Below are 57671 nucleotides of genomic sequence, written 5' to 3'. Positions count from 1 at the left end.
CCAGGCCAGGTGGAAGCTGGTCGGAACCTCGGTGATGGTCTCGCCGGTGGCCTTCGGGGCCCTGCCGGCACACCTGCTGGGACCGCTGACCGAGTTGCTCGGCCTACCCCAGGGGGGCATCGCAGCCAACGTGGACCAGTGGGACGGCTACACCGACGACCGTAAGGAACTGTTGGAACACCTCAGTTCACGGGGCGTCAAGAACACCGTCTTTCTGACCGGCGACATCCACATGGCCTGGGCCAACGACGTTCCGGTGAAGGCTGCGACCTATCCGTTCTCGAAGTCGGCGGCTACCGAGTTCGTGGTCACTTCGGTGACCTCGGACAACATCGATGAACTGCTGAAGGTGGCTCCAGGGACGCTGTCGCTGGTGGCGGCGACCGCGGTGAAGGCGGCCAACCGCCATGTGAAGTGGGTGGACATGGACTCCCACGGCTACGGGGTGTTGGACGTCACCGCCGAGCGATCCCAGATGGACTACTACGTGCTCGCGGACAAGCGGCGGGCTGACTCGTCCGCGAGCTGGTCCCGTTCGTACCGGACGCTGAGCGGGACTCAGAAGGTGGAACGGGTACGCCAGCCCGTCCTCTGAACCCCGCCCGAATAGCGAAGTTCCTGCGGTGATCAAGGGGTCCGGGGCATGCTCCGGACCCCTCAACTCACCCCTGGCCGCAAATACTTCACAGGGACAACCAGTCGCAGAGTCTTGACCTGCACCTGTCACTTCGGCCTAAGCTTCGCGCCAACGTGAGGAAATCCCTCCGCCGTCTTACCGTTCGCGAGGAGTACACGTGCGCGCCTTTGCCCGCATATCCCCCCTTCTTCGCCGCCGACTGATGGGTACGGCCGCCCTGGCTGGAGCCCTGGTCCTCACCCCCCTCTCCGCCCCCACCACGCTCGCCGCCGCCAAGACCCCGGCCGAACAGTGCGCAGAAGCCCCCGCCATGGCCAACGCCCGCGCCGCCCGCCCCGACGCCGGCAAGCAACACGCCGCCGAGCCCAACGAGGTGACCGCGGCCACGGCCAAGGCCATGGACGCGGACCTAAAGAAGAAGCTCGCCGAGGCCGCAAAGCGCTCCCAGCGGCTCGGCGCAGCTGCCGCCACCACCACGATCCCGGTGTACTTCCACGTCATCCACTCCGGCAACACCGGGAAGCTGACCTCCACCGACATCAGCAAGCAGATGCAGGTGCTCAACTCCGCCTTCGGCGGCCAGGGATCAGGGAACGTGGACTCCGGTTTCCAGTTCTCCCTCGCCGGAACGGACTACACGGACAACTCGTCCTGGTACAACCTCTCCAGCGGCGGCGGGAACGAGCGGAAGATGAAGAAGGCCCTACACAAGGGCGGCGCCGGCACGCTGAACATCTACACGGCCAACCTGGCTGACGACCTACTCGGCTGGGCCACCTTCCCCAGCTCCTACGACCGGCGCCCCTACATGGACGGCGTGGTCCTCCTCGACGCCTCACTGCCCGGCGGCTCCGCCGCCAACTACAACGAGGGTGACACCGGCACGCACGAAGTCGGCCACTGGATGGGGCTCTACCACACCTTCCAGGGCGGCTGCAGCGGCAGCGGCGACTCCGTGGCCGACACCCCGGCCGAGCAGAGCGCCGCGTTCGAGTGCCCGACCGGCCGTGACACCTGCACCGCACCCGGCTCCGACCCGATCCACAACTTCATGGACTACACCTACGACTCCTGCATGTACCAGTTCACCGCGGGCCAGGTGGCCCGCATGAACGACCACTGGGCCGCCTACCGGGCCTGACGCTCCTACGCACACCCGCGAGCGGGGAAGGGGCACGGACCGGCGGACGCCGGCCGTGCCCCTCTCGGCGTCAGCACGCCGAACCTCGTCAGAGCTGCTCGACGAAGGCCCGCGCGCCCTCGAAGGTCGCCTCCGCCGCCTGCTCGTCGTAGTCCGGCAGGCCCGGATCGGTGTAGAGGTGCCCCGCTCCCCGGTAGAAACTGATCTCGACCTCCGCCCCGGTCCGCCGCATCCGCAGGTACCAGGCGTTGATCCAGTCCTGGGTCTCGAAAGGATCGGGGTCGGCGATGTGCAGCGCGACGGGGAGCTCGTCCACCGCGGCGTCCTCGGCGATGTCCGCCGTACCGTGGATCAGGAGCAGCCCGCGCGCCTTCTCATCGGCCAGCGCCAGGTGCTGGGCGAGCGAGCCTCCGAAGGAGAAACCGGCGTAGACCAGCCCGGCATCGGAGTAGGGCGCAGCCGCCAGCACCGCCCGCTTGAGCAGTTCGTCCCGGCCGAGCTCGTCACGATGGGCCATGCCCTCCTCCAACGAGTCGAAGGTGCGGCCTTCGAACAGGTCCGGCGTGTGGACCTCATGGCCTGCCGCCGCAAGCCGGTCGGCGAAATCCCGCACCGCGGGCCGCAGCCCGTACGTCGAATGGAAGAGCACGATGTTCATGGCTCCATCGTGCCAGCCCCCGCATGCACACCCCGCGGTCGGTTACGTTCCAGGCATGGAGAACGTGCTTCGCCCCCTCGCCGTCATCGGTGGCTCGCTGGTGCTCACCGTGATAGTCGCCTGGCTGCTCGACGTACTACTGCGGCGAGCCGACGCCAGACACCGCGAAACCCCGCTGTGGGGACTGCTGCGCCGCTGCCGTATCCCCTTCCAGCTGGTGATGTTCCTCTCACTGCTGGGCTGGTCCTACCGCCAAGCCAAGCTGTGGGAGGACCACGAGAAGGGCATCACGCAGGTCCTGACCCTGGCCCTGATCGGATCAGCCGCCTGGCTGCTGGTGAGGGTGGCCACCGCAGCGGTGGAATCGACCTACAGTCGTTTCGCCGCCGCGCACCCGGACCCCGCCCGGGTCCGCCGGGTCCGCACCCAGGTCACCCTCGTGCAGCGGGTGGTGACGGCCACCGTCGCCACCGTGGCCGTCGCGGCCATGCTGCTGACCTTCCCCGCCATGCGGGCCATCGGCACCTCGATGCTCGCCTCGGCGGGCATCCTCGGCATCGTGGCCGGCATCGCCGCCCAGTCCACCCTGGGCAACCTCTTCGCCGGCCTGCAGATCGCCGTCGGCGACACCGTACGGATAGGCGACACCGTCGTGGTCGAAGGCGAGTGGGGCACGGTCGAGGAGATCACCCTCACCTTCCTCGTCGTAAGGACCTGGGACGAGCGGCGGATCACCATGCCCGTGTCGTACTTCACGGGCAAGCCCTTCGAGAACTGGTCCCGCGGTGGGTCGGAGATCACCGGAACCGTCTTCCTCTACCTGGACCACCGGGCTCCCATCGCCCTGATGCGCGAACAGCTCCAGGACATCCTCACCAGCTGCCCCGAATGGGACGGCCGCGCCAGCGGACTCGTGGTGACCGACACCACCGAGCACACCATCCAGGTCCGGATACTCCTGACGGCGAAGGACGCGAGCGACATCTGGACGCTGCGCTGCACGGTCCGCGAGCGGATGATCGCCTGGCTCTGCGAGCACCACCCCTACGCCCTGCCGCGGATCGCGACCGGCTCCGCCGCCGAGCGGCCCGGCGGCAGCTGAGGGCTGACCCGATCCGGGACATCTGCGTCACCGCGCCCGCCGACCCGTCGCCCCGGTCAGGAGCCGCGCAGGCTCCGCACATCGAGCTGGCGCAACACCCGGTCCACGAGCTCGGGGTCGGCTCCCGGCTCGCTGCGGGCCGACAGCACCTCGTGGCGGGCCGCCGAGAGAAGTTCACGTTGGACGCGCTGGATGGTGTGGATCCGCTCCAGCCGGCGCGCATAGGCCTCGTGCCGTTCCTCGTCCACCATGTCCGGGCTGATCCGGGCACCGACGTCGTAGGCGCGGCGCCCCAGGGTCTCCACGAGGTCCTCGGGAAGGTCTTCCGCCTGCTCGATCTCCAGCAGTCGGCGCCTGGCCGCCTTGGACGCGCGCACGGCGAGGTGGCGCACGTACTCCTGCTCCACGTCGGGGTCGGCACGCACCCCGAGCCGCCGGACCAGCCAGGGCAAGGTCAAACCCTGGACGAGCAGGGTCGACAGGATGACGCAGAAGGCGATGAAGACGATGTCATCGCGTGCCGGGAAGGGCTCCCCGGCATCGGTCTTCAAGGGAATGGCGAGCGCCAGAGCCACCGAGGCGACCCCACGCATGCCCGACCACCACATCACGGCGGTCTCACGCCAACTGACCGGGATCTCCTCCTCGTAGTCGCGCTTCTTGTGCAGCCTCTTGGCGAGCCAGGTCGCCGGCATCAGCCACAGCAGCCGCACCCCGACCACCACCATGACGATGACCGCGGCCCAGCCGAACAGCTCCCCGTAGCGGCCGGTGGCCTTGCCGACGACCTGGTGTAGTTCCAGACCGATCAGTCCGAAGGCGACACCGGTCACCAGGGTGTCGACCACTTCCCAGAAGGTGTGCCCCGCAAGCCTGCCGAGGACGTCGTCGGCGTCAGCGGCGTGTTCGGCGAGGTAGAGGGCGGTGGTGAGAACGGCCAGCACCCCGGAGCCCATCAGGTTCTCGGCCAGGGTGTACGCCACAAACGGCACCAGCAGGGTAAGCCCGATCCTCAAGGTGGCATCGGAGAGAAGGCCCATGAGCCGCCCGCTGACCCAGCCCAGGGCCAGCCCCACCGCGAGTGCCACGACCGCCGAAAGGGCCAGGTCCGCCATCGCCTGCGGCCAGGAGAACCCACCGGTGACGACCGCCGCGATCGCCACGTGATAGAGCACGATGGCGGTGACGTCGTTGAAGAGGCCCTCTCCTTCGAGGATCGACACCAGGCGCCGCGGCAGCCCCAGGGAGCCCGCGACCGCCGTCGCGGCGACCGGGTCCGGCGGCGCGATCAGGGCGCCCAGGGTGAGGGCCGCCGCCACTGTCAGCCCCGGAATGAGGGCGTCGGCGGTGAGCGCGACCGCCGCGGTGGTGACGAACACCAAGGCCACCGCGAGCAACAGGATGGGGCGGATGTTGGCGGTGAACTGCCGCCAGGAGGTCCGCTGTACGGAGGCGTAGAGCAACGGGGGAAGCAGCAGCGGCAGGATCAGGTCCGGTGGCACCTCGGCATCGGGCACGAACGGGAGCAGTGCGAGTCCGATGCCGGCCAGGGTCATCAGTACCGGCGCCGGAAGCCTGAGCCGCTCCCCCAGCGGGACGCTGACGACGGCCCCGAGCAGCAAGACGAACAGCAGCACCAACTGATCCATTGGCCCACCGTGCCACGCCGGCACTGAATTACGGATAAACCAGACGCGGGTTCCTGCGTCGCGAGGAGGATCAGCGTAGGGCTCGCCGCATCGCGCGGTGAGGCATCCCCGCGTCGTCGAACTCGGGTCCGTAGGGCTCGTATCCGAGGCGGGAGTAGAAGCCGAGGGCCTGGGTCTGGGCGTGCAGGTCCACGGCGGCCAGCCCTAGTCGGGAGGCCTCCCCCTCGATGGCCCGCACGACCTCGGCGCCGATGCCCAGGCCCCGGGCCGCCTTGCTGACCGCGAGACGGCCAAGGGAGCCGACCGAGGCGTCGCCACCGACCCGCTCTGCAGCCGCCCGACCGGTCAACAGACGGCCGGTGCCCAGCGCGGTGCCGTCCGAACCCACGGCCAGTACGTGCACGGCGTCCGCGTCATGGGCGTCGTACTCCAGTTCTTCGGGCACACCCTGCTCCACCACGAACACCTCGCGGCGGACCGCGTAGCAGGCCTGGAGGTCGGCCCCGGTCACCGCGACCCGCACCGCGTACGGGTCGACCGCGGTGGCACTCATTCGCTCTCCGCGCGGATCACGTCCAGCGCGTGCTGGAGGTCGGCCGGATAGGCACTCTCGAACTCGACCCACTGACCGTCCGAGGGGTGTTCGAAGCCAAGGCGCATCGCGTGCAGCCACTGCCGGGTCAGGCCCAGGCGCTTGGCGATGGTCGGGTCCGCACCGTAGGTGAGGTCACCCACGCACGGGTGCCGGTGGGCTGCCATGTGGACGCGGATCTGATGGGTCCGCCCGGTCTCCAGCTTGATGTCGAGCAGACTGGCGGCGCGGAAGGCCTCGATCAGGTCGTAGTGCGTGACGGAGGGCTTGCCCTCCTGCGTCACCGCCCACTTGTAGTCGGCGGTGGGGTGGCGGCCGATGGGCGCGTCGATGGTGCCACTCATCGGATCGGGGTGCCCCTGGACCAGGGCGTGGTAGCGCTTGTCGACGATCCGCTCGCGGAACTGCTGCTTGAGTGAGGTGTAGGCGCGCTCCGACTTGGCGACGGCCATCAGGCCCGAGGTGCCGACGTCGAGACGGTGCACGATGCCCTGGCGTTCGGCAGCCCCCGAAGTGGAGATGCGGTACCCAGCTGCGGCCAGGCCCCCGATGACGGTGGTGCCGGTCCAGCCCGGGCTGGGGTGCGCGGCGACGCCCACCGGCTTGACGATCACGACGATGTCCTCGTCGTCGTGGACGATCTCCATGCCCTCCACGGGCTCGGCGACGATCTCCACGGGGCGGGGCGGGGCGGGCATCTCCACCTCAAGCCAGGCACCGCCGTGCACCCGCTCCGACTTCCCGACCACACTGCCGTCGACCGAGACCTTCCCCATGGCGGCCAGCTCGGCGGCCTTGGTCCGGGAAAAGCCGAACATACGGGCGATGGCGGCGTCCACGCGCTCGCCTTCGAGGCCATCGGGAACGGGCAGGGTGCGGATCTCGGGAATCGTACTCACCCGTCGAGTATGCCGGACTCCGTCGCCGCTCCCACCCGCCGGCGGTACGCCGGCGCCCCGCCGATCAGTCCCGGTGCACGGTTCCGTCCGGGTCCAGACCCCGGAAGGACAGCAGCACGATGAGAATGCCGCCGCAGACGATCGCCGAGTCGGCGAGGTTGAAGACGGCGAAGTGGGCCGGGGCGATGAAGTCGACCACAGCGCCTTCGAACACGCCCGGCGCACGGAAGATGCGGTCGGTCAGGTTGCCCAGCGCGCCCCCCAGGAGCAACCCGAGGGCGATGGCCCACGGCAGGCTGTAGAGCTTGCGGGCGAGCCGTACGATCACCACGATCACCACGGCGGCGATGAGGGTGAAGATCACCGTGAAGGCCTCGCCGAAACTGAAGGCCGCTCCCGGGTTGCGCACCGCCTCGAACCTCAGCAGGCCGTCGATCACCTCGATCGGCGCGTGATGCTCCAACTTAGCGACCACGAGCAGCTTGCTGCCCAGGTCCAGCAGATAGGCGAGCACGGCCACCACCAGCAGCGCCGCGATCCGCCGCCTGCCCTTCGGACGCTCGTTCCCGTCCTCGGGTGCGACGCCCTCGACGTCCGGCGTATCGATGATGCGCTCCGCCTCTGCCACGTGAGTCCCTCAACCTAGGTACCTGACTAGAACACGAGGGTACGGCACCCCGCTCACCCCGGACCGGTTCAGGTGGACCCCGCCGTCAACCTACCGGCCGAACCACCTACGCCGGCCCGCACCGGTTGCAGTCCTGCGCCCGCACCCCCCTGCGGTCTTTGTCACAGCGGGCCTCAGGTCCGGCGCTCCTGCTTCTGCTTGCAGTCCACGCACAGGGTGGCCCGCCTGAAAGCCTGCATCCGGGCCTTGCCGATGGGATTGCCGCAGCTCTCGCAGAGACCGTAGGTCCCCGCCTCAAGCCGCTGGAGGGCGTGCTCGGTCTGTTCCAACATGTCCCGGGCGTTGGCGGCGAGGGACAGCTCGTGCTCCCTGGTGATGTTCTTGGTCCCGGTATCGGCCTGGTCGTCGCCCGCACCATCTCCGGAATCACGCATCAGCCCGGCGAGGGCCTCCTCCGAGGTGTGCATCTCGGTGCGCAGTCGTTCCGCCTCGCCCTCCAGCTCGGCCCGCGCTTCAGCGATCTCCTGCGGTGTCCACGGCTCCTCGCCGGGGCGCACCGCCAGCTCACCGGGGGCCGGGGCCTTCACCGCCGCCGTGGCCTTGGGCAGCGGCGCACCGTCGGCGGCGACCCGACGCGTACCCGCGCCCTTGGCGCTGCTCTTCTTGGCGGGGCTCTTCTTGACCGTGCTCCTCTTGGCGACCACTTTCCCGGCTCCTGTCTTGGACACGGCCTCGGCCGCGTCGGTGCCCGTTCCCTCGGCCGCCTTGACCGCGGGCTTCTTCACGGCCGGTGTGCGCGCCGCACGCTTGGGGGCGGGTGTGGCCCCGGTCACCGCCATGGACAGCGGCTCCCCTGCGAAGACCCGCCCGCCCTCTGTTGCCGAGGCCACGGAGCCGGGCCGCGGGGAGCTGCCGGCTTCCCCCTCGTCCGCGGGGTGCCGGGCCTCTCGCAGTGAGGCGGCGGTCGCCTTGGCCGGGGTCCGCTTCGCCGCACTTGCACCTCCGGTGGCGGTGTGGGCTGCGGTGGCGGCTTGGACCCCGCCGGCGGGCGGCCCCTGCCCGGCAGCGTGCCGTGGCGCGGTCGGCTCCGGGGGCAGGACCGGGGCCGTCTTCACCGTTGCCCGCGCGCTCGCCCTCCTGTGCGGAGCGACCCCGTCCGGGGCAGGGTGCGTGGAAACCGCCTTCACCGCCGCCGGTCGGGCCGAACCCGCCCGAGCCGCGGCCGGCGTCGCTCCACTGCCTACCGCGCTCTTGGCGGCCTTCTTCGACACCGACCTCTTCGCGGCGCTCTTCTTCGCCACCATGGCCGCGACCCCTTCACCGAGTGTGATCACGCTCACGCATCTTGCTGGGACGATAAGTCGACCCTGGTCCGGCGGCAACGGGGCGCCACCGGCCCGGGTGCTGCGAGCGGGACGTCCCGTCCGTCACCCGAACGTCCACCCCGTCCCCGAGGCGGACTCCCGTACCGCATCATCAACCCGTTCGGGACATTCCACACCTTGGATGGGGCCGCCCGGCTCCCCGGCACATATCAGCGGCGCGGTCGGGCGCTCGGCCCGTACACTGAGCCGAGCGAAAGGCGTGGATGGGGACGAGTAGCGTCGTATGCGGCCATGAGCGACCCGGGGATGGTGCGAGCCCGGGGGCGAGCGCGATGTGAAGGATCACCCCGGAGCCGCCGGAGGAAAGCCGCCTGTGCGGAGAGTAGAACCGGCTTCGCAACCCTAATGAGGGGGTCACCGGCGTGTGCTGGCGGCCAAGGAGGGTGGTACCGCGGGAGCCAGTCGTTCTCGTCCCTCCGACGGACATGACACGCCGCCGGAGGAAGAGCCACCGATGACACCACAGCCACACGGCACGCCATCGCAGTACCGACAGGTGCCCGCCCAGGTCGACCTGCCCGCCCTTGAGCACGCCGTCCTCGACTTCTGGCGCGAGAACAAGATCTTCAACAAGTCCCTGGAGCAGTCCGAAGGACGGCCCGAGTGGGTGTTCTACGAGGGCCCCCCCACCGCCAACGGCATGCCCGGAGCCCACCACATCGAGGCCCGCGTCTTCAAGGACGTCTTCCCGCGCTTCCGCACCATGCGCGGCTACCACGTGGCCCGCAAGGCCGGCTGGGACTGTCACGGACTGCCCGTGGAACTCGCCGTCGAGAAGGAACTCGGCTTCAACGGCAAGAAGGACATCGAGGCCTACGGCATCGCCGAGTTCAACGCCAAGTGCCGCGAGTCGGTGACCCGGCACACGGACGCCTTCGCCGAGCTGACGACCCGCATGGGCTACTGGGTGGACCTGGACGACGCCTACCGGACCATGGACCCCGAGTACGTGGAGTCCGTCTGGTGGTCGCTGAAGGAGATCTTCAACAAGGGCCTGTTGGTCCAGGACCACCGCGTGGCGCCCTGGTGCCCGCGTTGCGGTACCGGCCTGTCCGACCACGAGCTGGCGCAGGGCTACGAAACGGTGGTCGACCCGTCGGTCTTCGTCCGGTTCCCGCTGACCTCGGGCCCGCTCGCCGACGAAGCCGCCCTGCTGGTGTGGACGACGACCCCCTGGACCTTGGTGTCCAACACCGCGGTGGCCGCGCACCCCGAGGTCACCTACGTGGTGGCGAGCAACGGCGAGGAGCGGCTGGTCGTCGCCGAAGCGCTGCTGGAGAAGGCCCTCGGCGAGGGCTGGGTGAAGACCGGGGAGTCCTTCACCGGCAGGGACATGGAGCGCTGGACCTACCGGCGGCCCTTCGAACTCGTCGACTTCCCGGCCGAGGCCCACTACGTGGTCAACGCCGAGTACGTCACCACCGAGGACGGCACCGGTCTGGTCCACCAGTCCCCTGCCTTCGGCGCCGACGACCTCGCGGTCTGCCGCGCCTACGGCCTGCCCGTGGTCAACCCGGTCCGGCCCGACGGAACCTTCGAGGAGGAGGTCCCGTTGGTCGGCGGGGTCTTCTTCAAGAAGGCCGATGAACAGCTGACCTCGGATCTCGACGCCCGCGGCCTGTTGTTCAAGCACATCGCCTACGAGCACAGCTACCCGCACTGCTGGCGGTGTCACACCGCGCTGTTGTACTACGCCCAGCCCTCCTGGTACATCCGCACCACCGCCGTCAAGGACGCGATGCTGCGGGAGAACGAGAAGACCAACTGGTTCCCCGAGTCGGTCAAGCAGGGCCGCTTCGGGGACTGGCTGAACAACAACATCGACTGGGCACTGTCGCGCAACCGCTACTGGGGCACCCCCCTGCCCATCTGGGCCTGCGAGGACAAGCATCTGACCTGCATCGGCTCGCGCTCCGAACTGAGCGAGCTGAGCGGCACCGACCAGTCCGCGCTCGACCCGCACCGCCCGTACATCGACGACGTCACCTTCACCTGCACCCACGAGGGCTGCTCGCTGGAAGCCGTGCGGGTCCCCGAGGTGATCGACGCCTGGTACGACTCGGGTTCGATGCCCTTCGCCCAGTGGGGCTACCCCTACAAGAACAAGGAACTCTTCGAGAAGCGCTACCCGGCGCAGTTCATCTCGGAGGCGATCGACCAGACGCGCGGGTGGTTCTACACCCTGATGGCGGTCGGCACCCTGGTCTTCGACAAGTCCTCCTACGAGAACGTCGTCTGTCTCGGCCACATCCTGGCCGAGGACGGCCGCAAGATGTCCAAGCACCTGGGCAACATCCTCCAGCCGATCCCGCTCATGGACCAGCACGGGGCCGACGCGGTGCGCTGGTTCATGGCCGCCGGCGGCTCACCTTGGGCTGCCCGGCGAGTGGGCCACGGCACCATCCAGGAGGTCGTCCGCAAGACCCTCCTCACCTACTGGAACACCGTCGCCTTCCAGGCCCTGTACGCACGCACCTCGAACTGGGCCCCGGCGGCGGCCGACCCGGCCCCCGCCGAGCGCACCGTCCTCGACCGCTGGCTGCTGTCCGAGTTGCACGCCCTCGTCGACCAGGTCACCCAGGCCATGGAGGCCTACGACACCCAACGCGCCGGCAAGCTGCTGTCCGTCTTCGTCGACGACCTTTCCAACTGGTACGTCCGACGTTCTCGGCGTCGCTTCTGGCAGGGCGATCCGGCTGCCCTTCGTACGCTGCACGAGGTGCTGGAGACGATCACCCGCCTGCTGGCGCCGCTGACCCCCTTCATCACCGAGCGGGTCTGGCAGGATCTGGTCGCCCCGGTCACCCCGGGGGCACCCGAGTCGGTCCACCTCGCCACCTGGCCCGAGCCCGACCTCGGCGCGGTCGACCCGACCCTGTCCCAGCAGATGTTGCTGGTGCGCCGTCTCGTCGAACTGGGACGGGCCACCCGCGCCGAATCCGGCGTGAAGACCCGCCAACCGCTCTCCCGGGCCCTCGTGGCGGCGACCGGCTTCGGTACGCTCTCGCCGGAACTCCAGGCCCAGATCACCGAGGAGCTGAACGTCTCCTCGCTGGCCTCCCTGTCCGAGGTGGGCGGCTCCCTGGTCGATACGACGGCCAAGGCGAACTTCCGGGCACTGGGCAAGCGGTTCGGCAAGGGCGTACAGGACGTCGCCAAGGCCGTGGCTGCGGCGGACGCTGCCGCGCTGTCACTGGCGTTGCGTTCCGGTTCGGCCACCGTGACGGTCAACGGCGAGGAAATCGAGCTCACTCCCGAGGAAGTGATCATCACGGAGACCCCACGGGAAGGCTGGTCGGTGGCCTCGGACTCCGGAGCCACCGTCGCCCTCGACCTGGAGATCACCCCCGAGCTGCGCCTGGCGGGTCTCGCGCGGGACGCGATCCGGCTGATCCAGGAGGCGCGCAAGAACTCGGGGCTGGACGTGGCGGACCGGATCGCCCTGAGGTGGGAATCCGCCGACCCGCAGGTCGTCACCGCGCTGACGGACCACGCCGGACTCGTGGCCGACGAGGTGCTGGCCACCGACTTCGCTTCCGGATCCGGTGACGACTCCTACGGAGAGCGGTTCACGGACGAGGCGTTGGGCTTGGGCTTCCGCCTGCGCAAGGCCTGAGGGGGCTTCCGTGGTCCACGGGATCAGCACACGGCACTGGTGCGGTACCTCACCAAGTGCAGGAGCGTCCTCGTAGCGCGCGTATCCGGGTGATCCGACACGCCACGAGGTGCCGTAGCTGCCGTCACGCGCCCGCCGGGGACTTCGGGACAGCTCCGTGGGTACTCCACCCCGGGCCCCGGGGTGCGTTCGGAGCACCACCGGGCCGGCGTCCGCCGCCCCAACGCCGTCGGCGCCCTTCCTTTCGGGAGGGCGCCGACGGCGTTTCGTCACGACCCGTCAGAGGCGCATGGTCACCTCGAAGCGGGGTATCCGACCGGGTAGCGCAAAGACCCGGGCCCGGGATTCCTCATCGGAATCCCGGGCCCGGGTCTGACAGCCTGCCGACGGCTAGCCGCGACGAGCGCGGCGGAGCGTCAGTTGTCGTCCTCGTCGATCAGGAAGCCCCGCATCGGCGACGGCGCCTGCTGCATCGGCTGCGGAGCGGCGGGCCGCACCGGAGCCATCGGCTGGGTCATCGCCGGGGACATCTGCTGCTGGCCGCCGTAGGAAGGAGCACCACCCATCGGGGACGGGCCGCCCATGGGAGACTGCACGTGCCCCATGGAACTGGCCGGCGCCATCGAAGGCGAGGCCGGAGCCGGCAGCGAAGCAGCCGGAGGAGTACGCGGCGGGGCCAGGGAGTCATCAGCCTGGGTCTCCAGCTGGCGCAGCTGGCTCTCCAGGTAGGACTTCAGGCGGGTGCGGTACTCGCGCTCGAAGCCCCGCAGGTCCTCGACCTTGCGTTCCAGCGTGGCGCGCGCGGACTCCAACGAGCCCATCGCCACGCGGTGCTTCTCCTGCGCGTCCCGCTCCAGCGCATCGGCCTTGGCGCGGGCGTCCCGCTCCAGGCCCTCGGCACGCGAACGGGCCTCACCGACGATCTTGTTGGCCTCGGAACGGGCCTCAGCAATCGCCTGGTCGGCGGTCTGCTGGGCCAGCGACAGGACTCGGGCAGCGCTGTCTCCGCCAGGACCCTGGCCCCCCTGGGGCAGCTGCGGGGGCTGGTGGCCGAGCGGGTTCTGGCCGCCCATGGACTGCTGGCCGGCCATCGGGTGCTGCATGGGGCCGCCCATCTGCTGGCCCATCGGACCAGGACCCTGACCCATCTGGCCTGGCTGGCCCATCTGGCCCGGGCCCTGACCCATCGGACCGGGTCCCATCTGGCCGGGACCCTGACCCATCTGGCCTGGCTGGCCCATCTGGCCCGGGCCCTGACCCATCTGGCCCATCGGACCGGGACCCTGCTGACCGTGTCCGCCGGGGCCGGCGGGAAGCTGGGGTGCGCCACCGGGCAGCTGGGGCGGACCCATCTGCTGGGGCGGGCTCATCTGCGGAGGCTGCTGCTGGGACGGCGGGCCGGATATGGCGGCGGGCACGGGGGCACCCGGACCACGGCCGTCCTGCTGCTCCGGCTTGCGCATGTTCTGCTGCTGCTGGTTCTGCGCGGCGGCGCGGGTGGCCGCGGCGAGCTTCGCGCGCAGGTCCTCGTTCTCGCGGAGCAGGCGGGTCAGTTCGGCCTCGACCTCGTCGAGGAACGCATCGACCTCGTCCTCGTCATAGCCTTCTCGGAGGCGGACGGTCGTGAACTGCTTGTTCCGCACGTCCTCGGGGGTCAGCGGCATCTCTTCTTCACCTCTACGTAGTCGTCGGCAGTCGGCAAGACCGTATCGCTCACACCCGACTCACAATGCTGATCAGGATGTAAACGATGATCATCAGAACGAAGAAGGACAGGTCGAGTGCCACGCCCCCGAGACGCAACGGCGGGATGAACCGCCGCAGTAGCTTGAGCGGTGGATCGGTGACAGTGTAGGTGGCCTCCAGAACGACCACCATCGCCTTGCCTGGTTCCCATGACCGGGCGAACTGGAAGACGTAGTCCATGACCAACCGGAAGATCAGCACGATGAGGAAGCACATCAGCGCGATGTAGACCACATCCAGTGCGACGCTCATCTCCGCGCTTCCCTCTCCCCTTGCTCGCTTCTCGCCACCCGGCCACCCCGGCCGGTCGGTCGTTCCCGTTGTCGTGTCTCAGCTCTGGTTGAAGAACCCGCCCTCTGCAATACGGGCCTTGTCCTCCGCCGTGACATCGACGTTAGCAGGCGACAACAGGAACACCTTCTGCGTCACGCGCTCAATGCTGCCATGGAGACCGAACACCAGACCGGCCGCAAAGTCGACAAGTCGCTTGGCGTCCGTGTCATCCATCTCCGTGAGATTCATGATCACAGGGGTGCCCTCGCGGAAGTGTTCCCCGATGGTACGGGCCTCGTTGTAGGTGCGGGGGTGCAGCGTCGTGATGCGGTAAGGCTCCCGCTCGGACACGACCTTGGGCATGATCACCGGTGCGTTCTTCTCCAGACTCGGGCGTTCAGGTGTGATAGATGCCACGGGGGCAATTCGCGCCGGACGTCCGTTTTCTACCGGGAGCGAGAGCGGCTCACGCGGCGCCGGCGGCTGTGCGGTTCGAACCGGTTCGTCCTGCGGCACGGACTGGTGGGGAGGCTGGTGTCGGCGACGGTCCCGCTCCGGCTCCGGCTCGGGCTCGAACTCGTCGTCGGGGTCGAACCCCGGGCCGTCGTACCCATCGTCCTCCACGAGGCCGAGGTAGACCGCCATCTTGCGCATCGCGCCGGCCATGCTCTGAGTCCTCCGCTCTGTGGTGGATCGACTTCGTCACCAAGGGCACGTAGCGCACCAAGTTGCCCGCGATCCACGTGGTCTGCCCGTTCTTCAGTGGGAATGACCATATTTTCTGCTGTGGTCCGACTTGCTTGGCGACGTTACCCGAGCCTGGGTCGGACTCCGAGTACCGCAGTACCGACGCGCACATGTGTCGCACCGGCGGCCACGGCCTGTTCGAGGTCCCCACTCATTCCGGCCGACACCATGGTCGCAGCCGGATGGTGCGCGCGCAGGCGGGATGACAATTCCACCAGCCGCTCGAAAGCGTCCTGTTCACGCCCCGCGTAGGGACCGGACAACGGTGCGACGGTCATCAGACCGCCGAGGCGTAGACCGGGAGCCTGGGCGACGAGCGTCGCCAACTCCTCGATCTGGTCAGCCGCGGCGCCACCACGCGCACCACGGGTCCCCGATTCGGCATCGAGCGCCACCTGCACCAGGCAGTCGAGCTCCCGACCGGCCCGCTGTGCCGCGACAGAGAGGGCAGACACGAGCTTGGGGCGGTCGACGGACTGCACCACGTCCGCATAACTCACCACCGATCGCACCTTGTTCGTCTGCAACTGCCCGACGAAGTGCCAGGTCAATGGCAGGTCAACCGACGAGGCGGCCTTCGGCGCCGCCTCTTGGTCCTTGTTCTCAGCAACATGACGGACACCCAACTCCGCCAGCAGACGTACGTCGCTCGCCGGGTACGTCTTGGTGACCACGATCAGGGTCACTTCCTCCGGCTTGCGGCCGGCAGCGACACAGGCGGCCGAGATGCGCTCCTGCACCAGGGCCAGTTGGGAGGCGAGTTCAGCCTTACGGTCCGTCATGTCCTTTTCTTCTATCTCTTACGACTGTCCAGCCAGACATAGCCGGCGAGTCTGCCAGTGATCTTGTCACGGCGGTAGGAGAAATGGTCGCTCGATTCGAGCGTGCACACCGTGGAACGGCCCACATCGGTCACACCGACTCCGGTGAGCTGGGCATGTACGGCGCCGACCACGTCAACGGCCGGTGTGCCCCAGCTCGTCTCGGAGAAAGCGGCGGGCACCACCGCCGCCACTTCGTCCCGCATCTGCTCGGGGACCTCGTAGCAACGTCCGCAGACCGCCGGACCAGTACGGGCGACGATCCGGCCCGGCACCGCGCCGAGGCCGATCATTGCGTGGACCGCGGCCGGCACGACACCGGCCACCAGACCGGGCCGGCCGGCGTGGGCGGCTGCGGCCACTTGGGCCACCGGGTCCGCCAGCAGCACCGGGGTGCAGTCGGCGGTCAACACGGCGAGCGGCAGCCCCGGGGTGGCCGTGACCACGGCATCGACCGGGGGGATCTCTTCGGCCGAGGGCCACGGCTCGTTGACCACCGCGACATCTCGGCCGTGGACCTGGTTCATCCAGACGACCCGGTCGGGGTCGATCGCGAGCTCCCGGGCCGCCCGGACCCGGTTCTCCCGAACCGCATGCGCCCGGTCGCCGACGGCCCCACCGAGGTTGAGCCCGTCGTACGGAACGGCGCTCACCCCACCCCACCGGTCGGTGAAGGCGAAGTGGGCGCCGCCCACGTGGTACTGGTCGCTTATCACTTCAAGAAGTCCGGAACGTCCAGCTCCTCCGCGGGGCTGTCCGCGTACGGCCGGGCGGTGGGTACCTGCGGCGGCGCCACCGGAGCCGGCGCCTCGCTGGCAGGCGCGGGCTCGACAGGAGCCGCGCTCTCCTCGCGCGGGGTGACCGAGCCGAGACCTCCGAAGGCGGGGCGCGGCGCTTCGGGGGCGCGCACCGGGGCGGCGGGCTCCTCACGCTTGCTGGAGGCCGCGCCGATCACGTTGTCGCGGCGGGCCGGCGGCTGCCCGCCGTCGAAGCCTGCGGCAATGACGGTCACACGCACCTCGTCACCGAGGGCGTCGTCGATGACGGCGCCGAAGATGATGTTTGCCTCGGGGTGGGCGGCCTCGCTGACCAGTTGGGCTGCTTCGTTGATCTCGAAGAGGCCGAGGTCGGAACCACCGGAGATGGAGAGCAGCACGCCGCGCGCACCGTCGATGGAGGCCTCCAGCAGCGGCGAGGAGATCGCCATCTCGGCAGCGGCCACGGCACGGTCGTCGCCGCGCGCCGACCCGATCCCCATGAGAGCGGAACCCGCCTCTGACATCACGGACTTGACGTCGGCGAAGTCGAGGTTGATCAGACCCGGGGTGGTGATGAGGTCGGTGATGCCCTGAACGCCGGACAGCAGCACCTGGTCAGCGGACTTGAAGGCGTCCAGGACGCTGACCTGACGGTCCGAGATGGACAGCAGGCGGTCGTTGGGGATGACGATGAGGGTGTCGACCTCTTCGCGGAGCTCGGCGATGCCGTCTTCCGCCTGGTTCGCTCGACGACGGCCCTCGAAGGTGAAGGGGCGGGTGACCACGCCGATCGTCAGGGCGCCCAGCGAGCGGGCGATGTTGGCCACCACGGGAGCGCCGCCCGTGCCGGTGCCGCCACCCTCGCCGGCGGTGACGAAGACCATGTCGGCCCCCTTGAGGACCTCCTCGATCTCCTCGCGGTGGTCCTCTGCCGCCTTGCGGCCGACTGCCGGGTTGGCTCCGGCGCCGAGGCCCCGGGTGAGTTCGCGGCCGACGTCGAGTTTGACGTCGGCGTCGCTCATCAACAGCGCCTGTGCGTCGGTGTTGATCGCGATGAACTCGACACCCTTGAGACCGACCTCGATCATTCGGTTGATGGCATTGACACCACCGCCGCCGACACCGATGACCTTGATGACTGCGAGGTAGTTCTGCGGTGCTGCCACGTCGAAGGCCTCTCGCCTCGATTTACTTGTCGACGCCTCGCGGGCCTGCGTTGCGACGACTGATGCCGAAATAGTGGGGCGGTCCGAACGCCGACCCGAACCCTAACCCTGAAGTTTAGGGTTACCGGTGTGTCTGTCCCTTGAACTCTTCCGAACAGGACACTAAGTCGACAAGTGGCGCGCGTTCAACGAACACGCCGAACCTCCCGTTTTTCTTTTCACCCTATGTGATCACCCATATCGCTGGCCAACCAGGGTGCTGCCCCGTTCGACCGCGCGTCAACTCCCCGACACCGCAGGGGCGGTAGGGGCGCTCACGTCAAAGCGACGGCCATCGGGCGCCACCTTCAACAACGCGCTCAGCGCGCGCGCCTTCGCCGCCCCCTGCTCCCCGCTGCCCCAGACCACCTTCCGGCTCCGAGTCAACTCCAGTACCACCGAATCGTACGAGGACACCTGGATCACCCGGGTGTCCCTGGCCACGACCGGTGGCAGGGACCCGGCGACGTCCACCGCCTCATGCAGTAGCCGTTGCTCGTCGAACCGGCGGAGGCTGGGCGAGCGCCGGGCATCGAGCTCCAGAAGCGGAATCCCCTTCGGCGGCTTGGACACCGTGGCGAATCGCACACCCGCGGCGTCCACTTCGAGGAACTCGGCGCCCCTGGCGACCAACAGAACGGGCTTACGTTCCGTCACTTTCAGCCCGATTCCGTGCGGCCAGGCCCGAACCACTTCGACTGACTCGATCCGCGGCAAATGGCTCAGCAGTCGCGACTCGATCACAGCCGTATCGATCGACGCCAGGGGTGACCCCAGCGGCACGGCCGCCGCCTCCCGCACCTGACGGGGCGTCAATACCTCGGTGCCAGCGACCCCGACCCGCTCCACCCTCAGCCATTGCGATCCGTAGAGCACCCAGGCCGCGGCCCCGGCGAACAGGGCCGCGGCGGCGAGGGCAAGGACGGCCCTCAACGGCACCGGCCCGATCCGCCGCGGGCCGGCGGGCTTTGGATCGCTGGACGAGGAGCCGCCCGATCTCGTCTTCCCCTTGGGTCCGCCCTGGGGGGGATCGGCCTTGCCGCGTTGCGCGGTCCTCGCTCCGGCCACCTGGTGTGCCTCCTGCGTCAGCGGTTCCTGTGTGCGGCGATCGCCTCGTAGACCATGGCGACCAGCAGGTCGTCGGCGTCCCTACGACCGAACTCGGCGGCGGCACGGGACATCTCGTACAGCCGGTGCGGGTCGGCCAGTACCGGAACGACGTTGCCCTGAACCCATTCGGGGGTCAGTTCCGCGTCATCGACCAGCAGTCCACCGCCGGCCTTGACCACCGGTTGGGCGTTGAGCCGCTGTTCACCGTTGCCGATGGGCAGCGGCACATAGGCGGCGGGCAGCCCGACGGCGGAGAGTTCGGCGACGGTCATCGCGCCGGCACGGCAGAGCATCATGTCCGCCGCGGCATAGGCGAGATCCATCCGGTCCACGTACGGTACCGGTACGTAGGGGGGCATTCCCGGCATGTTGTCCACATGCGGCAATTCGTTCTTCGGACCCACGGCGTGCAGAATCTGGATTCCCGATCGCTGGAGCACCGGGGCGACCTGCTGGATGACCTCGTTGAGCCGGCGAGCGCCCTGGGAACCACCGGAAACCAGCAGGGTCGGCAGGTTCGGATCCAGACCGAAGGCGGCCCGCGCCTCGGGCCGGACCGCGGCCCGGTCCAAAGTGGCGATGGAGCGGCGCAGCGGGATGCCGATGTAGCGGGCATCGCGGAGCTTGCTGTCCGGAGTGGACACCGCCACTCCCGCCGCATAGCGGGAGCCGATCTTGTTGGCGAGACCGGGGCGGGCGTTCGCCTCGTGGACGATGATCGGCACCCCGAGCCGCTTGGCCGCCAGGTACCCGGGCAGCGCCACGTAGCCGCCGAAACCAACCACGCAGTCGGCCTTGGTCCGCTCCAGGATCTGCTCGGCCGCCTTGATGGTGCCGCGCAGCCGACCCGGAACGGTGATCAGCTCAGGCGTGGGCTTGCGCGGCAGCGGAACCGCCGGGATGAGTCCCAACTCGTAGCCCCGTTCCGGGACCAGACGGGTCTCCAGGCCACGCTCCGTACCGAGGGCAGTGATGCCCACGGACGGATCGTGCCTGCGCAGGGCGTCCGCGAGGGCGAGCGCCGGCTCGATGTGGCCGGCGGTCCCCCCACCGGCGAGTACGACATGCACCGAATTTCACCGCTCTCCGGACGGACGCTTCTTGACGCGCCGTCTCATCGACTTCCATCTCAGCCCCGCCCGCTTTCGACCGAGGACCGGCCGGCGCATGGCGAGTGCCGCACGCGCCGCCGGCTCCTCTCGCGCGAACGCGATGAGTAGGCCTACGGCGAACATGGTCGGCAGCAGGGCCGATCCTCCGTAAGAGAACAGCGGGAGGGGGACACCGGCGATCGGCAACAGGCCGAGCACCGCACCGATGTTGATCACGGCTTGAGCCATGATCCAGGTGGTCACGCCTCCCGCGGCGTACCTCACGAAGGGATCCTCCGTGCGTCCGGCCACGCGGATACCCGCATAGCCTAGAGCCGCGAACAGGGAGAGTACCGACAGTGTCCCTGCCAGACCGAGTTCCTCCCCGGTTACGGCGAAGATGAAGTCGGTGTGGGCTTCAGGTAGTTGGCCCCATTTTTCCACACTCGCGCCGAGGCCGGAACCAAACCATCCGCCCGAGGCGAGGGCGAAGATGCCGTGCACGGCCTGCCAGCACTCCCCCTTGGGCCCCAGGTCGGTCGCCCCGATACAGGAGAGCCTCTCCAGCCGGTGGGCACTCGTCTTGATCAGCAGGGCCACCACGACGCCCGCCAGGGCCAGTACGCCGATGAACATCCGGGTCGGGGCCCCGGCCACCCAGAGGAGGCCGAAGAGGATTGCGGTGAGGATCATGGCGGTTCCCATGTCACCGCCGAGCATGATGAGACCGAGCAGCAGGAAGGTCACCGGTACCAGGGGCACCAGCAGGTGTTTCCACTGACTCAGCAACTTCTTGTCGCCCTTACGAGCCAGCAGGTCCGCACCCCACAAGATGAGCGCGAGCTTGCCGAACTCGCTGGGCTGGAGCATGAACGGGCCGCCGAGGGAGATCCAGTTCTGGTTGCCCTTGACGTCCACTCCTATCCCCGGGACCTGGACCAGGATCATCAGGAACACCGTGCCGGCGAGCAGCGGGTAGGAGAACGCCCGGTGGAGTTTGACCGGCATCCGGGAGGCGATCAGCAACAGGCCGGCGCCGATGGTGGCCGCCAGGAACTGCTTCTGGAAGAAGTACGAGGCACTCAGGCCCAGCCCGAGCGCGAAGATCATCGAGGCCGAGTAGACCATGATCAAGCCGAGCACCGTGATCAGCAGTGCGCTGCCGAGAATCAGGTAGTAGGCGGTCAGCGGCCGGTCCCAGGCCCGCTGGAGCTGGCGGTGCGTACGCCTCAGCCGTTCCAGCGGCCCAGGCCGCCCGGAGCCCGGCGGGAACGGCGTGCGCCGCCGGCCCTGGGCCCTTGGTGCCGACGGCCGTCGCCCGGTGAGGATGCGCTGGGGCGGCATAGGTCTGTTCCCCTCCACTCGATACGGGGTCCGAGCAGCCGGTCGGACAGACCCGCCGGCCCGTGGCTAAGCCCCGTGACCGGTGGCCAGTTCCCGTACCGCGTCGGCGAAGGCGTCACCGCGCTGGTTGTAGTCGGTGAACATGTCCATCGAGGCGCAAGCCGGGGCCAGCAGTACCGTGTCGCCGGGCTGGGCGAGCCGGGCGGCTTCCCGGACGGCGGCAAGCATCGCCCCAGTGTCGGCCCGGTCGAGCTCCACGACCGGGACTTCCGGGGCGTGTCGCGCCAGCGCTGCGCGGATGAGTTCCCGATCCGCGCCGATCAGCACGGCGCCGCGCAGCCGCTCGGCGGAACCCCGCACCAGCTCGTCGAAGGTCGCGCCCTTCGCCAGACCTCCGGCGATCCACACGATCGGATCGTAGGCGGCCAGTGAGGCCTGAGCGGCGTGCGTGTTGGTGGCCTTGGAATCGTCCACGTACACCACCCCGTCGATTTCGGCGACTCGTGCGATGCGGTGGGCGTCCGGGCGGAAGGCCCGCAGGCCCTCGCGCACCGCCCGCGGCTCGACGCCGAAGGCTCGGGCGAGAGCTGCCGCGGCCAGCGCGTTGGCGATGTTGTGCGGGGCCGGCGGATTGACGTCACCGACCTCGGCGAGTTCCTGCGCGTTGCGGTGGCGATCCGCGACGAAGGCCCGGTCCACCAGGATTCCGTCGACCACACCGAACATCGACGGCCCCGGGGCGCCCAGGGTGAAGCCGATCGCCCGGCAGCCCTCTACGACGTCGGCCCCGACCACCAGGTCCTCAGTGGCCCGGTCGGCCACGTTGTAGACGCAGGCGACCTCGTTGCCCTCGTAGACACGGCCCTTGTCGGCGGCGTAGGAGGCCATCGAACCATGCCAGTCCAGATGGTCGGGCGCCAGGTTGAGGACCACCGCGGAGTGGGCTCGCACCGAAGGAGCCCAGTGCAGTTGGTAGCTGGAGAGCTCGACGGCGAGGACGTCGTAGCGCTCGGCTCCGCGGACCACGTCGATGATCGGCGTGCCGATGTTGCCGACGGCCGTGGTGCGCAGGCCGGCCGCGGCAAGGATCGACGCCAGCATCTGGGTGGTGGTGGTCTTGCCGTTGGTCCCCGTGACGGCGAGCCACGGTGCCGCGTCCGGACCACGCAACCGCCAGGCGATCTCGACGTCCCCGACCACCTCGACGCCCGCTTCGGCGGCAGCCTCGAACAGCGGGCTCGTGGGCTTCCAGCCCGGAGAGGTGACGACCAGTTCGGTGCCCTCGGGAAGGGTACGGGCATCCCCGAGACGAACGGTGACGCCCTGCGCTTGCAGTTCTGCGGCGCGGCTACGCAGGGCTTCGCCATCGCCGCCGTCGACCACGGTCACCCTGGCACCGAGGTCCGCCAGGGCGCGTGCGGCGCTGACGCCGCTCACACCGAGACCGGCGACGGTGACGTTCATGCCCTGCCAGTCGTGCGAGGAGGTCACTTCTCGGCTGCCCATCCCGCGTAGAAGAGGCCGAGTCCGACGATGACGCACATGCCCTGGATGATCCAGAAGCGGACCACCACCAAGACCTCGGACCAACCCTTGAGTTCGAAGTGATGCTGGAGCGGGGCCATCCGGAAGACCCGCTTCCCGGTCAGCCGGAACGATCCGACCTGGATCACCACGGACATGGTGATCAGAACGAACAAACCACCGAGGAGGGCGAGCAGCAGTTCGGTGCGGGAGCAGATCGCGAGGCCGGCGAGGGCACCGCCGAGAGCCAGCGAACCGGTGTCACCCATGAAGATCTTGGCGGGTGAGGTGTTCCACCACAGGAACCCGAAGCACGCGCCCATCAGAGCGGAGGCCACGATCGCGAGGTCGAGGGGGTCACGCACCTCGAAGCAGGCGGCGGGGTTGGTGAGGGTCTGCGCGTTGGCGCAGGACTCCTGGTACTGCCACACCCCGATGAAGGTGTACGCACCGAAGACCATGACCGATGCGCCGGTGGCGAGGCCGTCGAGGCCGTCGGTGAGGTTCACTCCGTTCGACATGGCCAAGATCATGAACAGCGCCCAGACCACGAACAGCACCGGCCCGATCGACCAGCCGAAGTCCATCACGAACGACAGCTTGGTGGAGGCGGGGGCGTTGCCGCGGGAGTCGGAGAACTGGAGCGCGAGCACGGCGAAGGCGATGCCGACGATCAGCTGTCCCGCCATCTTGGCCTTGGCCCGCAGGCCCAGGGATCGCTGCTTGACGATCTTGATGTAATCGTCGAGGAAGCCGACCAGGCCCATGCCCGCCATCAGGAAGAGGACCAGGAGCCCGGAGAAGGTGGGCTCGCTGGAGGTGATCACCTTGGTCAGCGCATAGGCGATGAGCGTGGCCAGGATGAAGGAGATGCCGCCCATGGTGGGCGTGCCCTTCTTCCCGGCGTGACCACGCGGGCCGTCGTCCCGGATGAACTGGCCGTAGCCCTTGCGGGCGAGGAGCTTGATCAGCAGGGGGGTGCCGATCAGGGTCAGGAAGAGTCCGATGACCCCTGCGAAGAGGATCTGCCTCATCGGCCGGCGACCTCGCCCTCGGCGCCACCCTCAAGTAGCGACTGCGCGACCCGTTCCAGTCCGATCGACCTGGAAGCCTTCACCAGCACGACGTCTCCCGCGCGCAGTTCACTGCGCAACAGGTCGATCGCCGCCTGTGCGTCGGACACGAGCACCGACTCCTCACCCCACGAACCCTCGTTATATGCGCCCAGTTGCAGCCAGGACGCTTCCCGGCCCCCGACCGCCACCAACTTGCTCACGTTGAGCCGGACGACCAGACGTCCGACCGCGTCGTGTTCGGCGAGCGAGTCGTCTCCGAGCTCGGCCATCGGGCCGAGTACCGCCCACGTGCGGCCCCCCTTCGCCCTGGCGGCCTCGCCCATGGCGACCAGTGCGCGCAGGGCGGCCCGCATGGACTCCGGGTTCGCGTTGTAGGCGTCGTTGACGATCGTTACGCCATCCGCCCGCTCGGTCACCTCCATGCGCCACCGCGAGAGCGTGCCCGCCTTCGAGAGCGCGACCGCGATCTCCTGGGCGGACATGCCCACGACATGGGCGACGGCGGCAGCGGCGAGCGCGTTCGACACGTGGTGCTCACCGTACAGCCGCAAGGTCACCTCGCTGCACCCGGTGGGGGTGTGCAGCGTGAAGGACGGCTGACCGCCGGGCGTCAACCGCACCTCGCTGGCCCGTACCTGAGCCTCTTCGGCCTCGCCGAACAGGATCGTGCGGGCCCGGGTTCGGCTGGCCATCGCACGCACCAACGGGTCGTCCGCGTTGAGCACGGCGACGCCCTGCGCGTCCGCCGGCGGCAACGCCTCGACCAACTCCCCCTTGGCCTGGGCGATCTGCTCGCGACCGCCGAACTCGCCGATGTGGGCGGTACCGACGTTCAGCACCAGGCCGATCCGGGGCGGAGTCAAACTCGTGAGGTAGTTGATGTGGCCGATACCGCGGGCGCCCATCTCCAGAACGAGGTAACGGGTTTCCTCCTGCGCGCGCAACGCCGTCAGCGGCAGGCCGATCTCGTTGTTGAGCGATCCGGGGGTCCACACGGTGGGGGCGTGGTCGTGGAGTACCTGGGCGATCAGGTCCTTGGTGGAGGTCTTGCCCGCCGAGCCGGTCAGGGCGATGATCTCGACGCCCAGCCGCTCGACCACGGAACGGGCGAGGGCCCCGAGGGCCACCTCCACGTCCTCGACCACGATCGCGGGAACCCCGACCGGGCGGGTGGCGAGTACCGCCACGGCCCCGGCAGCAGTTGCCTTTGCCGCGTAGTCATGGCCGTCGACGTGCTCCCCGCGAAAGGCTGCGAAGAGACTGCCCGCCACCACGTGGCGGGAGTCGATGACCACGGGTCCCGTGACGCGTGCCGACGGATCCGGTATGTCGTGTTGCCGCCCGCCGGTGAGTTCGGCGATCTCGGCGAGGGAGAGAGCGATCACTGTTTCACCTCGGCCTGTGCGGCATCGAGTCCATGGGTGCGCAGCCGTTCGGTGATCGCGGTGCGCAACACCTCGCGGTCGTCGAACGGGCGCACCACTCCAGCGGTGTCCTGTCCCTGCTCGTGGCCCTTGCCGGCGACCAGCACGGTGTCGTCCGCCGTGGCCCGGGCGACGGCTGCGGCGATGGCTGCGGCCCGGTCGGACTCGACCAGGACGTCCCCGCGCTCACCGGCCGGGACCGAGGCCGCGCCTTCCAACATGGCGCTCAGGATGCGCAACGGATCCTCCGAACGCGGGTTGTCCGAAGTCAGCACCGCGGTGTCGGCGAGTCGAGCGGCTGCTGCCCCCATCGGCCCACGCTTGGTGGTGTCACGGTCGCCACCACAGCCGATCACGATGTGCAGCCGCCCCTTGGTGACTTCACGCAGGGCGCGCAGTACCGATTCGACGGCGTCGGTCTTGTGCGCGTAGTCGACGACGGCCAGGTACGGCTGTCCGGCGTCCACCCGCTCCAACCGCCCGGGTACGCCCGGGACGGCGGCGACACCGTCGGCCGCCCGCTGCGCGTCGAGTCCGGCGGCGGCCAGGGTGACGATCGCGGCCAAGGTGTTGGCCACGTTGAACGGTCCGGGCAGCGGGGCGGTGGCACGCACCCGCTCTCCCTTGGGCCCCACTGCCGTGAAGGTGCTGCCCAGGGGCCCGACTTCGAGGTCCTCGGCCCGCCAGTCGGCGCCCGGGGCACCCGTGGCGGAGAAGGTGACGACCGGTACGCCCGCCTCCGATACGAGTCGGCGGCCGTAGTCGTCATCGAGATTGACCACACCGAGCCGGCTGCGTTCAGGCGTGAACAACCGTGCCTTCGCCCCGAAGTAGTCCTCCATGTCGGAGTGGAACTCCATGTGCTCGGGGCTGAGGTTGTTGAACACGGCCACGTCAAACAAGCAGCCGTCCACCCGACCGAGCACCAGGGCGTGGCTGGAGACCTCCATGGCCACCGCGTCGACGCCGCGTTCGCGCATCACGCCGAACAGGGCTTGCAGGTCGGTGGCCTCGGGGGTGGTCCGCTCGGACTTGATGCGCTCGTCGCCGACCCGCATCTCCACGGTCCCGATGAGCCCGGTGTGGTGGCCGGCGCCACGCAGCCCGCCCTCGACGAGATAGGCGGTGGTGGTCTTCCCGGAAGTGCCGGTGATACCGATCTTCAGCATTCCGGCGCTGGGTCGGCCGTAGATCTCGGCAGCCAGCTCGCCCATACGACCGCGCGGGTCCTCGACGGCCAGCACGGGCAGCCCGGTCCGGGCGGCACGAGCAGCACCCGTGGGGTCGGTGAGGATGGCGGCTGCCCCCAGGCCCGCTGCCTGGGCGGCGTATTCGGCGCCGTGGGTGCGTGCGCCGGGGAGGGCCGCGTAGAGGTCACCGGGGCGTACGGCTCGCGAGTCGTGGGTGATGCCGGTGACCTCGACGGGTTCCGGACCCGCTTGCGCCGCGTCACGTCCCAGCAGCGTCGCCAGGCGCGCAAGCGGAGTCGGCTTCGGGGTCGTCGGCCGGGGCGCTCCCGGCTGCGTTGCCGGGGCTTCCTTCGGTGTGGTTCGGGGCTGATCAGCGTGGGGCACGGCGGTGAGCGTACCGGGCGTACCGGGCCCGTTGCGAAGTGAGGTGGCCGGGTCGTCTTGGTTCCCGGGGTTCTGGGTGATCGTCGTCACTGCTGTGTCACCGGCCTGGCTCGAAAGTAACCGGAAGCCCGGCGGGGGCAGCTCCGGTGGGTGGGATCTGGAGGGTTTTGAGTGCGAATTCCATGACCTGCTTGTAGATGGGTCCACAGATCTGGCCGCCGAAGTAGCTCCCCTTGGTGGGGTTCTGGATCGCGCAGTACACGGTGATCCGCGGCTTGTCCGCCGGTGCGAATCCGGCGAAGGAAGCCGTGTAGCCCTTGTACCGTCCCGTGGCCGGATCCACTCGGTTGGAGGTTCCGGTCTTGCCACCCACCCGGTAGCCGGGGATGCGCGCCTTGGTGCCCGTGCCCTCTCGGTCGTCGACCACCGATTCGAGCATCGCGGCAAGGCTCTTTGCCGTCTTCTCGCTGATGACGCGGGTCTTCTCAGGCGCCTTGGCGGGAACGAAACGGCCGTCTGGGCCCTTGGTCCCCCGGACCAGGGTCGGCTCGATCCTTACGCCGCCGTTGGCGATCGTGGAGTACACGGAAGCCGCCTGCATGGCGTTGACGGACAGGCCCTGGCCGAACGGGATCGTGTACTGCTGCGAAGTCGACCAGTCTTGGGGGGCGGCGAGGATGCCTCGGGACTCGCCGGGGTAGCCGAGTCCGGTGGGCCTGCCGATGCCGAACTTGGTCAGGTAGGAGTGGAGCACCTTGTTGGCCTCGGGCTGAGTAGGACCGAGTTGCCCGGTGGCGAGGATCGTTCCGATGTTGCTGGACTTGGCGAGCACCCCGTTGAGGGTGAGATACCAGGTCGGGTGGTCGATGTCGTCCTTGAACAGCCGGTCGCCACGGTGCAGGCGGTTGGGTACGGTCACCCGGGTGTCAGGGGTGGCCTTCTCCTCTTCCAGGACGGCTGCCATCGACATCACCTTGGCGGTGGACCCGGGTTCGTACACGTCTTGCAGGGCGGCGTTGCCCAGTGCGGCGGAACTGGCCTTGGACAGGTCGTTGGGATCGAAACCGGGAGCGTTGGCCATGGCCAGGACCTCGCCAGTGAGAGTGTCCTGGACGATCACATAGCCCCGGTCCGCCTGGGATTCGGCCACCTGACGGGTGATCGCGTTCTGCGCGGCCCACTGGATGTCGCGGTCGATGGTCAGCTCGATGTCCGAGCCGGGGACGGCGGGCTTCTCCCGGGAACCCGCCGTGGGTACGCGCCGGCCGCCGGACTGGGCGTAGCTCAGTTCCCCGTCCCGACCGGCGAGTTTGCGGTCCAGGGCTGACTCCAGCCCGCCGGCGCCCTTGCCCTCGGCGTTCACGTAACCCAGTATCCCGGCGGCGAGTTCTCCGTTGGGGTACACCCGCTTGCTGCTGGGCTCCTGGAAGACCCCGGCCAACACGTTGGCGCCGGGGCCGTTGCGCCGACGGTCCGCCGCCGCCTTCTCGGCGAAGACGCTTCTGAGGTCCTTGATCTGGTTCCAGACCTGCGGGGTCTGTCTGCGTGCCAGGACCACATACCGGGTCTTGGGGGTCTTCAACCGGGCGGTGATCTCCTTCACGTCCTTGTTGAGGATCGGCGCCAGGAGCGCCGCGGCCTGCTCGGGAGCGTCCGGCGCCTTGGACTGCTTGGGCGTGAACATCGTCGGGTCGGCCGTGATGTCGTACGCGTCCACGCTGGTGGCCAGCGCGATGCCCCTGCGGTCGGTGATCCGCCCGCGCTCTGCGGCCAGGGTGTAGGTCGCGTAGCGGTTGCGCTCCGCCTTCGCGGCCAGCGGCGCGGCGTCCACGGCCTGCACCTGCAGGAGCCGCACGACGAAGGCGAGGAGCACCAGGGTCAGGCCGAGCGAGACGAGCCGCAACCGGGGGCGCGGGTTGCCGAGTTGGATGGCCTTGGCCGGCGGCCGGGTGCGACTGCCCGTCCGCCGGCCGGCCGGGCGGGGGACGTGACGGGATCCGGGGCGTCGGCTCGCGGGTGCCGGGACCCGCCGCGGAGGTTCCTTGGCGCTCACCGGAACACCTGCACGGTGTGGCGGCAGGCGGTTCCGGGCGCGGCTGTGGTCGAGATCGCGTGAGGGGTCACGGCGTCACCTGCCAGGGGTCGAGGCGGGCTTCGTGGAAAGTCCGGCGGGCGCGCCGAGAGGTTCGGGCACGCTCTTGGAGGGGCCGGGCGAAGGCGAGTCCGCTACGGGCGTGGACGGGGAAGGGGAAAGCGGGGCGGCCGGATCCGGACCGGCCGCGGACTGTGCGGAGGCGGGCTCGGCACCGGCGCCCGCCGCCGACGGGGCGGTGGGGGTGGCGGGCTCCGGCGTGGGTGCGGGGGGCGGCGCGGGTGCGGCTGCGGGGCTGGCGCTGCCCCGTACCGACCCCGATGCCTCAAGGAAGGCGGGGCTACCGCCAGGCACCAGCCCGAGTTCCCGGGCCCGGCGTTCCAGAGCGTCCGGTGCAGAGTACGCGTCGACGTCCCGCTGGAGCGCCTGTTGCTCATCGGTGAGCGAGGTGGTCTCCCGCTTCAACCGACTGAGTTGGAAGGAACCCTGGTTCAGAGCCGAGTTCAGGAGAAGCAGGGTGATCAGGCCGCCGGCGAGCAGGGCCACCACCAGGAGGACGAACGGCGTTCGTGCGGCGGTCGCCGGGCCGGCCGGCCGCAGCCGTCCGAGTCCCGGCCGCCCCGGCCGGCCGGGGCGCGTCCCTGGCGCGGCCTGCTTGCTCACGCAGCCCTCCGGTGCACGATCCCGCCGTGCCCCGCGCCCGGATGAGTCCCGGGCGGCTCGTTCACCCTGGGGGTTTCGGTACCGGACGGCTCCTTCGTCCCGGATTGCTCGGGGCCGGGCCTGAGTGTGCTCAACGCTCCTCCTCGCGGATCCGCTGCGCGCCGCGCAGCCGGGCCGGGGCCGCGCGTCGGTTCTGCGCGACCTCCTCCTCGGTGGGGAGTTCGGCGCCACGGGTCAGCAGCTTGAGCCTCGGTTGGTACTTCTCGGGGACCACGGGCAGCCCGGGGGGTGCGGTGGAAGCGGCCCCGGCCGCCAGGACCGTCTTGACGAGCCGGTCTTCCAAGGAGTGGTAGGAGAGCACCGCGATCCTGCCGCCCACGCCCAGGGCTGAGACGGCCGCGGGGATGGCCCGTTCCAAGACGGTCAGCTCTCCGTTGACCTCGATCCGTAGTGCCTGGAAGGTGCGCTTGGCCGGGTTCCCGCCCGTACGTTTGGCAGCCTGCGGCAGGGCGTCCCTGATCAGCTCGACCAGGCGGGCGCTGTTGGTGAAGGGTTCCTTGGCCCGTTCCGAAACGATCGCCGAGACGATCCGCTTGGCCTGCTTCTCCTCGCCGTAGGCACGCAGGACGCGCACCAGCTCACCGGGCGGGTAGGTGTTGAGGACCTCGGCGGCACTGATGCCACTCGACTGGTCCATCCGCATGTCGAGCGGCGCGTCCTGGGCGTAGGCGAAACCCCGATCGGCCTCGTCGAGCTGCATCGAGGAGACGCCGAGGTCGAAGAGGACGCCGTCGACGTGCGGGATCCCCAGACGGTCCAGCACCTCGGGGAGTTCGTCGTAGACGGCGTGGACAAGTGTGGCCCGGTCCCCGAAGGGCGCGAGCCTCTCGCCGGACAGCCGGAGGGCTTCCTTGTCCCGGTCCAGGGCGATGAGGTGTGCCTGTGGGAACTGGGTGAGAAGGGCCTCGCTGTGACCACCCAGGCCGAGTGTGCAGTCGACGACCACCGCACCCGGCCGGTCCAGGGCCGGGGCCAACAGGTCCAAGCACCGCTGGAGCATCACCGGGACGTGTCGGGACTCGCTGCTCAAAGCGCCCTCTCAGATAGCGGCGCGCGTCCCGTGCACATGGCCGGCCTGGTCCCCGCCCGCCCGGGAAGGGGATGGTCCGCCGGCAACCGGGAAGTGGCGCCGGCCGGCCGGTGAGCGGATGGGGGCCGGGCCGTACGTACACGCCGCGCACGCGGGGTGGGTTCGCGCCACTTTAGTCCACGGTTCGGTCGGGTCAACGAACCGGCCCGCGCGCCGTGCACCGAGGTCACGGGGGGCGCGCGGTGCGCGCTGAACCACTCGTACGGATTGCGCCAGTACTGCCATGTGGATTAGCTCACAACAAGGCATGTTGACGTTCTTTGTCTAGTCTCACGCGATGCTGCCTGCCTTGGTGAGCACTACCGTCGTAGCCATGTCGACTTCCACACCGCTCCCCACCGGGTCCGACCCGACGAACGGCCCCGCAGCCGCCTCCCAGGACTCCGGCACCGTGACCGACCGCCTCGTCGCGGCGAACAGGCGCTACGCGGCCAAGTTCAGCGATCCCGGGATGGACGCCCGACCGGTCCTCCACGTGGCCGTCGTGGCCTGCATGGACGCCCGCCTCGACCTGCACGCCGCCCTCGGCCTGGAGCTCGGCGACTGCCACACCATCCGCAACGCGGGAGGCGTGGTCACCGACGACACCATTCGGTCCCTCACAATCAGCCAGCGCGCGCTCGGTACCCGCAGCGTCATACTCATCCACCACACGGGCTGCGGCCTCGAAAGCCTGACGGAGGACTTCCGCCACGAGTTGGAGGACGAGGTGGGCCAACGGCCCTCCTGGGCGGTGGAGGCCTTCCGGGACGTCGACCAGGACGTGCGCCAGTCCATGCAGCGGGTACGCACCTCCCCGTTCCTCCTGCACGCCGATGACGTGCGCGGATTCGTCTTCGACGTCACCACGGGACTGCTGAGAGAGATCGATCCGGCCGCTTGAGTGACATAACCGCTCCGGGCGAACAAGAATGCGGGGGGACATCCGCGTAGATCCTCTCGGAACTATTCGCCGGTGGTGTCCGTGTTTCGGGGTGGGCCGGTGATTCGCAAGGGATTTCGGCCCGTGAAGGTGCCGAGGAGGGCCGGGTGACGACCTATGACGATCGAGCGAGCCTCGCGGATCTGACCAGCACTGCGGAGCGAGTCCGCAGGTCGGTGGAAGCCGTGATCGAGGGCAAGCCGGAGGTCGTACGGCTTTCGCTGACCGTGCTCCTCGCCGAGGGACACCTCCTGATCGAGGATGTCCCCGGCGTGGGCAAGACCATGCTGGCCAAGACGCTGGCCAAGTCCATCGACTGTTCCGTCCAGCGGATCCAGTTCACGCCGGACCTGCTGCCCTCCGACATCACCGGGGTGAGCATCTACGACCAGCAGCGGCGCGAGTTCGAGTTCAAACCGGGTGCGATCTTCGCGCAGATCGTCATCGGCGACGAGATCAACCGGGCGTCGCCCAAGACGCAGTCGGCACTGCTGGAGTCGATGGAGGAACGCCAGGTCACCATCGACGGGCAGCGCTACGAGCTGCCCAGCCCGTTCATGGTGGTGGCCACCCAGAACCCGGTGGAGATGGAGGGCACCTACCCGCTCCCCGAAGCGCAGCGCGACCGCTTCATGGCTCGGGTGTCCGTGGGATACCCGAGCCCCGCGGCCGAACTCCAGATGCTCGACGTACACGGCCGGGTGTCCCCGCTGGAAGACCTCCAGGCCGTCGCGCACGTCCACGAGATAGTCAAGCTGATCGAAGCCGTGCGGGAGGTCTACGTCGCCGAACCGGTCCGGCGCTACGTCGTCGACCTCGTCGCGGCCACCCGAACCCACCCCGACCTGCGGTTGGGCGCGTCACCGCGGGCCACCTTGCACCTGCTGAGGGCCGTCAAGGCCTCCGCCGCCCTGGCCGGGCGGGACTACGTGCTCCCCGACGACGTACAGGAACTGGCCGCCCCGGTGCTCGCCCACCGACTGCTGCCCACCGCGCAGGCCCAGCTGGCCCGCCGCACCGCGGAACAGGTCGTCGCGGAGATCCTCCAACAGACACCGGTGCCCACCGCGACCGTCCGCGGGACGGAAGCCGCAGCCGGGGTGTACGGAGCGCGTCCACCGGGCGCCCGGGGCCTTTGATGGCGGCCAGCGGGCACCAGCCGCCCGCGAAGGGCCAGGACACCAGCGGCAGCAGTCAGACAGGGCTGCGGATCGCCCTTTCAGGACTGACCACCCGCGGGCGTTCCTTCCTGGCCGCCGGGCTCGCCGCGGCCGGCTGCGCCTACGTACTGGGTCAGAGCAACCTGCTGCGGGTGGGCCTCCTCTTGGTGTCCCTGCCGTTGGCCTGTGCCTTCACCCTGTACCGCACCCGCTACCGGGTCGCCGGCGACCGCCGGTTGACCCCCCAGCGCGTCCCGGCGGGCGAGGAGGCCCGGGTCCAGCTGCGCCTGGAGAACGTCTCCCGGCTCCCCACCGGGCTTCTGATGCTCCAGGACCGGGTGCCGTACGTTCTCGGGCCCCGTCCGCGCTTCGTGCTGGACCGAGTCGAAGCGGGCGGGCGACGTGACGTCTCCTACCGCGTCCGGTCCGACCTGCGCGGACGTTACCCGCTGGGGCCCTTGCAACTGAGGCTCTCAGACCCCTTCGGCCTGTGCGAGCTGTCCCGCTCCTTCAGCACCTACGACACCCTCACCGTCGTCCCGCGCACCGAGCCGCTACCGCCCCTGCGGCTGCTCGGCGAAGCCTCCGGGTACGGCGACGGGCGCCGACGCACGCTCGCCCTGGCCGGGGAGGACGACGTCATCCCGCGCGGCTACCGGCACGGCGATGACCTGCGTCGAGTGCACTGGAGGTCCACCGCCCGCTACGGCGAACTCATGGTGCGCCGCGAGGAGCAGCCGCAGCGCTCCAGCTCCACCGTGCTGCTGGACACCCGCCGCCCTGCCTACCGGGGTACGGGGCCGGACTCGGCCTTCGAATGGGCGGTCTCGGGCGCCGCCTCAGCACTGACCCACCTGCTCGAACAGGGTTTCTCGGTCCGCCTGCTGACCGACACCGGCAGTTCCGTGGCTGGTGAAGCCGGTGGCGGGCCACAGTCCGCCGACGCCGCCGGACTGATGATGGACACCCTCGCCGTGGTCGATCACTCCGAAGGTTCGGACCTCTCCCCCGCCCTGAACGCGCTGCGCGGCGGCACCGAGGGATTGCTGATCGCCTTCTTCGGCGCTCTGAACGAGGCGCAGGCGGAGCAGGCTGCTCGCATGCGGCAGCGCTGCGGCGCGGCCGTGGCCTTCGTGTCGCACCCACAGGCCTGGTCGGGCGTCGACGGGGGCGGCAGCCCGCCCGAGGAGCCGGTCCGACTGCTGCGAGAGGCCGGCTGGGTGGTCCAGCTGGTGTCTCCCGGTCAATCCTTCCCCGCGCTGTGGCGACAGGCGGGAAGCACACCCGCGTCCTTCCCGGGCGGCGGATCCTTCGACGGCGGCGGTACGGGTTCTGGGGGTTGGACATGAGCAGCCGGGCGAAACTCGCGCTGAGCGCACTGACCGCGACACTACTGACCGCGTGCGCATTGCTGCCGCTGGTCCATCCGGCGAGTTGGCTGGTCCAGGCGGCGTTGCTCCTCGGGGCGCAGAGCCTGGTGGGGGCGCTGACCCGACGCGTGCCCTTGGCCCGTTCCCTGACGGTCGCCGCCCAGCTGACGACCTCGATCCTGCTGCTCACCGTTGTCTTCGCCGCCGGCCCGGCCATCGCATGGTTCCTACCGGGGCCCGAGGCCCTCGCCCGCTTCGCCGACCTGCTGGACCAGGGCACCGCAGACGTCAGCCACTACGCGATACCGGCACCGCTGACCGACGGGATACGGCTGTTGCTGCTGGCAGGGGTCCTGCTGATCGGTCTGCTGGTCGACCTGATCGCGGTGACCTTCCGCAGTGCCGCGGGAGCGGGGCTGCCGTTGCTGGCGCTGTACTCGATCGCGGCCGGGATGAGCCGGGGCGGGGCCAGCTGGCTGTGGTTCCTCCTGGCCGCATCCGGCTACCTGCTTCTACTCCTGGCCGAAGGTCGCGAACGGCTCTCCCAGTGGGGCCGGGTCTTCAGCGGCGCGCAGCGCTCGACGGGAATGCGCCCGAGCGGGCGGTCTTCCAACGGGCCGCTGGCACCGGTGCGCGCCGGACGGCGGATCGGAGCCGTCGCGCTCGGGATCGCCCTGGTGGTACCGGCGGTCCTGCCCGCGATGGAGGCCGGCTACCTGCCGGGCCGAACGGCGAACGGCGAAGGCGGCACCGGTGGCACGATCACGGCGGTCAACCCGTTGGTGTCCTTGCAGAACAGCCTGAACGTGCCCGAGGACCGCGAGGTCATCCGCTACCGCACGGACAGCCAGCGCCCTCAGGACCAGTACCTGCGGATCGTCGCCCTGGACGAGTTCGACGGCTCCGCCTGGCGCACCTCCGAACGCAGGGTCACCGATGTGCCGTCGGCGCTTCCCCTGCCCGAGGGGCTGAGCCCTGCCGTGCGCAGCACCGAGATCACCTCCACCATCTCGGCTTCCGGCTGGTACGGACAGACCTACCTGCCGATGCCGTACCCGGCGACGGCGGTCGACATCGACGGTCGCTGGCGGTTCGAGCCGACCGGGCGCACCCTGGTTGGTGATCGACGGCAGACCACCCGTGGGGCCCGGTACACGGTGCGCAGCCTCCAGTTGGAGCCGACGGCCGCGCAGCTGGCCGGAGCGCCGCAGGCAGGCCCCGTCCTGCTGCGGGAGTACACCAAGGTTCCCCCCTCGCTACCGGGCATCGTGCGCTCGACCGCGCTCAAGGTCACCGAGGGCTCCAAGAACGACTACACCCGCGCGGTCAAGCTTCAGGACTGGTTCGCTTCCAACGGGGGCTTCACCTACGACACGGAGGTGTCCTCCGGCACCGGCGCTTCCGCGATCAGCAACTTCCTGCGGGCGAAGGAAGGGTTCTGCGTCCACTTCGCCTTCTCGATGGCCGCGATGGCTCGGACCCTGGACATCCCAGCGCGGGTCGCCGTCGGCTTCACGGCGGGCACCCGTCGTGCGGACGGCAGCATGTCGGTGGGACTGCGCGACGCGCACGCCTGGCCCGAGCTCTACTTCGAAGGTGTGGGTTGGACGCGCTTCGAGCCGACCCCCTCGCGCGGGAGCTCTCCGCAGTACACCCGGCCAGAACTGCCCTCGACGAACACCCCCTCGAACCCGGATGCCGAGCTGCCGGGACGCAGTGCGGCACCCGTGCCGGCCCCGAGCCGGTCCAGCGGCTGCGTGCCACAGCTGGAGCGCACGGGTGACTGCGACGCGGCCACGCCCCAGAGCGTCGGCGAAGGCCCCGGCGGCGGGCAGACCCTGACGAAGGTCCTGTGGGCAACCGGCTCGGCGCTACTGCTGCTCCTCGTGCCCCTGACTCCCGTGCTGTGGCGCTCCCGGGTCCGGTCCCGCCGCCTGGCCTCGGGGCGGGTGCTGTCCGCATGGCGAGAGCTCCAGGACGCCGCCTGGGACATCGGGATCGCGCCGGACCAGGCCCTGTCGCCGCGCATGGCGGCGCGACGGATCGTCGGCGAGGCACGACTTTCCGAGGAGGCGTCCCAGGCCGTGCACCGGGTGGCTACGGCGGTGGAGACGGTGCTGTACGCGCCCGAGCCCGTGCGGCCCACGGATCTCGCCGGGGACGTCCGCCTCGCCAGTGCGGCGTTCCTGGCCCCGCTGTCCCGCACCGAGCGCTGGCGGGTCCTGCTCGCGCCCCGCTCCGCCGTGCGGGTGCTGTGGGCGCTCTCGGCCCGCTCGGCGGCACTCGGCCGCTCGTTGGTTGCGCAGCGGAGCCGCGGCTGAGCGACGCCGGGTAGCCGGCTGGCACACGGGCGCCCGGGCAGGGGCGATACCGCCGCCTCAGGGCACGGGTGGCGGGGCGCCCGCGTGCACCGCCCGCGTGGCGGGTGAGGTGCGGCGGCAGACGGCTGTGGGGTCACCGCCCGGGCGGTGACCCCACATGAGTGTCTGCTTGAGTCGGTACGACGGTCAGTGCCCGTGCTCGTCGCGACGGCGCTGCCACCGTTCTTCGATTCGGGTCATCATCGACCGACGCTGCCTGCGCGGCGCCGAACCGGACGCCTCAGCGCCGGTCACGGGCTGTTCGCCCGGTCGGGGGGCCTTGCGCCAGCCGGTGACCGCGAGCACCGCACAGCCCAGCATGACGAGGAAGCCCACCACGCTGATCCAGATCTGCTGCGCGACCATTCCGGCCATGAGGAGCGCGATACCTACCAGGAAGCCTGCGACTGCCTGGTAGACCCGTCGCCGGGTGTACGTACGCAGCCCGCTTCCCTCAAGCGCTGTCGCGAACTTGGGATCTTCGGCGTACAGCGCTCGCTCCATCTGCTCGAGCATTCGCTGCTCGTGCTCCGAGAGCGGCACGGGAGTCCTCCTCATCCGTCGGTCGCGGGGGGAGCGACCAGGGGTCCCCTTCAGGATAGGCAGGGAATCGCCCCCGTGAAACCCGCCCCTCTGCGCCAATTCGCCATTGCGGACCGTCGCGCGGAGCAGGCCATCGGAACGTTCATTCCCCGACCGCCGATCCGCCATGCCGGACCGTGTCCCCCGATCATACGGCGCGGCGCCGTGGTTCGTGCAGCCGTCGCGGTACTGGCTTTGGGAGCGCACCGCAGATCATGGCGGAGAGCGGTGTCACACGCTCCGCTTGGAGCCGAGGACATGCAGCTGGGTGGCCACTGCGTGGAAGGCGGGAATTTCCGCGGCGGCCTCTTCCAACTTCAGCAGCGCTTCGACGGCGCCGGGCTCGGTGTCGACCAGGACGCCGGGGACCAGGTCGGCGAAGACTCGCACCCCGTGTACGGGCCCGACCGCCAGGCCGGCTTCGGCGACGAGCTCGCCGAGCTGGTCTGCGGTGTAGCGGTGCGGCACCGGGTCGCCGGCGCCCCAGCGGCCGGTCGGGTCGGTCAGGGCGGTGCGCGCCTCGGTGAAGTGCCCGGCCAGGGCCCGGGCCAGTACCGCGCCTCCGAGACCGGCTGCGAGGAGGCTGAGGACGCCGTCCGTGCGCAGCGCCGCGGCGGCGTTCGCCACTCCTTCGGCGGGTTCGTCGAGGTACTCCAGCACCCCGTGGCAGAGCACCACGTCGTACGCCTCCCGCCCGACGACGTCGAGCAGACCCTGGGCGTCGCCCTGCACTGCGGACACCTGCTCGGCGACGCCGGCCTCGGAGGCTCGCCGCTCCAGTGCGAACAGTGCGTTGGGGCTCGGGTCGACCACGGTGACGCGGTGCCCCAGGGAAGCGACCGGCACAGCGAAGTTACCGGTGCCGCCGCCGGTGTCCAGCACGTCGAGTGACTCCCGTCCGGTCGCCTTGGCACGGCGGTCGAGGACGTCCTTGAGGACCTCCCACACCACGGCGGTGCGCAGGGAGGAACGGGAGGGACGGGCGGGGTTCTCCCCACCGACTGCGGTGGACGGGTCCGACACGGCTGTTGACTCCTTGGCGGGCGAAACGGTGCGGTACCGCCGCATAGGGCGGGGCTGGACTGCGCTCCCCACCCTATTGCCTCCCGTGCCCGGGCCGAGTCTCTCAGCCCTGCTCAGCCCGCTTCCGGGCGGTCGGCCCGCGGGGCGGGCAGGGTGGGCTGGAGGGTGAGCAGGTGCTCGACGAGGCGCAGGAACACCTCCCCGGCCCGCAACAGGTCATCTGCTTCCCGGGCGGTGGCCGCGCCGGCTATGCCCGCCTCGGCGCGAGCCCGACGGGCGGCCCCGGAGGCGAAGAGAGCACTCCACTCGGCCAGTTCGGGGGCGACCTGGGGCAGCACTTCCCAGGCACTACGGATCCGCTGGCGGCGTCGCGGTCTTCTGTCGGGCCGACCGCGCACGGCGAGGACGGCGGCGGCGGTGCGCAGCGCGGCGAGGTGCGCGGTGGCGTAGCGCTCGTTCGGAGAGGGGAGGGTGGCAGCCTCGGCCAGGCCGTTGCGGGCCTTGCCGAGAAGGTCGACCGCGGCGGGCGTGGCGGTGGCGCGGTGCAGTGCGGGGTGGACGTCGTTGGCGGGAGTGGCCATCACGAACCTCCTGTCTTCGCGCGGGACGGTCCCACTCAACTTGCGCCTCCCATGGTGTGCGACCCCACTGACATCCCGACTGAGCTGCGGTTTTCCGCGATCCAACCAAGAGTGGTAGCTTTTGAACTGACCAGTCAGTTTAAAAATTGTGGGCGCTGGGGGGGAAGGCCCGTGAGCGAAGGGGAGGGTCGTGGACGTTGCGCACGGTGCGGCCATCAGGGCCGAAAACCTCGGGATGAAGGGGCCGCGCGGCTGGGTCTTTCGAGGCATCACGCTGGACGCCTCGCCCGGCGCGCTGATCGCCGTGGAAGGCGCGTCCGGATCGGGCCGGACGTGCCTGCTGCTGGCCCTCACCGGACGGATGAAGCCCACCGAAGGCTGGGCCGAGGTGGCCGGCCACCGGGTGCCGCGAAAGATGGCGGCGGTCCGCCGGATCAGCGCGCTGGGGCCGGTGCCCGACGTCACCGACCTCGACCCCTCCCTGACCGTCGCCGAGCAACTGCGCGAACGGGCGCTACTGCGGCGCCGCTACGACGGCCCGGTCCGGGCTCTGCTGCGGCCCCGCGCGGAGCGGGCGGCCCGCACGAGATCAGCGGTCTCGGCCGCCCTCGACCTCGTCGGTCTGGACCTCGACACCCTCCCCAAGGGTCCGCGGACCTCGGTGCGGATGTTGGAGCGGCTGGAGGAACTCCGCCTGTCCCTCGCGCTGGCCCTGCTCGCCGATCCTCAGCTGGTGGCCGTGGATGACCTGGACCTGAAGCTGTCCCCGGCCGAGCGTGACGAGGCCTGGGAACTGCTGCGCACCATCGCCGCGTCGGGCGTCACGGTCCTCGCGGTGTGCAGCGAGGCGCCCTCGGACGCGATCCGTGTCCCGGTCCCGAGCTCCGCCGGTCAGAACCTGGCGCCGGACCCCGCAGCACGCCCCGGCGCCACCGAGCACACCGCGCCAGCGCAGCCGCAGGACGCACCGGGCGACGGGACGGACACCGGCGTCGACAGCACCGACCCTCCCGAGCACCGCGTCGACCCGCCCGGCCCCGACCACCCCACCGACGAACTCCCGCAGCAGGACACCACACAGGAAGGAGCAGCCGGTGCGATCACCGAAGCTGGCCGCGCTTGAGCTCAGGCGCTTCGGGCGGGGGAAGCTGCCGCGGGCCGCGCTGGTCGCCCTGCTCCTGCTACCCCTGCTCTACGGAGCGCTGTACCTGTGGTCCTTCTGGGACCCGTACAGCAGGCTGGACCGGCTCCCGGTGGCCTTGGTAAACGAGGACAAGGGGGCGGTCGTCGGCGGCAAGCAGATCGCCGCGGGAGACGAGATCGCCGAGAAACTGTTGGACAGCCGCACCTTCGCCTGGCACGAGGTCAGCTCAGCCGAGGCGCGCAAGGGCGTCGAAGACGGCACCTTCTACCTCTCGCTGACCATGCCGACGGACTTCAGCGGTCGCATCGCGTCCAGCTCCGGTGACTCCCCGGAGACCAGCGCGCTCCAGGTCCGTACGAACGACTCCAACAACTACGTCGTCGGGTCCATCTCCCGGACGGTCTTCTCGGAGGTCCGGGCCTCGGCTTCGGCCAGCACCTCGCGGGGCTTCCTCGACAAAATCTTCATCTCCTTCTCCGACATCCACGGGAAGACGGTGGAGGCCGCCGAGGGTGCGGACGCGCTCAAGGACGGCATCGACAGGGCCAAGAAGGGGTCCGAGGACCTCGCGAACGGCCTCACTGACGCCAAGGACGGCAGCGGGCGGCTCGTGGGCGGACTCCAACGCCTCGATTCGGCCGCCGGCGAGCTGGAGACCGGCGCACGGAAGGTCGCGGGCGCGACCCAGACGCTGGCCGACCAGGTCAACGGCGTGGCCGACGAGGCCCGCCCGTTCCTCCGCGACAACGTCAAGACCATCGCGCACACCGCGGAGCTGGTCGCCGACACCTCCAAAGTGGTGCGCAACCACCTCGACACCCTCGCCCGGCGCGCACCCGAGGTGGCCAAGGTCACCAAGGCCACCGCCGAACTCTCGGACAGCGTCTACCAGGAACTGTGCACCGGCGCGGCCGAACCCGTCTCGCAGTGCCCTCGCCTAAAGAAGGCCAAGGACTCGGCCGCCGAAGCCGCCGAACTGGCCGGGGATGTCAACGCCCTGGTCAAGGACGCCAACGGTGACGTCGACAGGATGCGGGGACAGCTGACGAAGCTGGAGAAGCAAGCGCGTGAGCTCAAGGCGAGCGCCCCCGACCTGGCCCGCGACCTGGACCGTGCCGTCGCCAAGATCAACGCGTTGAACAGCGGCGCCCAGAAGGTCGCCACGGGCGCTGACCGACTGCACACCGGCATCGGGTCCGCCCGCAGTGGTTCCAGCGACCTGGACCAGGGGGTGGGGCAACTCAAGGACGGCGCCTTCCGTCTGGACGGGGGCATCTTCAAACTGGTCGACGGCTCCGGCGAACTGGCCGGCGGCCTCCACGACGGCGCCGCACAGATCCCCGACTACGACAAGGACCAGCGCGACCAGCGGACCGAAGTGATGGCCGATCCCGTCAAGCTGGCCAGCCAGTCACTGCACAAGGCCGCGAACTACGGCACCGGATTCGCTCCGTACTTCATTCCGCTGTCCCTGTGGGTGGGCGCCATGGTCGCGTACATGCTCATCCAGCCGATGAACCGCCGTGCCCTGGCCGCCGGCGCCTCCGCCTGGCGAATCGCCTTCGCGGGCTGGCTTCCGGTCGTGGCCATCGGCATCCTCCAGGTGGCGGCGCTGATGTCGGTGCTGCACTGGGGACTCGGCCTCGAAATGGCCCGGGCGGCCGGCACGATCGGCTTCCTGGTGCTGGTCACCGCCTGCTTCTCGGCGATCGTGCAGTGGCTCAACGCCCGGTTCGGGGCGGCCGGCCGCATCCTGGTCCTGGCGGTACTGATGCTCCAGCTGACCTCTGCCGGGGGCACCTACCCCGTCCAAACCAGCCCTGGCTTCTTCAACGCCCTGCACCCGTACCTGCCGATGTCCTACATTGTCGACGCCCTGCGCCGGCTGATCACGGGAGGCGAGCTCGGCCCGGTCTGGCAGGCCTGCGCGGTCCTGCCGCTGTTCACCGCGGGCGCTCTGGCGCTGACCGCGATCGCCGCCCGGCGCAAGCAGGTGTGGACGATGGACCGGCTGCATCCCGATCTGACCCTGTGAGACGACGTGACGAACCCTGTGAGAATCAAGGGCATGGAGAGCGCCAGCAGCACCCGACGCCAGGCCACCCGGCAGAAGCTCTACGAAGCCGCGGTGACGCTGATAGCCGAGCAGGGTTTCTCGGCGACGACGGTGGACGAGATCGCCGAGCGGGCCGGGGTCGCGAAGGGCACCGTCTACTACAACTTCGCCAGCAAGACGGTGCTCTTCGAGGAGCTGCTGCGGCACGGTGTCGGTCTGCTCACCGCCTCCCTGAGAGCAGCCGCCGAGGAGACCGAGGAGCGGGGCGGCAGCAAGGTCGAGGCGCTGGACGCGATGATCCGGGCCGGCCTGGTCTTCATCGACCGCTACCCGGCCTTCACCCAGCTCTACGTGGCCGAGTTGTGGCGCACCAACCGGGCCTGGCAGTCCACCTTGCTGGTGGTCCGCCAGGAGGCGGTGGCGGTGGTGGAGGGCGTGCTGCGCCAGGGCGTGGAGCGCGGTGAACTGAGTGCAGAGATCGATGTGCCGCTCACCGCGGCGGCGCTGGTCGGCATGGTGCTGGTGGCCGCTTTGGACTGGCAGGCATTCCAACGGGAGCGCTCCTTGGACGACGTCCATTCGGCGCTGTCACTCCTGCTGCGGGGCCGGGTGAGCGGGAGCCGCTGATCGCCTTGCGAAAGGCGCCTGGGAGCGCCTCGGGGTGGGCCCGCGACACCACCGTGCGGCGGGCCCCGCCCGTGCGGCGGGGCCCGCTCCCCCAGGGCCCCGCCGCACGGGCAGCGCACGTCCCGACCGGGGCGTGCGCCGCAACCGCAGAGAGGCACCCGCGCCGTGTCCGCCGCCCCGTGTCGGCGGTCGCGGCGCAGGGCACCTCCGCTTCCTTGTCGAACCACTCTCCCGCTCCCACGGGTGCGGTTCATCCGCGTACCTACTCATCTGCTCGTCTAGGTACGGGTACTCAGTCCTACGGGGGCTTCCCCGGTTCCGGCGACCGCCAACTGGTTACCATCAGCCGGTGTCCGTACTCCCTTTGGTCTTCACCAGTGGCTGGGCCAGCGGGATCAACGCCTACGCGGTGGTCCTCCTCCTCGGCCTCTTCGGCGCGACCGGGCTCAGCGACGAGGTACCCGCCGCACTCCAACGCCCCGACGTCCTGATCGTCGCCGGAGTGCTCTTCCTCTGCGAGGCGGTGGCCGACAAGATCCCCTACGTGGACTCCGCCTGGGACGCGGCACACACCGTGATCCGTCCCGTGGCCGGTGCCGTGGTGGGCGCGCTGCTGGCCGGCCAGAGCGGCTCGCTGCCGGATCTCGCCGCGGGCGCGGTCGGTGGGACGACAGCCCTGCTGAGCCACCTGGTCAAGGCCGGTACACGGATGGCGGTGAACACCTCGCCGGAGCCGGCCAGCAACATCGTGCTCAGCACCATCGAGGACCTCTCGGTGGCGGCCCTGGTCACCTTCGCCGTCTTCCACCCGGTGGCCGCGGCCACCTTGGCCGGACTGTTCCTCCTGGCCGGTGGGTTCCTGGTCTTCTTCCTCGCCTCCCGGATCCGCCGGTTCCTACGCCGGCGGGCCCAGCGGCGCGCCGAGCAGCAGGCAGCCGCCGCGGAGGCCCCCCACGCCTCGAACGCACCCCCACCGCACCGCACTGACCAGGCTCTGTGACTGTCCGTAGCTGAGGATAGGCTCGGGCGCATGGCAGACATCGCGGTGATCGGCGCCGGCATGGGCGCAATGGCAGCGGCGGCCCGACTGGCAGTCGCGGGCCATCGGGTGACGGTCTTCGAGCGCTCCTCGGGCTACGGCGGGGCGCTCGACCGCTTCACACAGGACGGCTTCGCCTTCGACACCGGCCCCGGTTTGCTGCACCTGCCTGCCGTCTACCGCGACCTGTTCGTCAAGACCGGGAAGCGGCCCCTGGAAGACTGCGTGGAGATGGCACAGCTCGACCCGGGTGTCCGCCATGTGCTGGAAGGCGGTTTGGAGGTCACCCTGCCGGCCACTTCCCGCGGCGGGACAGTCACGGCCCTGGACGCCGCCTTCGGTGCGGGCTCGGGCGAGCGCTGGTCGGACTGTCTCAGCCGCGCCCGAAGCGCCTGGGACGCCACGCGACGGCCGTTGTTGGAGGAGCCGCTTCGGGCCGACTGGCAGACCCTGGGCGCCGACCCCTACCCGGCGGTGCGCAGGAGCGGCTTGCTGCGCCGGCGCCCGCCGACCTTGAGCGATATGGCGCGACGGGAGCTGGGAGGGCAGCTGGCGCAACTCATGGAGGGCCATCTGGTGGGGTACGGGGTGGACCCGCGCACCGCCCCCGCCTCGGCCGCGGTACTTCCCTACCTGGAGCAGACCTTCGGCAGTTGGTACCTGCGCGGCGGTAACCGCGCCCTGGCCACCGCGGTGTACGAGCGCTGCCGCGAGCGGGGGGTCACCTTCGTCTTCGGCGCCGAGGTCGCCGGCATCCGTGTGGAGGACAGCCGGGCAGTGGGTCTGACCCTGGCCGACGGCACCTCGGTGACGGCCTCACAGGTGCTCTTCGGCGTCGACCCCCGCCGCCTCCCGAGCCTGCTGCCCGCGGGGACCGGCTGGCTGCGGGCGGGCCACCTCGCTCCTGCGCCTGACAGTGCGACGAGCCGCTTCTCCCTCTTCCTGGCGCTGCGCGGTGCCAGACCGCGGGAAACGGTGCACCGCACGGTGGTCCACTCCCCCGACACGGGCGCCGAGTTCCGGGCGGTGCACCGCGGCGAGCCCTTCGACGCCCCCACGCTCACCGTGCTGCGCCCGGACGATCCGACGACCCGGCCCGACGAGGGCCATGAGGCGGTCACGCTCACCGCCACGGTCGCGCCCCAGGGCGTGTCGGACTGGCGGGACCCGGCCCTGGTCGAGCGCTGGACGCAGATCCTGATCCGGGCGGCACTACCCGCAGTCGCGGACCTGCGTGAGCGGCTGATGTGGCACCACGGGCACACGCCGGCCGACTTGGCGGAGGCCACCGGCTCCGTGGGCGGGTCCGTGGCGGCGCCCGCTCTCGCGGGAGCCGGCGGGCGGCTGCTGCACCCGGCCAACTCCACCCTGCTAGCCGGTCTTCACCTGGTCGGCGGGTGGTCGCACCCGGGCGGGGGTTTGGCGCACACCGGCATGTCCGGGGCCTTGGTGTCCGGGCTCATCGTGGAGGGCGAGGGGTTCCGGGGCTCTCAGTGACCGTCACGGGTCAGGAGCGGTACTGCTGGTACTCGCCGGTGCCCTGGTACGGATAGGCCTGGGGCTCCTGCGGGTAGCTGGCCGCCTGCTGCTCCTGGTCGGTGTCGTCCGGGTATTGGGTGTCCCGCTGCTGCGGGACCCAGACGCCGCCCGGCGGGGTGTCCATGGAGTACTGGGCGTAGGGGTCGGCGGCGGCGTACTGGTGTTGCCCGCTGGCGTAGTCCGTTCCGTAGTCGTAGCCGTAACCGTCGGTACCCGTGGTGCCGATGTACGGGTCGGAGTAGGCCGGGTAGGAGGGCGCGGCCTCGGCGCCGTGTCCGTAGGCGGTCGGGTCGTAGGCGGTCGGGTCGTAGGCGGTGTGGTCGTAGGCGGTGTGGTCGTAGGCGGTGTGGTCGTGGCCGCCGGGGTAGGCCCCCGTCGCATAGGGGTCCGTGGTGTGGTGCGTCGGCTGCTCGCCCTGGCCCGGGTAGCCGCTGGCCGGCTGCTGTGGATCGTGGTAGCGGTAGCCGGCGCTCGGGTCGCTGTGGTGAGCAGCAAGGGAACCGGCATCGGTGCCGTAGACACCGTAGGCGGAGGTCTCGTCGGGCATCGGCTGCGGAGTGTAGGCCGTCGACTCGGTGGGCCCCGTATAGGCGTGCTCACCACCGTGGCCGAACAACGACGGAACGCCTTGGGCGGGCGTGTTCGGGTACTCGTCGCCGTACTCCGCAGCCGCCGCGGGGTCGTATGCCCCCTGGGGCGTTACGGGCTCGGGAGCCTCCGGCTCCGGATCGTGGGCGGGCTCGGGGCGCGGTGCCGATTCCGTGCGGTCACGACCGGACTTGGCCGCTCCCTCTCGCCGGCGCCGACCGGCGGTGGATTTGCCCGCGGGCTCCGCTTCCTGGTCCCGTTTGCTGCCCACCGCCCAGCCCTTGGCGAACCCGCGGCGGAAGGAGAGGGTGACGAAGGTCTGGCCGACTGCGAAGGCCACGGAGCCCGCACCGATGACGAGGACGGAGTGCACCACCACCCCGGCGACCACTGCGAGGAAGCCGCCGAATGCGAGCAGCCGCCAGCGCAACCGCGCCTTGTACTGCAGCAACACCTCACCGAGCAGCCACAGCGCGACGAACCCGAACGCGACGTACAGGACCGTCCAGCCCATGCCTGGCCCCTCTCCCTCGGCCGCGCACTGGGGTACGGCCGGTCAGGCCCGCTGGTGCAGACCCAGATTCTCGTAGATCTCCAGAGTCGCCGTGGAGTTGTTGAGCGTGATGAAGTGCAGACCCGGCACTCCCTCGGACAGCAGCCGTGCGCAGAACTCCGTGGCGAACTCGATGCCAATGGAGCGTACAGCGGCCGGATCGTCCTTGACGTCGAGCATGCGCTCTTTCACTGCCTCGGGCAGCCGGGCGTTGCTGAGCTGCGGCAGTCGGTCGAGCTGCCGGATTCCGGTAACGGGCATGACCTCGGGGATGATCGGCGTCCGGCAACCGGCCGCCTCGACCCGGTCACGCAGTCGAAGATAGTTCTCCGGATCGAAGAACATCTGGGTGATCGCGTAGTCGGCACCGGCCCGACACTTGTCCACGAAGTGGCGGATGTCCGAGTCCCAGTCGACGGATCGCGGATGCATCTCGGGGAAGGCCGCGACCCCGACGCAGAAGTCCCCGGACTCCTTGATGAGCCGCACCAGGTCGGCGGCGTAGTGCACGCCCTCCGGGTGTGCGACCCAGTCGCCCATCGGATCGCCCGGCGGGTCGCCCCGCAGCGCGAGCATGTTGCGGATTCCGGCGTCGGCGTACTGGCCGAGCACGTTGCGCAGTTCGGCGACCGAGTGGTCGACGGCGGTGAGGTGCGCGACGGGCGTGAGGGTGGTGTCGGCGGCGATCTGCTGGGTGGCCTTGACGGTGCCGCCGCGGGTGGAGCCACCGGCTCCGTAGGTGACGGAGACGAAGCTGGGCGCGTGCGATTCGACCCGGCGCAGCGCGTTCCAGAGGTTCCGCTCTCCCTTCTCCGTCCGCGGCGCGTAGAACTCGAAGGAGTACGAGGTTCCGGACGCGAGGAGATCGCGGACCGTACGTGCACGGTCCGTCCGGGTGGAGGGGGTACCAAGGGCCATACCGGCAGGTTAGACAGTGCGCCGTCTCCCCCCAAGAAGCGTCCACTCCTCGGACAGAATTATGGACACTTTCGGGGAAGCAGCAGGCCAAAGGGCGGTACTGGTGCAAACGCCCAAGGGTCAGGAGCTACGCGCACGGACCCGCTTGGCGAGCTCGGCCGCTGCCGCACCAGGATCCTCGGCCTCAGTGACGGCCCGCACCACGACCACGCGGCTCGCACCGGCGTCCAACACCTGGTCGAGGTTGCCCGCGTCGATGCCGCCGATCGCGAACCACGGGCGGCCCTGGTCGAGGGAAGCCGCGTACCGAACCAGGTCCAGCCCAGGGGCGAACCGGCCCGGCTTGGTGGGCGTGGGCCAGCAGGGGCCGGTGCAGAAGTAGTCCACGCCCGCTTCCACCGCGGCGGCATCGACCTCGGCTTCGGCGTGCGTGGAGCGGCCGATGAGCACCCCCTCGCCGAGGATGGCCCGGGCGGCCGGCACGGGGATGTCACCCTGCCCGAGGTGCAACACCTCGGAGCCGATGGCGTGGGCCACGTCAGCGCGGTCGTTGACCGCGAGGAGCTTGCCGTGCCGACGGGCCGCTGCGGCGAACAGCTCCAAGTACTCCAGCTCCTCACCCGCCTCCATGCCCTTGTCACGCAGCTGGACGATGTCGACACCGCCCGCGAGAACGGCGTCGAGGAACTCGGGAAGGTCCCCCTGGCGCTTACGCGCGTCCGTGCACAGGTACAGCCGGGCGTCGGCGAGCCGGGCGCGCGGACCCGTCGAATGGGCGTCAGTGGCCATGGTTTCCCCCCTGGTGGCGGTGTACGGGCCCGGGCAGCCGGCCCCGTACACCGTGGATCGGATCGGATCAGACGGCGAGCGCCTGGGCGCGGCGCTTCACCTCCGTGCCGCGATTCTCACCCAGGGCCTGGGCGGGGGTCCCCGGCAGGGTCGGGTCCTCCGTGAAGAGCCACTCCAGCATCTCCTCGTCGGTGAAACCGTCGTCCCGGAGCAGGGTCAGGGTGCCGACTAGGCCCTTGACCACCTTGTCGCCTGCGATGAAGGCGGCCGGCACCTGGAGGGCGCGGTTCTCGCCCCGGCGGACGGCGATGAGCTGGCCTTCCTTGACCAGCTGGCGGACTCGCGTCACTTCGACGTCGAGCATCTCCGCGATGTCGGGGAGGTAGAGCCACTCGGGTACGAGCGCTTCGATCTTTGCGTCAATCTCGGTCACGGGACAAGCCTGCCATTTCCCGCCGACAGTCGGTACCCGGGCTACTCCCGACCCCGGCCCCGGATAGTCGCGCCGCAGGTCACAGGGCCGCTGACTTGAGCGGGACACCGAGGTCAGCCGTTCGGGCCGGGTCCATCCGGCTGTTCGCCTCGATGAGCTTGCGCCCCTGCGCCAGGTCCCGGGGACGACCCACGGCGAGCACCGCGCGCAGGATCTGGTCACGCAACCAGCACACCGACCAGTTGGGCCCGGCCGGGTCGCCGCGCCACACGAGCGCGTCCGCGTCGCCGTGGTGGCCGGCGTACTGGACGAAGCGCCCGAACTGCTCGGACCAGAAGTACGGCACCGGGTCGTACACCGGGGCCGGCTCCCCGGCCTCGTCGGCCAGGATCACGGCGGCGACGGTCCTCGGGCCGCTGAGGGCGTTGTCCCAGTGGTGGACCAGGAGCCGCTGCCCGTAGCGCGCGGAGGGGAAGGAAGCGCAGTCCCCGACCGCGTACACCCCGGGAAGGTTGGTGCGCAGATGGCCGTCGGCGGTGACGGCTCCGTCGGGGTCGAGCGCGAGGCCGGAACCCGCGAGCCAGCTCGTGGCGGGGCGGGCCCCGATCCCGACGACCACGGCGTCGGCGGGTAGCACGGCGCCGCCGGCGAGGGTCACGGAGCCGGACTGGATGCGCTCCACGGGGGAATCGGTCAGCAGCCGGGCCCCAGCCTCCTCGTACCAGCGGCTCATCGGGGCGGTGACCTGGGCGGGCAGCGCCTGGGCGAGCGGTCGGCCGGCGGCTTCGACCACGGTCACCCGGCAGCCGGCCGCGCGGGCGGCAGTGGTGAATTCGGCGCCGATCCAGCCGGCGCCGACGACCACCAGATCACGCTTGTCCGCCAGGACCGGCCGTAGTCGTTCGGCGTCGTCGAGGGTGCGCAGCAGGTGGACGCCCGGGACGCCGGCGCTGCCCGGGAGCGCGAGGGGGGTGGCGCCGGTGGCGACGACCAGTACGTCGTAGGGGACCGGACCCGCCGGCGTGTCGAGCTCATGGTCAGCGGACCGTAGCCCGGTGACGTCGGTGCCCAGCCGGAGGTCTACGGCGAGGGCGTCGAAGTCGACTTCGAAGGCCGATCCCTCCGCCTCGCCCAGCAGCACGGCCTTGGACAGCGGGGGGCGGTCGTAGGGCTGATGGGGCTCGGCGCCCAGCAGGGTCACCGGCCCGCCCCAGCCCTGTTCCCGCAGGGCCACGGCGGTCTGCACGCCGGCCATCCCGGCGCCGACGATGACGACCCGGGAGCGGTTCCCGGCTGGTCCGGCCTGAATCTGCTGCTCGCTCACGGAGCCCACCCTAAACTCCTGACGGACCGTCATGGGCGAGGGTGTCCGCACCGGGGATCCGCGCCCACCGCAGACGCCCACCGCCGCCGCACCCGCCGCTCCGCAGGTCGTCCCCCGCAGAGCGGCCTACCCGCGCCCAGGGGCGGAGGTTAGGCTGACTGCCGTTACCCATCGCGGGAGCCCGGGCGCACCGGGCTGAGAGGGAGGCTGGACGGCCTCCGACCGTACGAACCTGATCCGGGTCATGCCGGCGAAGGGAGGGGCTGGACGCCCATGCACGCATCCACCCAGAAGGGCCCCGGTGGTCGGAGCCACGAGGTCCTCGTCATCGGCGGCGGGATCATCGGACTGGTCACCGCCTGGCGAGCCGCTCAGCGCGGTCTGCACACCGCGGTCGTCGACCCGACGCCCGGCGGCGGCGCCGCCCACGTCGCAGCAGGCATGCTCGCGGCGGTCACCGAACTCCACTACGGTGAGGAGACCCTGCTCGGGCTGAACCTCGAATCAGCACGCCGCTATCCCGACTTCGCCGCCGAGCTCGCGGACACGACCGGCCAGGACATCGGCTTCCGCCCGAGCGGAACCCTCGCCGTGGCCCTGGACTCCGACGACCGCCTCCACCTGCGCGACCTCCACGCGCTACAACGCCGCTGCGGACTGGAGTCGACGTGGCTGACCGGCCGCGAATGCCGACGCCTGGAGCCCATGCTCGCCCCCGGCGTCCGGGGCGGACTACGCGTGGACGCGGACCACCAGGTGGACCCGCGCAGACTTGCAGCAGCCCTGGTCACCGCCTGCGAGCGGGCCGGCGTGCTCTTCCACCGGGCCCCGGTGTCGCGCCTGCGGGTGGAGCGCGACCGGGCGGCCGGCGCCGTACTGGGCGAAGGCTCCCTACACGACGGCGCCCCCGCGGGGGGCGTGGAACTGGCCGCCGACCAGACGGTCCTGGCGGCCGGCAGTCTCAGCGGCCAGATCGACGGACTACCCCCCGAGGCCAAACCGCCGATCCGCCCCGTCAAGGGCCAGGTGCTAAGGCTCCAGGTGCCGCCGGCGTACGCGCCCTTCCTCTCGCGCACCGTGCGGGCCGTGGTCCGCGGCGGCCACGTCTACCTCGTTCCCCGGGAGAACGGCGAGTTGGTACTCGGCGCCACCAGCGAGGAACTCGGCTGGGACACCACCGTCACAGCAGGCGGCGTGTACGAACTGCTGCGCGACGCCCACGAACTGGTCCCCGGCATCACCGAGCTGCCCCTCACCGAGACCCGAGCTGGCCTGCGCCCCGGGTCCCCCGACAACGCCCCCCTGCTCGGCCCCAGCGAGCTACCGGGACTGCATCTGGCCACCGGCCACTACCGCAACGGCGTCCTGCTGACCCCACTGACCGGAGAACTGCTGGCGGCCGTGCTGTCCACCGGGGAACTCCCCGCGCTGGCCCGCCCCTTCAGTCCCCGCCGGTTCCGCACCGGCCTCCCCTCGCCCACCACGGTCAACGACGCACCCGCCCGCCAGCAGCAGCCAGCCTGACGTCTTCCCCTCCCTCTGAAGGGAGGGGATTCCTTCCCTCGCGGGTCGGGCTTTCTGCTTCGTCGACCGCTGCCCTTCGGAGGAACCTCGTTGGGGTCTCACACCGCCTCCACAGACTGTCACCGCCAGTCCGGCGGCCGGAGTGTTCTTCGCCGCGTTGACGTCCCGGTCATGGGTCGTCCCGCGGTCACACGCCCAAGCGCGGACGTCGAGCGGCTCCGTCATCTTCGCCAGCGTCAGACGGCCGTCCCGTCACAAACTGCATGCGCGTGTTGTGAACAACATCCTGCCTGTCCAGACACCGCGCACCGCCCAGAGGGCGAACCCACAGCACGACGCCCCACTCCGCCGGAGCTTCGATTCCACCCCCACCTCAAGGCGGGGCCATCCACGAAGGAGTCCAGATGACCTCCCCCACCATGACCGTCTCCGTCAACGGAGAGTCGCGCGCACTCCCCGACCGCGCCACCTTGGAGCACCTCGTCCGCGACCTGACCCCGGCCCGTTCGGGCGTGGCCGCCGCCGTGAACGAGACCGTGGTACCCCGCGGACGTTGGGCGACCACCCGACTTGGCGAGGGCGACCGGGTCGAGATCCTCACCGCGGTCCAGGGAGGCTGACCATGTCGCAAGACACCTTCCTGCTCGGCGGTACCGCCTTCTCCTCACGGCTGATCATGGGGACCGGCGGGGCGCCCAGCCTGGACGTACTCGAACGCGCACTGGTGGCCTCCGGCACCGAGCTGACCACCGTCGCCATGCGAAGGCTCGACCCCGCCGTTCAGGGATCGGTGCTGTCCGTGCTCTCCCGGCTCGGCATACGCGTACTCCCGAACACGGCCGGCTGCTTCACCGCCGGCGAAGCGGTGCTCACCGCCCGCCTGGCCCGCGAGGCGCTGGAAACCGACTGGATCAAATTGGAGGTCGTCGCGGACGAGCGGACCCTGCTCCCGGACCCGGTGGAACTCCTCGACGCCGCCGAAACCCTCGTCGACGACGGCTTCACCGTGTTGCCCTACACCAACGACGATCCGGTGCTCGCCCGCAAGCTTCAGGACGTGGGCTGCGCGGCCGTGATGCCCCTGGGGTCCCCCATCGGCTCCGGCCTCGGCATCCGCAATCCGCACAACTTCCAGCTGATCACCGAGCGGGCCACGGTACCGGTGATCCTGGACGCCGGTGCCGGCACGGCCTCGGACGCCGCGCTGGCCATGGAGCTCGGCTGCGCGGCCGTCATGCTGGCGTCCGCCGTCACCCGCGCCCAGGAACCGGTCCTGATGGCGGAGGCCATGCGGCACGCGGTGGCCGCGGGCCGGCTCGCCCACCAGGCCGGACGCATACCCCGGCGCCACTTTGCCGAGGCCTCCTCCCCCGTAGTCGGCCGAGCGGCTCTCGACCCCGAGCGCCCGGCCTTCTGACCAGCTCGAACGTCACAGCTGCGCTGCGAGCGGACACGAGCGGGCCGGTGCGGCGCGCGGCGCTCGTAGACTCTCTGCGTGGACACGACCCTTGAAGACCCTCTCGTCGGGCGGCTCCTCGACGGGCGCTATCGCATCGAGGCGCGCATCGCGGTGGGCGGCATGGCCACGGTCTACCGGGCCGTGGACATCCGCCTCGACCGGGTACTCGCCCTGAAGGTGATGCACCCGGCGCTGGCCGCCGACGCCGTCTTCGTCGACCGTTTCATCCGCGAGGCGAAGTCCGTGGCGCGGCTCGACCACGCCAATGTGGTGGCCGTCTTCGACCAGGGCACCGCCGGCGGCTACGTCTACCTCGCCATGGAGTACGTCTCCGGGTGCACCCTTCGCGACGTGCTGCGTGAGCGAGGGGCGCTCCAGCCCCGCGCCACCTTGGACATCCTGGAACCCATCCTGGCCGCGCTGGGCGCCGCGCACCGGGCCGGCTTCGTCCACCGCGACATGAAGCCCGAGAACGTACTGATCGGTGACGACGGCCGGGTCAAGGTGGCCGACTTCGGCCTGGTCCGCTCCGTGGACTCGGCCACCCAGAGCACCGGCGCGCTCCTTGGGACCGTCTCCTACCTGGCACCCGAGCAGATCGAGAACGGCGCCACCGACACCCGCGTAGACGTCTACGCGTGCGGCGTGGTCCTGTACGAGATGCTCACGGGCGCCAAACCACACGCCGGCGGCAGCCCCGCCCAGGTGCTCTACCAGCATCTGAACGAGGACGTCCCGCCCCCGTCGGCCGTCGTTCCCGGGCTTCCCGCGGACCTCGACGAGTTGGTGGCGGCGGCGACCGCCCGCAATCCCGAACTGCGCCCGCACGACGCGGTGGCCCTGCTCGCCCGTTCCCGTGAGGCCCGCGCCGCGCTCAGCGACGCACAGCTGGATGCGCTACCACCGCAAGCCAGAGCGGTAGCGCGGGACGGCACGGAGGACCGGACGAGCGTGATCCCGCGCGCCCTGCCCGTGGGCGGTCCACCCCAGCAGGCGGCGCCACCGACGACCGCCGGCCTCCAGCAGACCAGCCGTTTCGAACGCCCGCCGGTGCCGGCTCCCACCGGCCCCGGCGCCCGCTCCGCCCGCCGGCCCGGCCTCTTCCCGCTGCGCCGCGGAGCATCCCTGGCCATCGCGGCGGTGCTGTTGGTCCTGGGGCTCTCCGGTGGAGTCTGGTACATCAGCGCGGGCCAGTTCACCCGGGTCCCGAGCCTGCTCGGCAAGAGCGAGGCACAGGCCCGGGAGCGACTCTCGCAGGCCGGGCTCGGTGTCCGGCGCGTCGAGGAAGCCTTCAGCGACAGTTTCGACCGCGGCACGGTCATGTCCAGCGATCCGGCAAGTGGCCAACGCATCCGCGGCAACGGCTCGGTGACACTCACCATCTCGCGCGGCCCGAAGATCGTCTCCGTGCCGAGGGTCACCGGCCGCCCCCTGGCAGACGCGAAACGCGAGCTGACCGAGGCTGGTCTGGCCCCCGGGATCGTGACCGAGGCCTTCAGCGACACCATCACCCAGGGCTCGGTCATCAGCACCGACCCCACGGCGGGCGAGCGCCGGGCCCCCGACACGGCCGTGGCGCTCGTCGTCAGCAAGGGCGCACCGGTCGAGATGCCGTCCGCACTCGGCACGGACGTCGATGAGGCCCGCGCCGCACTCCAGGACCAGGGCTTCACGGTGCGCATCGCGCCCGAGCGGGTCAACTCGGCGCAGCCGCAGGGCACGGTCGCCGAGCAGTCGCCCGCCGCCGGGACCCAGGTCGCCCGTGGCGACACCGTCACTCTCACCGTGTCCAAGGGGCCGCGCCAGGTCCCGGTGCCCGAGGTGGTCGGCCAGGACGTCAAGGACGCCCGCCGCGCCCTGGAGGACGCGGGCTTCAAGGTGAAGGTGGAGCGTCCCTTCCTGTCCTTCAGCAACACCGTCGCCAGCCAGTCCGTACCGGCCGGCAACGAGGCTCCGGAAGGCAGCACCATCACGATCAGGACCCGAGGACTGTGACCACGCGCACCGCCACCGACCACGCACGGGCCCTCCCAGGTCCGGCGCCCACCGCCCGCCGCAGTGGACGCGACCGCAACCCGGTGGGAGGGCACGTACCCGTAGCCGGTGGCCTGGCCAGGACGGGACTGCCCTATGCCAGGCAGATGGGTGCGGAGGTGCTCCAGGTCTTCGTGGCCAATCCACGCGGATGGGCGACCCCCGGGGGGAACCCCGCACAGGACGAGTTGTTCAAGGAGGCCTGTGCGGCCGAGTCCATGCCGGTGTACGTGCACGCCCCGTACCTGATCAACTTCGGCTCCCACACCGAGGCCACGGTGGAGAGGTCCGTCCTCTCGCTGCGGCATTCGCTGCGGCGGGGACGGGAGATCGGTGCACTCGGCGTCGTCGTCCACACCGGTTCGGCGACCGGTGGCCGCCCGCGAAGCGAGGCCCTGGCTCAGGTACGGGAGCGGCTGCTGCCGCTGTTGGACGAACTCACCGAGGACGACGACCCGTTCCTGCTCCTGGAGTCGACCGCCGGACAGGGCTCTTCGCTGTGTGCACGCACCTGGGACTTCGGCCCGTACTTCGAAGCCCTGGACTCCCATCCCAAGCTCGGGGTCTGCCTTGACACCTGCCACGTCTTCGCGGCCGGGCACGATCTGGCCCCGCCTGGTGGCATGACCCGGACTCTGGACCTGCTCCTCGACACGGTGGGCGGGGGACGGCTGAAGCTGGTGCACGCCAACGACTCCCAGGAGGGCGTCGGTTCGCACCGCGACCGGCACGCGAACATCGGCTCCGGCCGGATCGGCGCGGATGCCTTCGGTGAGCTGTTGGCCCACCCGGCGACCCACGGGGTACCACTGGTCATCGAGACTCCGGGCGGTACGGCGGGGCACGCGGCCGACGTGGCCCGGCTCAAGGAGTTGCGCAAGGGCGGCTGAGCCGCCGCGGGCCTACAGCTCGGGGCCGTCTCCCGGCTCCTCCTGATAGGAGTAGCGCTGCTCGCTCCAGGCCTCGCCGATGTTGTGGTACCCGCGCTCCTCCCAGAACCCGCGGCGGTCGGCGGTCATGTACTCGATGCCGCGCACCCACTTGGGGCCCTTCCAGGCGTACAGGTGCGGGACCACGAGCCGGAGGGGGAAACCGTGTTCCGCGGTGAGCGGTTCGCCGCCCTTGTGGCTGGCGAAGATCGTGCGATCGGCGAGGAAGTCCGACAGCCGCAGGTTCGAGCTGAAGCCGTACTCGGCCCAGACCATGACATGGGTGGCCTCGGGGGCTGGCGGAGCCAGTTCGACCACGGTGCGGGCGAGCACCCCACCCCATTCGGCCCCGAGCATGCTGAACTTCGTGACGCAGTGCAGGTCGGCGAGGACGGTGGAGAACGGCAGGGAAGCGAACGCCTCGTGGTCCCAGCAGCGCTTGTCGCCGTCGGCGGTCGCCCCGAAGACCCGGAACTCCCAGCGATCCGGCTTGAACTTGGGCACCGGACCGTAGTGCGTCACCGGCCAACCGCGCTGCAGCCGCTGTCCCGGAGGAAGCTCCAGCTGCTCTGCTCCCGGAGATTCCCGGCTTTCCGGCTGACCCATGACTCCATGGTGACAGACGAGAGCAGGTGGTCATGACCAGGCCTCCGTCGATTCGGGCAACTCCCACTAAGCATGCACTTACTGGACGCGCTTGGGTGGCGGTGCGAGGATGCGCGCACCTGCCCAGTCACACGCTTGGAAGGAGCCTCTGCGATGCAGGGCGACCCCGAGGTCCTTGAGTTTCTGAACGAACAGCTCACCGGTGAGCTCACGGCGATCAACCAGTACTGGTTGCACTACCGCATCCAGGACAACAAGGGCTGGACAAAGCTCGCCAAGTACACCCGCGAAGAGTCCATCGATGAGATGAAGCACGCGGACAAGCTCACCGAGCGCATCCTCATGCTGGACGGGCTACCGAACTACCAGCGGCTGTTCCACGTCCGGGTCGGCCAGACGCTCACGGAGATGTTCCAGGCCGACCGGCAGGTCGAGGTGGAGGCGATCGACCGGCTCAAGCGGGGCATCGAGGTGATGCGCGCAAAGGGCGACTTCACTTCCGCCAACCTCTTCGAGGAGATCCTCGCCGACGAGGAGCACCACATCGACTACCTCGACACCCAGCTCGAACTCATCGAGAGCCTGGGTGAGCCGCTGTACATCGCCCAGCTGATCGAGCAGCCGGAGTAGGGATCAGGCGACCTTGGCGAGCTGCGGGTCCGCGGCGAGCGCGGTGGTCGCACCGCCTTGTTCCAGAAGCTCCCGACGGGGGCAGGCGCCCCGGCCCAGCAGACCCTGGATCCGGCGCACGCAGGAACCGCAGTCGGTGCCGGCCTTCGTGGCCGAAGCTATGTGGCGGGGGGTGCAGGCTCCCGCTTCCGCGTGTTCCTTCACCTGCTTCTCGGTGATACCGAAGCATGAGCAGACGTACACGCGGTCACCTCCCGGCCTGGGTGTTCGGTGGGAGCCTCGCCACCTTGCCGGTGAGGCTAACCTAACCTTACCCGGTGGCTCGCAGGGGCGAAAGTCCCACAGACGACGGTGGGGCGCGGATCACATCGATCCGCGCCCCACCTTCGTAGGAACACGCCTAGTACTGCAACCGCATGTGGGGGTCGTGGCCTCGGCGTTGGTAGTGGCATCGGCGGGCTCGGGCCTGGCTGCGGCGTCAGAAGTGTGACCAGTGCAGACGGTGCTCGTTGCTGTGGCAGCGGGGCGTGACGACAACGTGCCCGATCATCCGGCGGATTTCCGGGACGCTGAGGG

General features: G+C 70.1%; 51 protein-coding genes, 1 pseudogene and 1 riboswitch (1 of these 53 running past the window's edge). Of the genes and pseudogenes, 19 read left to right on the top strand and 33 right to left on the bottom strand.

The genetic code is table 11. The features are described 5' to 3' along the window. Both ACFYMC_RS22670 and ACFYMC_RS22665 read left to right on the top strand, forming a co-directional pair. A protein-coding gene (locus ACFYMC_RS22670; protein WP_388528225.1) for an alkaline phosphatase D family protein crosses the window boundary here: on the top strand, positions 1–595 show its end. Its footprint begins 1085 nt before the window's first position; 595 of the gene's 1680 nt are visible here — the last part of the coding sequence; its start codon lies beyond the left edge, outside the window; the stop codon is at positions 593–595. Between the two features lie 244 nt (positions 596–839). Further along, complete coding sequence (locus ACFYMC_RS22665) at positions 840–1778, top strand: zinc metalloprotease (protein ID WP_388528243.1); 939 nt, start codon at positions 840–842, stop codon at positions 1776–1778. 88 nt (positions 1779–1866) lie between these two features. Here ACFYMC_RS22665 and ACFYMC_RS22660 read toward each other — a convergent pair whose 3' ends face one another. Next, entirely contained in the window at positions 1867–2436 is a 570-nt protein-coding gene (locus tag ACFYMC_RS22660) for a dienelactone hydrolase family protein (RefSeq protein ID WP_388528223.1), read from the bottom strand. A gap of 55 nt (positions 2437–2491) precedes the next feature. Here ACFYMC_RS22660 and ACFYMC_RS22655 point away from each other — a divergent pair, with 55 nt between their 5' ends. Beyond that, entirely contained in the window at positions 2492–3538 is a 1047-nt protein-coding gene (locus ACFYMC_RS22655; RefSeq protein ID WP_388528221.1) for a mechanosensitive ion channel family protein, read from the top strand. A 56-nt stretch (positions 3539–3594) separates the two neighbouring features. On the opposite strand, the gene ACFYMC_RS22650 is transcribed toward ACFYMC_RS22655, so the two are convergent. The 5 genes from ACFYMC_RS22650 to ACFYMC_RS22630 all read right to left on the bottom strand — a co-directional run bounded on the left by ACFYMC_RS22650 (position 3595) and on the right by ACFYMC_RS22630 (position 8646). Then, positions 3595–5187, bottom strand: a complete 1593-nt coding sequence (locus ACFYMC_RS22650) for a Na+/H+ antiporter (protein WP_388528219.1) — start codon at positions 5185–5187, stop codon at positions 3595–3597. A gap of 70 nt (positions 5188–5257) precedes the next feature. Continuing rightward, on the bottom strand, positions 5258–5740 hold the full coding sequence (locus ACFYMC_RS22645; RefSeq protein ID WP_388528217.1) for a GNAT family N-acetyltransferase: 483 nt from the start codon (positions 5738–5740) through the stop codon (positions 5258–5260). Beyond that, on the bottom strand, positions 5737–6678 hold the full coding sequence (locus ACFYMC_RS22640; RefSeq protein WP_388528215.1) for an RluA family pseudouridine synthase: 942 nt from the start codon (positions 6676–6678) through the stop codon (positions 5737–5739). Before ACFYMC_RS22640 ends, ACFYMC_RS22645 begins: the two co-directional genes overlap by 4 nt. Positions 6679–6742: 64 nt before the next feature. Continuing rightward, a complete protein-coding gene (lspA, locus tag ACFYMC_RS22635; protein WP_388528213.1) occupies positions 6743–7306 on the bottom strand; it encodes a signal peptidase II in 564 nt (187 codons plus the stop codon). A 173-nt stretch (positions 7307–7479) separates the two neighbouring features. Continuing rightward, positions 7480–8646: a TraR/DksA C4-type zinc finger protein gene (locus ACFYMC_RS22630; RefSeq protein ID WP_388528211.1), complete on the bottom strand. Its 1167-nt coding sequence runs from the start codon at positions 8644–8646 to the stop codon at positions 7480–7482. A gap of 499 nt (positions 8647–9145) precedes the next feature. Here ACFYMC_RS22630 and ileS point away from each other — a divergent pair, with 499 nt between their 5' ends. Then, entirely contained in the window at positions 9146–12307 is a 3162-nt protein-coding gene (gene ileS, locus ACFYMC_RS22625; RefSeq protein ID WP_388528210.1) for an isoleucine--tRNA ligase, read from the top strand. A 416-nt stretch (positions 12308–12723) separates the two neighbouring features. Here the strand turns inward: ileS and ACFYMC_RS22620 are convergent, their stop codons facing one another. The 16 genes from ACFYMC_RS22620 to rsmH form a co-directional block, all read right to left on the bottom strand. After that, the gene (locus ACFYMC_RS22620) at positions 12724–13971 is read right to left on the bottom strand and encodes a DivIVA domain-containing protein (RefSeq protein WP_388528208.1); all 1248 of its coding nucleotides are present in this window, start codon (positions 13969–13971) and stop codon (positions 12724–12726) included. A 49-nt stretch (positions 13972–14020) separates the two neighbouring features. Next, the gene (locus ACFYMC_RS22615; protein ID WP_388528207.1) at positions 14021–14305 is read right to left on the bottom strand and encodes a YggT family protein; all 285 of its coding nucleotides are present in this window, start codon (positions 14303–14305) and stop codon (positions 14021–14023) included. A 78-nt stretch (positions 14306–14383) separates the two neighbouring features. Continuing rightward, positions 14384–14992 carry a cell division protein SepF gene (locus ACFYMC_RS22610; protein ID WP_388528205.1) on the bottom strand — a complete coding sequence of 203 codons (609 nt, stop codon included), beginning with the start codon at positions 14990–14992 and terminating at the stop codon, positions 14384–14386. A 143-nt stretch (positions 14993–15135) separates the two neighbouring features. Then, positions 15136–15855, bottom strand: coding sequence for a YggS family pyridoxal phosphate-dependent enzyme (locus ACFYMC_RS22605; RefSeq protein WP_388528203.1), 720 nt, complete (start codon positions 15853–15855; stop codon positions 15136–15138). Between the two features lie 11 nt (positions 15856–15866). After that, entirely contained in the window at positions 15867–16589 is a 723-nt protein-coding gene (pgeF, locus tag ACFYMC_RS22600; RefSeq protein WP_388528241.1) for a peptidoglycan editing factor PgeF, read from the bottom strand. Between the two features lie 17 nt (positions 16590–16606). Next, entirely contained in the window at positions 16607–17890 is a 1284-nt protein-coding gene (gene ftsZ / locus ACFYMC_RS22595) for a cell division protein FtsZ (RefSeq protein WP_388528239.1), read from the bottom strand. Positions 17891–18097: 207 nt separating this feature from the next. Then, positions 18098–18925, bottom strand: coding sequence for a cell division protein FtsQ/DivIB (locus tag ACFYMC_RS22590; RefSeq protein ID WP_388528201.1), 828 nt, complete (start codon positions 18923–18925; stop codon positions 18098–18100). Between the two features lie 17 nt (positions 18926–18942). Beyond that, entirely contained in the window at positions 18943–20037 is a 1095-nt protein-coding gene (gene murG / locus ACFYMC_RS22585; RefSeq protein WP_388528199.1) for an undecaprenyldiphospho-muramoylpentapeptide beta-N-acetylglucosaminyltransferase, read from the bottom strand. A gap of 6 nt (positions 20038–20043) precedes the next feature. Next, a complete protein-coding gene (ftsW, locus tag ACFYMC_RS22580) occupies positions 20044–21402 on the bottom strand; it encodes a putative lipid II flippase FtsW (protein WP_388528198.1) in 1359 nt (452 codons plus the stop codon). A gap of 66 nt (positions 21403–21468) precedes the next feature. Continuing rightward, complete coding sequence (gene murD, locus ACFYMC_RS22575; RefSeq protein ID WP_388528196.1) at positions 21469–22908, bottom strand: UDP-N-acetylmuramoyl-L-alanine--D-glutamate ligase; 1440 nt, start codon at positions 22906–22908, stop codon at positions 21469–21471. Beyond that, on the bottom strand, positions 22890–23960 hold the full coding sequence (mraY, locus tag ACFYMC_RS22570; protein WP_388528194.1) for a phospho-N-acetylmuramoyl-pentapeptide-transferase: 1071 nt from the start codon (positions 23958–23960) through the stop codon (positions 22890–22892). The genes murD and mraY overlap by 19 nt, the downstream gene beginning before the upstream one ends. Beyond that, positions 23957–25387 (bottom strand): UDP-N-acetylmuramoyl-tripeptide--D-alanyl-D-alanine ligase, encoded by a 1431-nt coding sequence (gene murF / locus ACFYMC_RS22565; RefSeq protein ID WP_388528193.1) that lies wholly within the window; start codon positions 25385–25387, stop codon positions 23957–23959. The genes mraY and murF overlap by 4 nt, the downstream gene beginning before the upstream one ends. Continuing rightward, positions 25384–27090 (bottom strand): UDP-N-acetylmuramoyl-L-alanyl-D-glutamate--2,6-diaminopimelate ligase, encoded by a 1707-nt coding sequence (locus tag ACFYMC_RS22560; protein WP_388528191.1) that lies wholly within the window; start codon positions 27088–27090, stop codon positions 25384–25386. The genes murF and ACFYMC_RS22560 overlap by 4 nt, the downstream gene beginning before the upstream one ends. Positions 27091–27097: 7 nt before the next feature. Then, positions 27098–29053: a peptidoglycan D,D-transpeptidase FtsI family protein gene (locus tag ACFYMC_RS22555; RefSeq protein WP_388528189.1), complete on the bottom strand. Its 1956-nt coding sequence runs from the start codon at positions 29051–29053 to the stop codon at positions 27098–27100. Positions 29054–29128: 75 nt separating this feature from the next. Continuing rightward, positions 29129–29755: a septum formation initiator gene (locus ACFYMC_RS22550; protein ID WP_388528187.1), complete on the bottom strand. Its 627-nt coding sequence runs from the start codon at positions 29753–29755 to the stop codon at positions 29129–29131. Between the two features lie 130 nt (positions 29756–29885). Beyond that, positions 29886–30845, bottom strand: a complete 960-nt coding sequence (gene rsmH, locus ACFYMC_RS22545; RefSeq protein WP_388528185.1) for a 16S rRNA (cytosine(1402)-N(4))-methyltransferase RsmH — start codon at positions 30843–30845, stop codon at positions 29886–29888. Between the two features lie 373 nt (positions 30846–31218). On the opposite strand from rsmH, the gene ACFYMC_RS22540 reads away from it, so the two are divergent. The 4 genes from ACFYMC_RS22540 to ACFYMC_RS22525 all read left to right on the top strand — a co-directional run bounded on the left by ACFYMC_RS22540 (position 31219) and on the right by ACFYMC_RS22525 (position 36678). Next, positions 31219–31788 (top strand): beta-class carbonic anhydrase, encoded by a 570-nt coding sequence (locus ACFYMC_RS22540; RefSeq protein WP_388528183.1) that lies wholly within the window; start codon positions 31219–31221, stop codon positions 31786–31788. A gap of 146 nt (positions 31789–31934) precedes the next feature. Beyond that, entirely contained in the window at positions 31935–32966 is a 1032-nt protein-coding gene (locus ACFYMC_RS22535; protein ID WP_388528181.1) for an AAA family ATPase, read from the top strand. Then, positions 32966–34336, top strand: a complete 1371-nt coding sequence (locus ACFYMC_RS22530; RefSeq protein WP_388528180.1) for a DUF58 domain-containing protein — start codon at positions 32966–32968, stop codon at positions 34334–34336. The genes ACFYMC_RS22535 and ACFYMC_RS22530 overlap by 1 nt, the downstream gene beginning before the upstream one ends. After that, positions 34333–36678, top strand: coding sequence for a transglutaminaseTgpA domain-containing protein (locus ACFYMC_RS22525; RefSeq protein ID WP_388528178.1), 2346 nt, complete (start codon positions 34333–34335; stop codon positions 36676–36678). The genes ACFYMC_RS22530 and ACFYMC_RS22525 overlap by 4 nt, the downstream gene beginning before the upstream one ends. Before the next feature lie 186 nt (positions 36679–36864). Here the strand turns inward: ACFYMC_RS22525 and ACFYMC_RS22520 are convergent, their stop codons facing one another. From ACFYMC_RS22520 to ACFYMC_RS22510, 3 genes are all read right to left on the bottom strand, one after another. Next, the gene (locus ACFYMC_RS22520; RefSeq protein ID WP_388528176.1) at positions 36865–37260 is read right to left on the bottom strand and encodes a DUF3040 domain-containing protein; all 396 of its coding nucleotides are present in this window, start codon (positions 37258–37260) and stop codon (positions 36865–36867) included. A gap of 270 nt (positions 37261–37530) precedes the next feature. Then, entirely contained in the window at positions 37531–38322 is a 792-nt protein-coding gene (locus tag ACFYMC_RS22515) for a methyltransferase (RefSeq protein ID WP_388528174.1), read from the bottom strand. A gap of 113 nt (positions 38323–38435) precedes the next feature. After that, complete coding sequence (locus tag ACFYMC_RS22510; protein WP_388528172.1) at positions 38436–38903, bottom strand: SAV_6107 family HEPN domain-containing protein; 468 nt, start codon at positions 38901–38903, stop codon at positions 38436–38438. Between the two features lie 190 nt (positions 38904–39093). On the opposite strand from ACFYMC_RS22510, the gene ACFYMC_RS22505 reads away from it, so the two are divergent. The 5 genes from ACFYMC_RS22505 to ACFYMC_RS22485 all read left to right on the top strand — a co-directional run bounded on the left by ACFYMC_RS22505 (position 39094) and on the right by ACFYMC_RS22485 (position 45266). After that, positions 39094–40026 carry an ATP-binding cassette domain-containing protein gene (locus ACFYMC_RS22505; RefSeq protein WP_388528170.1) on the top strand — a complete coding sequence of 311 codons (933 nt, stop codon included), beginning with the start codon at positions 39094–39096 and terminating at the stop codon, positions 40024–40026. Continuing rightward, a complete protein-coding gene (locus tag ACFYMC_RS22500; RefSeq protein WP_388528168.1) occupies positions 39998–42082 on the top strand; it encodes a YhgE/Pip family protein in 2085 nt (694 codons plus the stop codon). Before ACFYMC_RS22505 ends, ACFYMC_RS22500 begins: the two co-directional genes overlap by 29 nt. A gap of 33 nt (positions 42083–42115) precedes the next feature. Then, complete coding sequence (locus ACFYMC_RS22495) at positions 42116–42730, top strand: TetR/AcrR family transcriptional regulator (RefSeq protein ID WP_388528166.1); 615 nt, start codon at positions 42116–42118, stop codon at positions 42728–42730. A gap of 349 nt (positions 42731–43079) precedes the next feature. Beyond that, positions 43080–43730, top strand: a complete 651-nt coding sequence (locus ACFYMC_RS22490) for a DUF4126 domain-containing protein (RefSeq protein WP_388528164.1) — start codon at positions 43080–43082, stop codon at positions 43728–43730. Between the two features lie 30 nt (positions 43731–43760). Continuing rightward, on the top strand, positions 43761–45266 hold the full coding sequence (locus ACFYMC_RS22485) for a phytoene desaturase family protein (protein ID WP_388528162.1): 1506 nt from the start codon (positions 43761–43763) through the stop codon (positions 45264–45266). A 10-nt stretch (positions 45267–45276) separates the two neighbouring features. Here ACFYMC_RS22485 and ACFYMC_RS22480 read toward each other — a convergent pair whose 3' ends face one another. The 5 genes from ACFYMC_RS22480 to ACFYMC_RS22460 all read right to left on the bottom strand — a co-directional run bounded on the left by ACFYMC_RS22480 (position 45277) and on the right by ACFYMC_RS22460 (position 49913). Next, the gene (locus tag ACFYMC_RS22480; RefSeq protein WP_388528160.1) at positions 45277–46410 is read right to left on the bottom strand and encodes a hypothetical protein; all 1134 of its coding nucleotides are present in this window, start codon (positions 46408–46410) and stop codon (positions 45277–45279) included. A 42-nt stretch (positions 46411–46452) separates the two neighbouring features. Continuing rightward, positions 46453–47367 carry a methylenetetrahydrofolate reductase [NAD(P)H] gene (gene metF, locus ACFYMC_RS22475; RefSeq protein WP_388528158.1) on the bottom strand — a complete coding sequence of 305 codons (915 nt, stop codon included), beginning with the start codon at positions 47365–47367 and terminating at the stop codon, positions 46453–46455. A 120-nt stretch (positions 47368–47487) separates the two neighbouring features. Continuing rightward, positions 47488–48156 carry a thiamine phosphate synthase gene (gene thiE, locus ACFYMC_RS22470; RefSeq protein WP_388528156.1) on the bottom strand — a complete coding sequence of 223 codons (669 nt, stop codon included), beginning with the start codon at positions 48154–48156 and terminating at the stop codon, positions 47488–47490. Positions 48157–48223: 67 nt separating this feature from the next. Then, positions 48224–48589 carry an Rv2175c family DNA-binding protein gene (locus ACFYMC_RS22465; protein ID WP_388528154.1) on the bottom strand — a complete coding sequence of 122 codons (366 nt, stop codon included), beginning with the start codon at positions 48587–48589 and terminating at the stop codon, positions 48224–48226. Positions 48590–48668: 79 nt separating this feature from the next. Beyond that, positions 48669–49913: an NAD(P)/FAD-dependent oxidoreductase gene (locus ACFYMC_RS22460; RefSeq protein ID WP_388528153.1), complete on the bottom strand. Its 1245-nt coding sequence runs from the start codon at positions 49911–49913 to the stop codon at positions 48669–48671. Between the two features lie 163 nt (positions 49914–50076). Next, positions 50077–50189, top strand: a riboswitch (TPP riboswitch). On the opposite strand from ACFYMC_RS22460, the gene thiO reads away from it, so the two are divergent. Continuing rightward, positions 50187–51437, top strand: a complete 1251-nt coding sequence (thiO, locus tag ACFYMC_RS22455) for a glycine oxidase ThiO (protein ID WP_388528151.1) — start codon at positions 50187–50189, stop codon at positions 51435–51437. It overlaps the preceding riboswitch by 3 nt. Before the next feature lie 33 nt (positions 51438–51470). On the opposite strand, the pseudogene ACFYMC_RS22450 reads toward thiO, so the two are convergent. Further along, positions 51471–51653: pseudogene (locus ACFYMC_RS22450) on the bottom strand (RNA-guided endonuclease TnpB family protein); the annotation flags it as partial. A 188-nt stretch (positions 51654–51841) separates the two neighbouring features. On the opposite strand from ACFYMC_RS22450, the gene thiS reads away from it, so the two are divergent. The 4 genes from thiS (at position 51842) to ACFYMC_RS22430 (ending at position 55820) form a co-directional block, all read left to right on the top strand. Next, positions 51842–52057, top strand: coding sequence for a sulfur carrier protein ThiS (gene thiS, locus ACFYMC_RS22445; RefSeq protein ID WP_388528149.1), 216 nt, complete (start codon positions 51842–51844; stop codon positions 52055–52057). Between the two features lie 2 nt (positions 52058–52059). Continuing rightward, positions 52060–52854, top strand: coding sequence for a thiazole synthase (locus ACFYMC_RS22440; RefSeq protein WP_388528147.1), 795 nt, complete (start codon positions 52060–52062; stop codon positions 52852–52854). A gap of 78 nt (positions 52855–52932) precedes the next feature. Next, positions 52933–54891 (top strand): Stk1 family PASTA domain-containing Ser/Thr kinase, encoded by a 1959-nt coding sequence (gene pknB, locus ACFYMC_RS22435; RefSeq protein ID WP_388528145.1) that lies wholly within the window; start codon positions 52933–52935, stop codon positions 54889–54891. An 83-nt stretch (positions 54892–54974) separates the two neighbouring features. After that, entirely contained in the window at positions 54975–55820 is an 846-nt protein-coding gene (locus ACFYMC_RS22430; protein ID WP_388528237.1) for a deoxyribonuclease IV, read from the top strand. A gap of 12 nt (positions 55821–55832) precedes the next feature. On the opposite strand, the gene ACFYMC_RS22425 is transcribed toward ACFYMC_RS22430, so the two are convergent. Beyond that, positions 55833–56465 carry a sulfite oxidase-like oxidoreductase gene (locus ACFYMC_RS22425; protein WP_388528143.1) on the bottom strand — a complete coding sequence of 211 codons (633 nt, stop codon included), beginning with the start codon at positions 56463–56465 and terminating at the stop codon, positions 55833–55835. 153 nt (positions 56466–56618) lie between these two features. Here ACFYMC_RS22425 and bfr point away from each other — a divergent pair, with 153 nt between their 5' ends. Next, positions 56619–57095 carry a bacterioferritin gene (bfr, locus tag ACFYMC_RS22420; protein ID WP_388528142.1) on the top strand — a complete coding sequence of 159 codons (477 nt, stop codon included), beginning with the start codon at positions 56619–56621 and terminating at the stop codon, positions 57093–57095. A gap of 3 nt (positions 57096–57098) precedes the next feature. Here the strand turns inward: bfr and ACFYMC_RS22415 are convergent, their stop codons facing one another. Then, on the bottom strand, positions 57099–57338 hold the full coding sequence (locus ACFYMC_RS22415) for a bacterioferritin-associated ferredoxin (protein ID WP_388528141.1): 240 nt from the start codon (positions 57336–57338) through the stop codon (positions 57099–57101). Positions 57339–57671 lie beyond the last annotated feature (333 nt).

The organism is Streptomyces sp. NPDC006879, assembly GCF_042869595.1.
In the GTDB taxonomy this organism is placed as follows: Bacteria; Actinomycetota; Actinomycetes; order Streptomycetales; family Streptomycetaceae; genus Streptomyces.
The sequence above is the reverse complement of the archived record's forward strand: the minus strand, read 5'-3'. Positions and strand labels throughout refer to the sequence as shown.

Coding starts and splice junctions, on each gene's coding strand:
- ACFYMC_RS22665 (WP_388528243.1), top strand. CDS start 840: ATGGGTACGGCCGCCCTGGCTGGAGCCCTGGTCCTCACCCCCCTCTCC.
- ACFYMC_RS22660 (WP_388528223.1), bottom strand. CDS start 2,436: ATGAACATCGTGCTCTTCCATTCGACGTACGGGCTGCGGCCCGCGGTG.
- ACFYMC_RS22655 (WP_388528221.1), top strand. CDS start 2,492: ATGGAGAACGTGCTTCGCCCCCTCGCCGTCATCGGTGGCTCGCTGGTG.
- ACFYMC_RS22650 (WP_388528219.1), bottom strand. CDS start 5,187: ATGGATCAGTTGGTGCTGCTGTTCGTCTTGCTGCTCGGGGCCGTCGTC.
- ACFYMC_RS22645 (WP_388528217.1), bottom strand. CDS start 5,740: ATGAGTGCCACCGCGGTCGACCCGTACGCGGTGCGGGTCGCGGTGACC.
- ileS (WP_388528210.1), top strand. CDS start 9,146: ATGACACCACAGCCACACGGCACGCCATCGCAGTACCGACAGGTGCCC.
- ACFYMC_RS22620 (WP_388528208.1), bottom strand. CDS start 13,971: ATGCCGCTGACCCCCGAGGACGTGCGGAACAAGCAGTTCACGACCGTC.
- ACFYMC_RS22615 (WP_388528207.1), bottom strand. CDS start 14,305: ATGAGCGTCGCACTGGATGTGGTCTACATCGCGCTGATGTGCTTCCTC.
- ACFYMC_RS22610 (WP_388528205.1), bottom strand. CDS start 14,992: ATGGCCGGCGCGATGCGCAAGATGGCGGTCTACCTCGGCCTCGTGGAG.
- ACFYMC_RS22605 (WP_388528203.1), bottom strand. CDS start 15,855: ATGACGGACCGTAAGGCTGAACTCGCCTCCCAACTGGCCCTGGTGCAG.
- ftsW (WP_388528198.1), bottom strand. CDS start 21,402: ATGCCGCCCCAGCGCATCCTCACCGGGCGACGGCCGTCGGCACCAAGG.
- murD (WP_388528196.1), bottom strand. CDS start 22,908: ATGGGCAGCCGAGAAGTGACCTCCTCGCACGACTGGCAGGGCATGAAC.
- mraY (WP_388528194.1), bottom strand. CDS start 23,960: ATGAGGCAGATCCTCTTCGCAGGGGTCATCGGACTCTTCCTGACCCTG.
- ACFYMC_RS22540 (WP_388528183.1), top strand. CDS start 31,219: ATGTCGACTTCCACACCGCTCCCCACCGGGTCCGACCCGACGAACGGC.
- ACFYMC_RS22530 (WP_388528180.1), top strand. CDS start 32,966: ATGGCGGCCAGCGGGCACCAGCCGCCCGCGAAGGGCCAGGACACCAGC.
- ACFYMC_RS22525 (WP_388528178.1), top strand. CDS start 34,333: ATGAGCAGCCGGGCGAAACTCGCGCTGAGCGCACTGACCGCGACACTA.
- ACFYMC_RS22510 (WP_388528172.1), bottom strand. CDS start 38,903: ATGGCCACTCCCGCCAACGACGTCCACCCCGCACTGCACCGCGCCACC.
- ACFYMC_RS22495 (WP_388528166.1), top strand. CDS start 42,116: ATGGAGAGCGCCAGCAGCACCCGACGCCAGGCCACCCGGCAGAAGCTC.
- ACFYMC_RS22485 (WP_388528162.1), top strand. CDS start 43,761: ATGGCAGACATCGCGGTGATCGGCGCCGGCATGGGCGCAATGGCAGCG.
- ACFYMC_RS22480 (WP_388528160.1), bottom strand. CDS start 46,410: ATGGGCTGGACGGTCCTGTACGTCGCGTTCGGGTTCGTCGCGCTGTGG.
- metF (WP_388528158.1), bottom strand. CDS start 47,367: ATGGCCCTTGGTACCCCCTCCACCCGGACGGACCGTGCACGTACGGTC.
- thiE (WP_388528156.1), bottom strand. CDS start 48,156: ATGGCCACTGACGCCCATTCGACGGGTCCGCGCGCCCGGCTCGCCGAC.
- thiO (WP_388528151.1), top strand. CDS start 50,187: ATGCACGCATCCACCCAGAAGGGCCCCGGTGGTCGGAGCCACGAGGTC.
- thiS (WP_388528149.1), top strand. CDS start 51,842: ATGACCTCCCCCACCATGACCGTCTCCGTCAACGGAGAGTCGCGCGCA.
- ACFYMC_RS22440 (WP_388528147.1), top strand. CDS start 52,060: ATGTCGCAAGACACCTTCCTGCTCGGCGGTACCGCCTTCTCCTCACGG.
- ACFYMC_RS22425 (WP_388528143.1), bottom strand. CDS start 56,465: ATGGGTCAGCCGGAAAGCCGGGAATCTCCGGGAGCAGAGCAGCTGGAG.
- bfr (WP_388528142.1), top strand. CDS start 56,619: ATGCAGGGCGACCCCGAGGTCCTTGAGTTTCTGAACGAACAGCTCACC.